At 70.6% G+C, this 42,635-nt stretch carries 42 protein-coding genes; 21 read left to right on the top strand and 21 right to left on the bottom strand.

The genetic code is table 11. The features are described from left to right. Positions 1-31: 31 nt before the first annotated feature. The 3 genes from DC432_RS11515 to DC432_RS11505 form a co-directional block, all read right to left on the bottom strand. Positions 32-1,009, bottom strand: coding sequence for an alpha-ketoacid dehydrogenase subunit beta (locus DC432_RS11515; protein ID WP_058622399.1), 978 nt, complete (start codon positions 1,007-1,009; stop codon positions 32-34). Continuing rightward, the gene (locus DC432_RS11510; RefSeq protein WP_116538014.1) at positions 1,006-2,136 is read right to left on the bottom strand and encodes a thiamine pyrophosphate-dependent enzyme; all 1,131 of its coding nucleotides are present in this window, start codon (positions 2,134-2,136) and stop codon (positions 1,006-1,008) included. Before DC432_RS11510 ends, DC432_RS11515 begins: the two co-directional genes overlap by 4 nt. 94 nt (positions 2,137-2,230) lie before the next feature. Next, a complete protein-coding gene (locus DC432_RS11505; protein WP_116538013.1) occupies positions 2,231-3,307 on the bottom strand; it encodes a histidinol-phosphate transaminase in 1,077 nt (358 codons plus the stop codon). Between the two features lie 131 nt (positions 3,308-3,438). On the opposite strand from DC432_RS11505, the gene DC432_RS11500 reads away from it, so the two are divergent. The 4 genes from DC432_RS11500 (at position 3,439) to DC432_RS11485 (ending at position 7,001) form a co-directional block, all read left to right on the top strand. After that, positions 3,439-3,843, top strand: a complete 405-nt coding sequence (locus DC432_RS11500) for a phage holin family protein (RefSeq protein WP_108318765.1) — start codon at positions 3,439-3,441, stop codon at positions 3,841-3,843. 34 nt (positions 3,844-3,877) lie between these two features. Beyond that, positions 3,878-4,384, top strand: coding sequence for a low molecular weight protein-tyrosine-phosphatase (locus DC432_RS11495; RefSeq protein ID WP_116538012.1), 507 nt, complete (start codon positions 3,878-3,880; stop codon positions 4,382-4,384). 26 nt (positions 4,385-4,410) lie between these two features. Then, positions 4,411-5,790 carry an adenylosuccinate lyase gene (gene purB, locus DC432_RS11490; protein ID WP_116538011.1) on the top strand — a complete coding sequence of 460 codons (1,380 nt, stop codon included), beginning with the start codon at positions 4,411-4,413 and terminating at the stop codon, positions 5,788-5,790. Positions 5,791-5,960: 170 nt separating this feature from the next. Beyond that, complete coding sequence (locus DC432_RS11485; protein ID WP_116538010.1) at positions 5,961-7,001, top strand: zinc-dependent alcohol dehydrogenase family protein; 1,041 nt, start codon at positions 5,961-5,963, stop codon at positions 6,999-7,001. Positions 7,002-7,211: 210 nt separating this feature from the next. Here DC432_RS11485 and DC432_RS11480 read toward each other — a convergent pair whose 3' ends face one another. The 5 genes from DC432_RS11480 to DC432_RS11460 all read right to left on the bottom strand — a co-directional run bounded on the left by DC432_RS11480 (position 7,212) and on the right by DC432_RS11460 (position 12,778). Continuing rightward, positions 7,212-7,598, bottom strand: coding sequence for an amino acid transporter (locus DC432_RS11480; RefSeq protein WP_243393108.1), 387 nt, complete (start codon positions 7,596-7,598; stop codon positions 7,212-7,214). Continuing rightward, positions 7,595-8,227: an acyl-CoA synthetase gene (locus DC432_RS11475; RefSeq protein ID WP_116538009.1), complete on the bottom strand. Its 633-nt coding sequence runs from the start codon at positions 8,225-8,227 to the stop codon at positions 7,595-7,597. The genes DC432_RS11480 and DC432_RS11475 overlap by 4 nt, the downstream gene beginning before the upstream one ends. 83 nt (positions 8,228-8,310) lie before the next feature. After that, positions 8,311-9,378 carry a WxL protein peptidoglycan domain-containing protein gene (locus DC432_RS11470; protein ID WP_116538008.1) on the bottom strand — a complete coding sequence of 356 codons (1,068 nt, stop codon included), beginning with the start codon at positions 9,376-9,378 and terminating at the stop codon, positions 8,311-8,313. A gap of 62 nt (positions 9,379-9,440) precedes the next feature. Next, complete coding sequence (locus DC432_RS11465; protein WP_116538007.1) at positions 9,441-11,432, bottom strand: purple acid phosphatase family protein; 1,992 nt, start codon at positions 11,430-11,432, stop codon at positions 9,441-9,443. Between the two features lie 128 nt (positions 11,433-11,560). Then, the gene (locus DC432_RS11460) at positions 11,561-12,778 is read right to left on the bottom strand and encodes a HupE/UreJ family protein (RefSeq protein WP_116538006.1); all 1,218 of its coding nucleotides are present in this window, start codon (positions 12,776-12,778) and stop codon (positions 11,561-11,563) included. 123 nt (positions 12,779-12,901) lie between these two features. On the opposite strand from DC432_RS11460, the gene DC432_RS11455 reads away from it, so the two are divergent. After that, entirely contained in the window at positions 12,902-13,555 is a 654-nt protein-coding gene (locus DC432_RS11455; RefSeq protein ID WP_243393107.1) for a hypothetical protein, read from the top strand. 76 nt (positions 13,556-13,631) lie between these two features. Here the strand turns inward: DC432_RS11455 and DC432_RS11450 are convergent, their stop codons facing one another. Next, positions 13,632-13,991 carry an LPXTG cell wall anchor domain-containing protein gene (locus tag DC432_RS11450; protein ID WP_116538004.1) on the bottom strand — a complete coding sequence of 120 codons (360 nt, stop codon included), beginning with the start codon at positions 13,989-13,991 and terminating at the stop codon, positions 13,632-13,634. Between the two features lie 152 nt (positions 13,992-14,143). Continuing rightward, complete coding sequence (locus DC432_RS11445) at positions 14,144-16,297, bottom strand: MMPL family transporter (RefSeq protein WP_116538003.1); 2,154 nt, start codon at positions 16,295-16,297, stop codon at positions 14,144-14,146. An 82-nt stretch (positions 16,298-16,379) separates the two neighbouring features. Between DC432_RS11445 and DC432_RS11440 the strand changes: the two genes are divergently transcribed. From DC432_RS11440 to DC432_RS11430, 3 genes are all read left to right on the top strand, one after another. Continuing rightward, positions 16,380-16,898: a MarR family winged helix-turn-helix transcriptional regulator gene (locus DC432_RS11440; protein ID WP_116538002.1), complete on the top strand. Its 519-nt coding sequence runs from the start codon at positions 16,380-16,382 to the stop codon at positions 16,896-16,898. Positions 16,899-17,160: 262 nt separating this feature from the next. Further along, entirely contained in the window at positions 17,161-17,559 is a 399-nt protein-coding gene (locus DC432_RS11435; RefSeq protein WP_116538001.1) for a DUF6992 family protein, read from the top strand. Between the two features lie 109 nt (positions 17,560-17,668). Beyond that, on the top strand, positions 17,669-18,076 hold the full coding sequence (locus tag DC432_RS11430; protein WP_116538000.1) for an NUDIX hydrolase: 408 nt from the start codon (positions 17,669-17,671) through the stop codon (positions 18,074-18,076). Between the two features lie 316 nt (positions 18,077-18,392). On the opposite strand, the gene DC432_RS11425 is transcribed toward DC432_RS11430, so the two are convergent. After that, the gene (locus DC432_RS11425; protein WP_207770811.1) at positions 18,393-19,880 is read right to left on the bottom strand and encodes an SDR family oxidoreductase; all 1,488 of its coding nucleotides are present in this window, start codon (positions 19,878-19,880) and stop codon (positions 18,393-18,395) included. A gap of 58 nt (positions 19,881-19,938) precedes the next feature. Beyond that, entirely contained in the window at positions 19,939-21,225 is a 1,287-nt protein-coding gene (locus DC432_RS11420) for an acyltransferase family protein (RefSeq protein ID WP_116537999.1), read from the bottom strand. A gap of 69 nt (positions 21,226-21,294) precedes the next feature. Here DC432_RS11420 and DC432_RS11415 point away from each other — a divergent pair, with 69 nt between their 5' ends. Then, positions 21,295-23,124: an AMP-dependent synthetase/ligase gene (locus DC432_RS11415; RefSeq protein WP_116537998.1), complete on the top strand. Its 1,830-nt coding sequence runs from the start codon at positions 21,295-21,297 to the stop codon at positions 23,122-23,124. Further along, on the top strand, positions 23,121-24,038 hold the full coding sequence (locus DC432_RS11410; protein WP_116537997.1) for a DUF1295 domain-containing protein: 918 nt from the start codon (positions 23,121-23,123) through the stop codon (positions 24,036-24,038). The genes DC432_RS11415 and DC432_RS11410 overlap by 4 nt, the downstream gene beginning before the upstream one ends. 5 nt (positions 24,039-24,043) lie before the next feature. Here DC432_RS11410 and DC432_RS11405 read toward each other — a convergent pair whose 3' ends face one another. Together DC432_RS11405 and DC432_RS11400 are read right to left on the bottom strand one after the other, a co-directional pair. Continuing rightward, on the bottom strand, positions 24,044-24,703 hold the full coding sequence (locus DC432_RS11405) for a HEAT repeat domain-containing protein (RefSeq protein ID WP_116537996.1): 660 nt from the start codon (positions 24,701-24,703) through the stop codon (positions 24,044-24,046). A 146-nt stretch (positions 24,704-24,849) separates the two neighbouring features. Beyond that, a complete protein-coding gene (locus DC432_RS11400) occupies positions 24,850-26,040 on the bottom strand; it encodes an ROK family transcriptional regulator (protein ID WP_243393106.1) in 1,191 nt (396 codons plus the stop codon). A 149-nt stretch (positions 26,041-26,189) separates the two neighbouring features. Here DC432_RS11400 and DC432_RS11395 point away from each other — a divergent pair, with 149 nt between their 5' ends. From DC432_RS11395 to DC432_RS16800, 6 genes are all read left to right on the top strand, one after another. Next, positions 26,190-26,948, top strand: a complete 759-nt coding sequence (locus tag DC432_RS11395) for an amino acid ABC transporter ATP-binding protein (protein ID WP_279304124.1) — start codon at positions 26,190-26,192, stop codon at positions 26,946-26,948. A 58-nt stretch (positions 26,949-27,006) separates the two neighbouring features. Beyond that, positions 27,007-27,960, top strand: a complete 954-nt coding sequence (locus DC432_RS11390) for a glutamate ABC transporter substrate-binding protein (RefSeq protein WP_243393105.1) — start codon at positions 27,007-27,009, stop codon at positions 27,958-27,960. A 78-nt stretch (positions 27,961-28,038) separates the two neighbouring features. Beyond that, the gene (locus DC432_RS11385; protein WP_116537995.1) at positions 28,039-28,683 is read left to right on the top strand and encodes an amino acid ABC transporter permease; all 645 of its coding nucleotides are present in this window, start codon (positions 28,039-28,041) and stop codon (positions 28,681-28,683) included. Next, a complete protein-coding gene (locus DC432_RS11380) occupies positions 28,680-29,546 on the top strand; it encodes an amino acid ABC transporter permease (RefSeq protein WP_116537994.1) in 867 nt (288 codons plus the stop codon). Before DC432_RS11385 ends, DC432_RS11380 begins: the two co-directional genes overlap by 4 nt. Before the next feature lie 36 nt (positions 29,547-29,582). Further along, positions 29,583-30,590 (top strand): asparaginase, encoded by a 1,008-nt coding sequence (locus DC432_RS11375; RefSeq protein WP_116537993.1) that lies wholly within the window; start codon positions 29,583-29,585, stop codon positions 30,588-30,590. Continuing rightward, positions 30,554-32,347 (top strand): copper homeostasis protein CutC, encoded by a 1,794-nt coding sequence (locus tag DC432_RS16800; RefSeq protein WP_243393104.1) that lies wholly within the window; start codon positions 30,554-30,556, stop codon positions 32,345-32,347. Before DC432_RS11375 ends, DC432_RS16800 begins: the two co-directional genes overlap by 37 nt. Before the next feature lie 33 nt (positions 32,348-32,380). Here the strand turns inward: DC432_RS16800 and DC432_RS11365 are convergent, their stop codons facing one another. Further along, complete coding sequence (locus DC432_RS11365; RefSeq protein WP_116537992.1) at positions 32,381-33,538, bottom strand: GTPase family protein; 1,158 nt, start codon at positions 33,536-33,538, stop codon at positions 32,381-32,383. A 113-nt stretch (positions 33,539-33,651) separates the two neighbouring features. Next, the gene (gene pdxH, locus DC432_RS11360; RefSeq protein WP_116537991.1) at positions 33,652-34,293 is read right to left on the bottom strand and encodes a pyridoxamine 5'-phosphate oxidase; all 642 of its coding nucleotides are present in this window, start codon (positions 34,291-34,293) and stop codon (positions 33,652-33,654) included. Positions 34,294-34,545: 252 nt separating this feature from the next. On the opposite strand from pdxH, the gene DC432_RS11355 reads away from it, so the two are divergent. From DC432_RS11355 to DC432_RS11345, 3 genes are all read left to right on the top strand, one after another. After that, complete coding sequence (locus tag DC432_RS11355) at positions 34,546-34,761, top strand: hypothetical protein (protein ID WP_116537990.1); 216 nt, start codon at positions 34,546-34,548, stop codon at positions 34,759-34,761. Between the two features lie 110 nt (positions 34,762-34,871). Then, the gene (locus DC432_RS11350) at positions 34,872-35,948 is read left to right on the top strand and encodes an alkene reductase (RefSeq protein ID WP_116537989.1); all 1,077 of its coding nucleotides are present in this window, start codon (positions 34,872-34,874) and stop codon (positions 35,946-35,948) included. A gap of 149 nt (positions 35,949-36,097) precedes the next feature. Further along, positions 36,098-36,565 (top strand): hypothetical protein, encoded by a 468-nt coding sequence (locus DC432_RS11345; RefSeq protein WP_116537988.1) that lies wholly within the window; start codon positions 36,098-36,100, stop codon positions 36,563-36,565. 49 nt (positions 36,566-36,614) lie between these two features. On the opposite strand, the gene DC432_RS11340 is transcribed toward DC432_RS11345, so the two are convergent. The 4 genes from DC432_RS11340 to DC432_RS11325 all read right to left on the bottom strand — a co-directional run bounded on the left by DC432_RS11340 (position 36,615) and on the right by DC432_RS11325 (position 40,032). Continuing rightward, on the bottom strand, positions 36,615-36,920 hold the full coding sequence (locus tag DC432_RS11340; protein WP_133177926.1) for a hypothetical protein: 306 nt from the start codon (positions 36,918-36,920) through the stop codon (positions 36,615-36,617). Between the two features lie 53 nt (positions 36,921-36,973). After that, positions 36,974-37,543, bottom strand: a complete 570-nt coding sequence (locus tag DC432_RS11335; protein ID WP_116537986.1) for a dihydrofolate reductase family protein — start codon at positions 37,541-37,543, stop codon at positions 36,974-36,976. A gap of 29 nt (positions 37,544-37,572) precedes the next feature. Next, positions 37,573-38,892 carry a hypothetical protein gene (locus DC432_RS11330; protein WP_116537985.1) on the bottom strand — a complete coding sequence of 440 codons (1,320 nt, stop codon included), beginning with the start codon at positions 38,890-38,892 and terminating at the stop codon, positions 37,573-37,575. Between the two features lie 144 nt (positions 38,893-39,036). Further along, positions 39,037-40,032 carry a helix-turn-helix transcriptional regulator gene (locus tag DC432_RS11325; RefSeq protein WP_116537984.1) on the bottom strand — a complete coding sequence of 332 codons (996 nt, stop codon included), beginning with the start codon at positions 40,030-40,032 and terminating at the stop codon, positions 39,037-39,039. 99 nt (positions 40,033-40,131) lie between these two features. Here DC432_RS11325 and DC432_RS11320 point away from each other — a divergent pair, with 99 nt between their 5' ends. Continuing rightward, the gene (locus DC432_RS11320; protein ID WP_116537983.1) at positions 40,132-40,587 is read left to right on the top strand and encodes a VOC family protein; all 456 of its coding nucleotides are present in this window, start codon (positions 40,132-40,134) and stop codon (positions 40,585-40,587) included. 582 nt (positions 40,588-41,169) lie between these two features. On the opposite strand, the gene DC432_RS11315 is transcribed toward DC432_RS11320, so the two are convergent. Beyond that, the gene (locus tag DC432_RS11315) at positions 41,170-41,814 is read right to left on the bottom strand and encodes a hypothetical protein (protein ID WP_243393103.1); all 645 of its coding nucleotides are present in this window, start codon (positions 41,812-41,814) and stop codon (positions 41,170-41,172) included. A 119-nt stretch (positions 41,815-41,933) separates the two neighbouring features. On the opposite strand from DC432_RS11315, the gene DC432_RS11310 reads away from it, so the two are divergent. Continuing rightward, positions 41,934-42,113 carry a helix-turn-helix domain-containing protein gene (locus DC432_RS11310; RefSeq protein WP_243393102.1) on the top strand — a complete coding sequence of 60 codons (180 nt, stop codon included), beginning with the start codon at positions 41,934-41,936 and terminating at the stop codon, positions 42,111-42,113. Positions 42,114-42,635 lie beyond the last annotated feature (522 nt).

Here is a 42,635-nt window from a genome sequence, read left to right as displayed (position 1 = left end):
GGGCGGGCGGGGCGGGGCGGGGCGGGGCGGGTCAGTACGCCAGGGAACGGTCGACGGCCTCGAGGATGCGGTCGGCGTCGGGCAGGTACGTGCCCTCGAGCTTGGCGGGCGGGAAGGGCACGTCGAAGCCCGAGACCCGCAGCACGGGGGCCTCGAGAGCGAAGAACGCCTTCTCCATCACGGTCGCTGCGATCTCGGAGCCGAGCGAGGTGAAGCCCGGCGCCTCCTGCGCGTAGACCATGCGGCCGGTGCGTCGCACGGAGTCGAGCAGCGGGCCGTAGTCGACGGGCGAGAGCGAGCGCAGGTCGATGACCTCGCAGCTCGTCCCCTCGCTCTCGGCCAGGGCGGCCGCCTGCAGCAGGGTCGTGACCATCGCGCCGTGTCCGACCAGGGTCACGTCGGTGCCGCGGCGGACGATGCGACTCGCGTGCAGCGGAAGCGCGGGGGCCTCGAGGTCGACCTCGCCCTTCTGCCAGTACTTCGCCTTTGGCTCGAGGAAGACCACCGGGTCGGGCGAGTCGATGGCCTGCTGGATCATCCAGTACGCGTCGTTCGCGTTCGAGGGGCTCACTACGCGCAGACCCGCGGTGTGCGTGAAGTACGCCTCGGGGCTCTCCTGGTGGTGCTCGACCGCGCCGATGTGCCCGCCATAGGGGATGCGGATGACGACGGGCATGCGCACTGCACCCTCGTGCCGGTTGGTGATCTTGGCCAACTGCGAGGTGATCTGGTCGAACGCGGGGAAGACGAAGCCGTCGAACTGGATCTCGAGCACGGGCCGGAACCCGCCCATCGCCAGACCGATCGCGGTGCCGACGATGCCCGACTCGGCCAGGGGCGAGTCGATGACGCGGCGCGGCCCGAAGTCCTTCTGCAGCCCCTCGGTGACGCGGAACACGCCGCCGAGCGGACCGATGTCCTCACCCATGAGCAGGACGCGGTCGTTCGTCTCGAGCGCGCGGCGGAGCCCGGCGTTCAGCGCCCGGCTGATCGGGAGGTTCTCGGTCACTGCGCGCCCCCTTCCATCGAGGCCTCGTAGTCGTCGAGCCAGCGCTGCTCCTCGGCGATCAGGGCGTGGGCCTCGGAGTAGACGCTGTCGAACATGTGGGCGCGGGGAATAGTGCCGAGCTCGTTCGTGCGCACGCGCACGTCGTCCGCGAGCGCCCGGCCCTCGGCATCCGCGTCGTCGAAGAACTGCTGCGAGGCGCCGCGGCCCTCGAGGAACGCGCGCATGCGGGCGATCGGGTCGCGCCCGGCCCAGGCCTTCTCTTCGTCGGAGGTGCGGTACTTCGTCGGGTCGTCGCTCGTCGTGTGCGCACCCATGCGGTAGGTCATCGCCTCGATCGCGCGGGGTCCCCCACCGGCACGGGCCTCGTCGAGCGCCACCTTCGACACGGCGTAGCTGGCGAGCACGTCGTTGCCGTCGACCTGAAGACTCGGGATGCCGTACCCCTCGCCGCGCTTGTACAGCGGCGAGCGCGACTGCGTGGCGACGGGCACCGAGATGGCCCACTGGTTGTTCTGCAGGAAGAAGACCTCGGGGGTCTGGAAGCTCGCCGCGAACACCATCGCCTCGTGCACGTCGCCCTGGCTCGAGGCGCCGTCGCCGTAGTAGACGATGACGGCCTCGTCGCGCTCGGGATCGCCCGTGCCGCACTTGCCGTCGAACACCAGGCCCATGCCCAGACCCGTGGCGTGCAGCGTCTGCGCGCCGAGCACGAGCGTGTAGATGTGCGTGTTGCCGTTCTTGGGGTCGGTCGGGTCCCACCCGCCGTGGGTGAGTCCGCGCATCAGGCGGATGATGTCGAGCGGGTCGACGCCGCGGATGCGCGTGACCACGTGCTCGCGGTACGAGGGGAAGACGTGGTCCTGCGCGCGGGCCGCCCGGGCGGAGCCGACCTGCGCGGCCTCCTGCCCGAAGGACGGCGGCCACAGGGCCAGCTGGCCCTGGCGCTGCAGGTTGGTGGCCTGAACGTCGAACGCGCGGATCGAGACCATGTCGCGATAGAAGGTCTCGAGCTCGGCGTCGGTCAGGGCGTCGATGAGCGGCAGGTAGCGCTCGGCTGCGGGCGTGGGAGCCAGGGTGCCGTCGGCTGCCAGAACGCGCACGAGAGCGGGGTCGTCGAGCGGGGTCATGCACCCACGCTAACGCGCCGCCCATGCGCGAGACCGCATGAGGTGCACAACGGATGCCACGATCCGGCGTACGTGATCGACAAAGGGGCGCGGGTCAGCGGGGAGCCGTGGCGGCGGCGACCTCGACGACGCGGTCGAGCGACTCCTCTTCGCCGATCGACACGCGGATGCCGTCTCCCGGGAACGGACGCACGATCAGCCCGGCCTCTTCGAACGCCGCGGCGACCTCGACCGTGCGGTCCGCGGCGGGGAACCACACGAAATTGCCCTGCGCGTCGGGGATGCCCCACCCGGTCTCGCGCAGTCGCTCGACCAGGCGGTCGCGTCGCTCGGCGATGACCGAGACCCGGTGCAGCAGCTCGCTCTCGGCATCCAGGCTCGCCAGTGCCGCCGCCTCGCCCGCGGCCGTGACCGACAGCGGGATGGCCGTGCTGCGGGCGGCGTCGAGGACGCCGGTGTGACCGATCGCGTACCCGATGCGCAGACCCGCCAGACCGTACGCCTTCGAGAAGGTGCGCAGCACCACCACGTTGGGGCGGGCGAGCACCGCACGCACGCGACCGCCCTCAACGGAGGCGGGGTCGGTGACGAACTCGGCGTAGGCCTCGTCGAGCACGATCAGCACGTCGCGGGGCACCCGGTCGACGAACGAGACGAACTCGTCGTACCCGACCGTCGGGCCCGTCGGGTTGTTCGGGCTGCACACGATCACCAGGCGCGTGCGGTCGGTCACCGCATCCGCCATCGCGGGCAGGTCGTGGCGGAAGTCGGCGGTGAGGGGCACCTGCACGCTGGTCGCGCCGGCCACCGCGACGAGCGAGGGGTACGCCTCGAACGAGCGCCACGCGTAGACGACCTCGTCGCCGGGGCCCGAGGTCGCCAGCAGCAGCTGCGCGAGCAGCGACACGCTGCCGGCGCCGATGTGCACCTCGTCGGGCGAGACGCCGTAGCGCGCGGCGAGGCGCTCGCGCAGGCGCGCGGCCGTGGCATCCGGGTATCTGTTGAAAGCACCTGCGGCGTTCACCGCGTCGAGGACGCCGGGCAACGGCTCGAAGGGGTTCTCGTTGCTCGAGAGCTTGAAGGCGTCGGGGCTGGCCTGCTTGCCCTGACGGTAAGCCGGCAGCGCGGCGATCTCGGGACGGATACGGGGCAGGACCGGCTCTTCACTCACCCCGCGAGCCTAATCCGGGGCGGGGCGCGCGCGTCAGTCCCTCTTCGACGGGCTTCCTCCCCAGCCCTGCGGAGCGACGATGTTGTCCGCAACCCCGCTGCGCCGACGCGGACGGATGCCACGATGGGGGCATGCGCTTCGTCGTCCGCGTCGCCGTCAACGCCTTCGCCATCTGGATCGTCACGCTGCTGCCCGCTCTGCAGGTGCGGCTCATCCCGTTCGCTCCCGGCGAGGGTCTGCAGGTATTGCTGACCCTGCTGCTGGTGGGACTGATCTTCGCGCTGGTCAACTCCATCGTCGGCACGGTCGTCAAGATCGTCGCGATCCCGCTGTACATCCTCACCCTCGGGCTCATCTCGCTCGTGATCAACGGCTTCCTGCTTTGGCTGACCGCCGCGATCACCGGCAACTGGGACTGGGGACTGCGCACGGGCGAGTTCTGGCTGACGGTCGTGGCGGCCCTACTCATCGGCATTATCAACGCCGTTCTCGGCGGCATCCTCCGGCCTCGACGCGACGAGCGCGCACGCGGCTGATGCGCGCGCGGCGCTTTCTCGCCATGATGGAGGGATGACCGCGAGTGCCGACGCGCCCTTCCGCGTCGTATTCGTCTGCAGCGGCAACATCTGCCGGTCGCCGATGGCCGATGTGGTGTTCCGCCGTATCGCGCAGACCTCGGGGCTCGGCAGCCGTGTCGCGTCGAGCTCGGCCGGCACCGGCGACTGGCACGTCGGCGAGCGCGCCGACCACCGCACCCTCGCCGCCCTCGACCGTCTCGGCTACGACGGCGCCGCGCACCGCGCCCGCCAGTTCCAGTACGTCGACTTCGAGCGAAACGACCTGGTCGTCGCGCTGGACCGCAGCCACGAGCGGGTGCTGCGCGGGTGGGCCCGCGACGACGACGACGCCGACAAGATCGCCCTGCTGCAGTCCTTCCTTCCGGATGCCGAGACCCTCGACGTCCCCGACCCGTACTACGCCGGGCCCCCGATGTTCGACGAGGTGCTCGGTATGATCGAACGGGCCAGCCTCGCCCTGTTCCGGCAGCTCGAGCCCGCCATCCGCTCCGCGGGCTGACCGCTCGCGCGACCCCCGGGAGATCCGTGTCCGCTCTGCCTCCGCAGCCCCTCAGCCCTCTCGACGGACGCTATCTCGGCGCCGTGTCCGAACTCGGCGACTACCTGTCGGAGGCTGGTCTGAACCGCGCCCGCGTCGAGGTCGAGGTCGAGTGGCTGCTCGCCCTCACCGACCGCTCGCTGTTCGGCACCTCGCCCGTGTCCGACGCCGACCGCGCGCGCCTGCGCGCGCTGTACGAGGACTTCGGTGCCGACGAGATCGCCTGGTTGGGCGAGAAAGAGGCGGTCACCCGCCACGACGTCAAAGCCGTCGAGTACCTCGTGCGCGACCGCCTCGACACGCTGGGTCTGACCTCCCTCGCCGAGCTGACGCACTTCGCGTGCACCAGCGAGGACATCAACTCCACCGCGTACGCCCTCACCGTGCAGCGCGCGGTCGAGCGCGTGTGGCTGCCGAAGCTGCGCGCGGTGACCGGCGCCCTCGCCGAGCTCGCGGTGACGCACCGCGACGCCGCGATGCTCTCGCGCACGCACGGCCAGCCCGCCACGCCCACCACGATGGGCAAAGAGATCGGCGTCTTCGCGTGGCGTCTGCAGCGCGTCATCCGCCAACTGGATGCCGGCGAGTACCTCGCGAAGTTCTCAGGCGCCACCGGCACCTGGTCGGCGCACGTCGCCGCCGAGCCCGACGTCGACTGGCCCGCCCTGACGCGGGAGTTCATCGAGTCGCTGGGCCTGGGGTTCAACGAGGTGACCACGCAGATCGAGTCGCACGACTGGCAGGTCGAGCTGTACGACCGTGCGCGGCACGCCGGCGGCATCCTGCACAACCTCGCCACCGACATCTGGACGTACATCTCGCTCGGATACTTCACCCAGATCCCCGTCGCGGGAGCCACCGGCTCGTCGACCATGCCCCACAAGATCAACCCGATCCGGTTCGAGAACGCCGAGGCGAACCTCGAGATCGCCGGTGGACTGTTCGCCACCCTGGCATCCACCCTGGTCACCAGCCGCCTGCAGCGCGACCTGACCGACTCCACGACGCAGCGCAACATCGGTGTGGCCTTCGGCCACTCGCTCCTCGCTCTCGACAACCTGCAGCGCGGCCTCACCGAGATCTCGCTCGCCGAGGACGTGCTGCTCGCCGATCTCGACGTGAACTGGGAGGTCCTCGCCGAGGCCATCCAGACCGTCGTGCGGGCCGAGATCGCCGCGGGCCGCTCGCAGATCACCGACCCGTACGCGCTGCTGAAGGACCTCACCCGCGGACGCCGCGTCGGTGGGCCCGAGCTGGCCGAGTTCGTGCGCGGTCTCGACATCGGCGACGACGCCAAGCAGCGCCTTCTCGCCCTGACGCCCGCCGCGTACGCGGGCCTGGCGTCGCGGGTCGTCGACGCGCTGTAGGCGGACCGGCCGCTCCCCCGCGCCCCCGCACCCCCGCGCCCCCGCACCCCCGCGCCCCCGCACCCCCGCACCCCCGCCGTCGAGTGTCCAGGACGTGCCGCACCACGGCGCGCCCGAGCGGCGTGTCGTGGACACTCGACGGGTGCGCTGACCCCGCGAGAATGGATGCCATGCGCGCGATGATCATGGATGCCCTGGCCGAACCCCTCGAGGTCCGCGAGGTCGCCGAGCCCGCCGCTCCCGCCGGCGGCGTCGTGGTCGAGGTGCACGCCACGGGTCTGTGCAAGAGCGACTGGCACGCCTGGGTGGGACACGACGACGTCGCCCTGCCGCACGTCCCGGGGCACGAGCTGGCCGGCGTCATCGTCGAGGTCGGCGACGGCGTGGAGCGCTGGAACGTCGGAGACCGCGTCACCGTGCCCTTCGTAATGGGCTGCGGAGACTGCGAGTGGTGCCGCAGCGGGAACGCCCAGGTGTGCCCCGACCAGCAGCAGCCCGGTTTCACGCAGTGGGGCAGCTTCGCCGAGCGGGTGGTGCTGCGCGCGGCCGACACGAACGTCGTACGCATCCCCGACGACGTCTCGTTCGAGGCGGCGGCGGCCCTCGGATGCCGCTTCGCCACCGCGTACCGCGCCCTGACCGGCCGCGCGCGCGTGCAGGCCGGCGAGTGGATCACGGTCGTCGGGGCCGGAGGCGTGGGCCTGAGCGCCGTGATGATCGGGGTTGCCATCGGGGCACGGGTGATCGTGGTCGACCGCACGCCCGCCGCCCTCGAGGCGGCCCGCCGCCTGGGCGCGGAGCACACGCTGCGGGCCGGCGACACGGACGTCCCGGCCGCAGTGCACGAGATCACCGGCGGCGGAAGCCATGTCTCGGTGGATGCCGTGGGCAGCGCCCAGACCGCGCGCGACGCCGTGCTGAGCCTGCGGCGCCGCGGCCGTCACGTGCAGATCGGCCTGCTGCCGACGGACGACGGTATGACGTCGATGCCGATGGCACGGGTGATCGCGTGGGAGCTCGACCTGCTCGGCAGCCACGGCATGGCCGCGGTCGACTACCCCGAGATGCTGTCGCTCATCGAGAGCGGGGCGCTGCGCCCGCAGGAGCTGATCGAACGGGTCGTCGGGCTGGGCGAGGCGGCAGCGATGCTGGCGACGATGGACACGGCGTCACCGGCCGGCATGACGATGATCGACCCGCGGCGGGCCTGACGGGTCGACCCGCGGGGTGGGCAGCATCCCCATGTCCCATTTTTGGCGACTCAGGGCCGCCCCGAACCGCAAAATGTGGGACATGCGTCGCCATAATCGGGACGAGGGCCGGGTCAACGCAGACGCGCCGATAAGCGCGCGGGCGGAAAAGCGGCGTCCCGCAACGGTCCGGTCGGGGCTCGACCGCGAGGACAGACCCCGCGGACGGGGTCAGGAGCGCGGAGCGCTGCCCGTGTCGTCGGCCCGCGGCGGGACCGCACGCTCCGACGGCGCCGAAGCCTCGGCACCCGCGCCGGGGTTCGTGGCATCCGGTGCCTCCTTGGGCAGGAGCAGCGGACGGTCGACCGTCTTGGTGACCTTGGCGGGGTCGACGGCGAGCAGCATGAGCGAGACGCTCACGAGCACGACGATGAACGTCGCGCCGGCGGCGACGAGGCCCACGACGAGGGCGCGCTGGATCTGATCCGCCGGTCGGGCCTGGAAGAACCCCATCGACATGAGCGTGATGAACCCCGCGAACAGGGCGGCGCCGAAGGCCAGGCCGAGAAGCTGGACGGGCTTCATCAGGTCGCGGCGGGTGGTGGGCTTGTCGGTCATGACGCGGCCTCCTCGGAGGGTACGGCCGGAACGGGCTCGGGGCGGCGCGGCGAGAAGCCGGCGATCGCGAGGAACACGGCGACGACCGCCGCGTACCCGCCGAAGAGTCCCACGGCGATGGTGATCCCGGTCAGCGTGAACGAACCCGCGCCGGTGATGTCGTAATTGAGGGCGTACTGCGCCGGGGTGAGCAGCAGCACCGCACCCAGGACCAGGCTCAGGATGCCGATGAGCACGCCGTCCCGCGCGCCGGCGGTGCGTCCCGCTCTGCGGTCGCGCAGCGCACCGATCAGCTCGATGAGTCCCGTCAGGATCGCCCACGAGATCACCAGGCCGAAGAACATGCCGGTGGTGCGCCAGGACGCGACGCTCGCAAGCAATCCGGCCAGCAGCGACACCGACGCCAGCAGCACCGGGATCGTCCGCTCGCCGCGCGGGGCGATGAGCCAGGCCGCGAGAGCGAACACCAGGCCCGTCGCGAGCGCGAAACCGCTGAAGACGCCCAGGCCCAGCGGGGCCGAGTGGTCGGACGAGAACGTGACCATGACGGCCGCGAGCGCGGCGAAGAGCGCGCGCGCCAGTTGGAGGTGGCGGGCGTCGAAGGAGCGTGCGGCGGAGGGAGTGGTCACGGAGGGTCCCCGAGAGACGGTGTCGATGGCATCCAGTCTATTCCTCGGTGCCTGGGCGGCTCCCGGGGAACCTCGATGACGAATCAGTCGACGAGCGCCCGCTCGCGATGCTGCTCCGCGAGCGTGCGCTCGACCGCGGCGGCGACGCGGGCGTCCTCGGCCTGCTGACGACGGCGGCGGCGATTCACCAGCAGCCGGGGTCCGAAGACGACGGCGGCGACGATGAGGGCCACGACCAGCAGGAGCGGCCAGGGAACCGCCCAGCCCATCGTCGAGGCGACGAGCGGGTCGAGGGTCGAGGTGGAGCCGGCGGCATCCGTCACCACGGGCGTGGCCGTGACCGAGGCGAACAGCACGCCCATCGCGGCGACGGCGGGCAGGCGCACGTCGCGCTCCCACGCGTCGCCGGGCAGCAGCGTCGGCGCGGCCGCCTCGGGCGTCGCCTCGGCGCGAGCCGCGCCGAAGGGCCCGGTGACGGCGTCGGTCTCGTCGGCGCTGAGCGAGACGTTGCCGGTGTTGTGCAGTCGGTAGTGCACCGTGGCGTCGCCGAACAGGAACGGGATGACACCGCCGTCCCACCGCACGGCGAGGTCGTCGATGGCGAGCGCCGGGGCGAGATCGCCCCCGACGCGGATGCCGGTACGGATGCCGAGGCGCCGGTCGACGTTGACGTTGGCGCTGGTGTCGGCGACGGTGAGCGAGGTCACGACTCCGCCCGCGTAGTCGCCGGGGGTGGCGTTCGCGGGGACGTCGACCGAGAAGGGCACCTCGACGGTCTGACCGGCCGCGACGCTGACATGCGTCTGCGGCACCGAGACCCAGGCGCCGACGCCCACGGACTGCTCGCCGGCAACCTTCAGATCGAGGGCGCCGGTCGAGGTGGTGTACCCGTCGGCCGCGTAGACCTCGAGCTCGACGGGCTCGGTGCCGCGGTTGGCCACGACGATCCCGTCGTCGAGGTGCGCGCCGGGGTTGAGCGTGTAGGCGTAGTTCGTGCGGTCGTCGCCGAGGGCGTTCGAGGCGGTGCGCACGGTCCAGGTGACATCGTCGGTCGCGGCCTGCGCGGGGGCGGCGGAGAGAAGACCGGCCGCGCCGACGGCGGCGGCGAGCACGACGGCGCCGACGCGCTCGAGGAGGGGGATGCGGATCATGGTGGGGTCCTTCGGGTGGACGCCGGCGGGGAGCAGCGCTCCCCGCCGGCGCGGTTCGCTGGTCAGCCGGCCAGCGCGGTGAGGGTCAGGGTCGCGCGGTAGCTTCCCTTGTCGATCGAGTTGGGGACCTTCAGGTCGAGGTCGGCGCCGACGACACCGGCGCTGCGGTCGTGGCCCGCGGGGGCCGAACCGAGCACCCGCGAGACGGCCAGACCGTCGCCGCCGTCGTAGCCCGAGCCGACCGCGGCACCCGCGACGGCCCCGGCGCCCGGGGTGACGACCTTGGGCACCCAGCCGAGGAACGAACCCTTGAACGTCTTGCCGTTGTCGACGAAGTCGCCCACCGACGCCGAGACCGACCAGGCGGCCTTGCTGCGGCGGGTGTCGGTCACGGTGATCGGGTTGATCTGTCCGGTGGCCTCGAAGTACTGCAGGTTCTTCTCCTCGGCCGTGCCGAGGTCGACCAGTCCGTTGTGACCGTTGATGGTCCACCCGAACTCACCGGGCGCGCCGGTGGGGACGTCGACCTGGATGTCCTGGCCGTCGCCGTGGTTGGGATGGATGGTGACCTCGTCCTGGATCGTGCCCACGGCCTCGGCCGGCTTCGCGCCGTTCTCGGGACCGCACCACAGCACCTTCTTCAGCTCGACGGCCGCGTTGGGCGCGTCGCAGGTTCCGGAGCGGATGTTCTGCACGACCAGCTGGTCCTTCTTGACCTGGACCTTGACGTACGAGCGCACGTGCTCCTGGTTCTGCACGGAGTTGTACCAGTAGTTGGCCGGGTTGAGCGGGTCGGCACCGTTCCCGGCACCGCTCGTCCCGCTGTTGTCGGGGGCGGTGATGTCGTAGTACTTCGAACCGGATGCCGTGTTCGCGGTCACGTAGACCACACCGCCGGGGCCCTCGAAGACCTCGTCCTGGCCGGGCTTCTCGTCGGGGTTGGCCTTGGCGCCGTTCTTGATCTCGTACGAGCGCGAGTAGCTGTGGTCGTGGCCCTGGAGCACCAGGTCGACACCGAGCTTCGAGAACGCCGTCGGGAAGTCGACGCGGCGCACCTTGTTGTCGGCATCCTTCGCGTGATCCGCCGGCGAGTAGATCGCGTGGTGGTAGACGAGGACGGTGTACTTGGCATCCGCCCCGTGCTTGTTGACGACGTCGGTCACGTAGGCGATGTGCGCCTCGTCACCGCCACCGCCCTGCGAGGTGGCGTAGCTGTTGCTGTTGAGGTCGATGTACAGGACGTCCTTGTACATGAACCAGTAGTCGCCGCCCGACTCAGTGCCGGTGCTGCCCGAGCCCTTGCGGTAGTAGGCGCCCGAGCGGTCGGTGTTGGGCGTGTAGAGGTGCTGCTCGTAGGCCTTGCCGCCCACGTCGTGGTTGCCGATCGTGGCGACCCACGGGTACTGGCGCAGCTGGTCGGGCGCGAGGAACGCGTTCCACTGGGCCTCGGTGTTGGCGGTCTCGACCTGGTCACCGCCCGAGACGAGCAGTTCGGCGTGGGGGTTGGCCCCGACGGCCACGTTCATCGTCTCCTGCCAGCCGGCCTGGTCCTTGGCCAGGTCGCCGGACGCACCGATCTGCGGGTCTCCGAAGAAGAGGAAGTCGTAGTCGCCCTCGAACGACTGCGTCGTGAAGGCAGAGGTCGACGACCAGTTGCCCTCGGAGCCGACGCGGTACGAGTACGCCGTGTTCTCGGCAAGGCCGGTGATCGTCGCGTGCCGGTTGAAGCCGCCGCTCGAGGCGATGTTGGCGGTTCCGGATGCCGAGAACGTCGTGGCCGACGCGGGGAACTGGCCGTTCACGAGGGTCGAAGTCGGGGCGACCTGGACCGTCTGGGCGGTGTCGGCCGAGGAGTACCAGGTGACGATGCGCTGGGTCTCGTCCGCCCCGACGCCGAGGATGACGCCGGAGAGGGTGGCCGTGGTGTCGGCCATCGCCGCCGGGACGGCCGCGGTGCCCGAGAGCACGAGCGACGCGCCGATCGCGGCGGTTGCGATCCACGAGACACGGCGACGCGTGCGCGCGGCGTGCTCCGTCGATGCGATGAGGAACATGGGTGTCCGTTCTTTGGGGAGGGTCGTGATGCAGGCCCGCCGGTCGCGAGCGCTCCCCACGCTCCGCCCGCTGGGTGACATCCGCGTGAATGGTTGACCCAGCACACGTATCGGGAGGGCCAACACGTTCACTCGATGCCGAGCACCCGCTGCACGAACCAGACCAGGCCGGCGAGGGTCACCGCGACGGCGAGCAGCGCGCTCGCCCACATGCCGATGCGGGGTGCGCGACGGCGCAGCAGCACGAGCAGCGGGAAGACGACGACGATGATGCCGATCTGCACGGCCTCGATGCCGACGTTGAACACCAGCAGCGACCACAACAGGGTCCACGACCAGGGCTCGTCGATCCCGAGCGCCGAGGCGAAGCCGAGGCCGTGCACCAGACCGAAGAGGAACACGACGCCTACGCGCAGCCACCCCGCGCGATCCAGGCGCAGGAAGCCGTGCGCGTGGGACAGGTCCTGGTCGACCCGGCCGCCGCGCCACAGCCGCCAGAGGTACCACGCGCCGACGACCGCGATCGAGAGGGCGATGGTCGGCTCGACGACCTCGGGCGGCGCGGCCACCACGCCCGTGGCGGCGAGGATGAACGTCACCGAGTGCGCGACGGTGAACGTCGTCGCGGCGATGACCACCTCGCGCAGCCGGCGCGAGCCCACGATCAGGGCGAGCAGGAACAGGATGTGGTCGATCCCGGTAAGCAGGTGCTCGGCGCCGAGGCGGAAGAACTCCCAGAAGCGCTCGAGCGGCGTCTGCGCGGTCGTGAACGCCGGGTGCTCGGCATCCAGGACCGTGCTGCCCTCGTGCAGATCCAGGGCGTACGTGAGGATCGTCTTGGTGTCCTTCACGAACCCCTCGTCGTCGGCGAACAGCCCGGCGGTGACCTCGTGACCGTTCTCGGTCGGGCCGCAGGCGTAGTCCACCGTCACGACGGCGTAGGGCGCGCCGTCCTGCCAGGTCATGGTCACGTTATCGGCCATCGTGGGAGCGCACGGTTCTCCGGCCCCGGCGACGCGGAACCGCTCTCCCACATAGGCGGCGACGGTGTTGCGGTGGGCGACGAGGGCCGCGGCCTGCGCGTCGGCATCGCCGTCATCGAAGGCGGCCGTGCCGTCCTGGTAGAGCGGGTCGTCGCGCTCGGCGTCGGCCGCCGAGACCACGAGCAGGTCGTACTCGAGCTGCAGCTGCGCCCGCACGACGCCCGGGCCGTCACCGGCCAGGTCGGCGTACACCACCGACTGGAAGCCGTGCGCGGCGGCGGGTGCGGCCAGCGAGACCAGAGCCGCGAGGGCGGCGGCGAACAGCAGGACGCGCGCGAGGACGCGTCGAAGGAGAACGGACATGGGCACCTTTCCGCCCGAAGCGTGCGCGACGGGTGTGAACGGTTGCCCGCGGTGGGGCGAACGGCAACGGAACGTCCGCCCGTCGTTCGCCCGCTCGTCAACCGCGTCGTCCAGGGTGAGGGGGTGAAGAGCAGGGTCTCGATGGTGGCGGCGCTCGCGGTGGCGGCGGTCCTCGCCGGGTGCGCACCCCAGCCGGGGTGGTCGTCGATGCGCGCGGCTCCGGCCGCGATCGGTTCGCCGGCGGCCGGTTTCGCCCCCGCCACGGCCCCCGCCCCCGAGTCGACGCACGTTCCGGCCCCCGGGTCGTGGGATGCCGTGGCCGCCCCCGCCGGGTACCGCGTCGTGCTGCTCACGGTCGGTGACGACGCTCCCGCCCGCACGCTCGTGAAGGCGGTCGAGGACTGGGCGGCCGAGACCGGCGCCGACCTGCGCACGGTGCGCGCCGACGACGACATGGTCGACGGCGCGGTCCGCGCGATGGACCTCAACCCCGACCTCATCATCAGCGCCGGCGACGCGCTCGTCGACCCGCTGGCCATCGTGACGGCCAACCACCTGGACCGCCAGTTCCTCATCGTCGGCGCCGAACTGGCCGAACCGACCGGGAACGTCACCGCGGTGGACTGGACCGGCGCGGCCTACCGCGGCGAGGGCCTCGGCACCGCCGCCGCGTACGACCCGGCCTCGTTCACCCCCGAGCGGGCGGGGTCGGCGGTACGCGCGGGCGTCGCGGCGGTGCTGACGGGCCTGCGGGGCGTGGTGCTCTGGGTCGACTGATCCGGGATGCCGGATGCCCGGCGTCCCCCGACATACGGCCGCACCTCACGGGAACGAGCCCTCGCGGCCGATGACGTCAGGCGCGACGGCGGCGGCGGGCGCGCAGGACGAGACCTGTCGCGATCGCGGCGAGAGCGACGACAGCGCCGCCGAGCGCCAGCTGGCCGCCGGTCACGGGGAGTGCGCCGGGTCGGGGCGCGGGGTCGTCCGAAGAGGGGACGGGCGATGCCGAGGCACTCGGCACGGCGGAGGCGCTCGCAGAGGTGGACGGACCCGGCGAGGCGGTCGCGGAACCGTTCGCGCGGGCCGGGATCTCGACGGCGATGGTCATCGCGTCGTCGCCCGGCGCGATCGGGACCGCCGGAGCGGGGACGGCGACCGGACCCCAGAGAACGGATGCCACGACCACCGCCGCCGCCGTCTTGACCAGGTTCACGGGCCACCTCCTGCCGTGAGGCTCTCGCATCCAGGTGAGCGGCCGCGGTCCGCGCGGTGAACGCGGCATGGAGCGGCCGCGGGGGACGACCACTCCATGCCGGATGACCGCGGACCGGGAGGACGTGGGGGCCCGCTCCCGGCCCGCGGCGCTCAGGCGACCGGCATGCCCTTCCGGCGTGCGGCGCGGGTCTGCGGAGCGTTCGGCTCGGCGCCGGTCTGCGTGGCGTCCGGCGTGCGGTGGGCGGCGGCCTCGGCATCCGTCACTCTCGGCTTGCGGGGCCACCAGAACCTGTCGCCGGCGATGAACGCCATCGCCGGGACGATGACGGTGCGCACGAGCAGGGTGTCGATCAGCACGCCGATGCAGACGATGATGCCGATCTGCGTCAGGGTGATCAGCGGCAGCACGCCCAGCACCGCGAACACGGCGGCGAGCAGGATGCCGGCGCTGGTGATCACCGCGCCGGTCGCGGCGAGCGCGCGGATCATGCCCTGCGTGGTGCCGAGGGTGCGGCTCTCTTCCTGCGCGCGGGTGACGAGGAAGATGCTGTAGTCCACACCCAGCGCCACCAGGAACAGGAAGCTGAACAGCAGCACGTTCGTGTCGATCGCCGGGAACGCGAACAACGGCGTCTGGAACAGCCACCACGCCGCACCCACGGCCGAGAAGAAGCTCGCGACCACCGCGAGCAGCAGCAGCACGGGCGCCAGCAGGGCTCGCAGCAGGATGACGAGCACGATGAACACCAGCACGAGGATGAGCGGGATGATCAGCGACTGGTCGCGCTGCTGGGCGCCGGCGACGTCGAGCGCCTGCGCGTCGAGACCGCCGACGAGCGTCTGGCCCGACCCGATGCCGTCGAAGTCGGCGCGCATGCGCTCGATCGCGGCGAAGGCCTCGGGCGTCTCGGCCGACGCGTTCAGCGTCACGTCGATGCGCGCCCAGTCGGTGGTCGCCTCGACGATGCGGGCGGAGTCGACGCCCTCGAGCCCAGCGGCGGCCTCGACCACCGCTTCGGCGTCGGCGGGCTTCGCGACGACCGTGGCGGGCGAGGTCGCTCCGGCCGAGAACGCCTCGGCGAGCACCTCCTGCCCCTTCACCGCGTCGGGCTTCTGCAGGAAGCGGTCGTTCTGCGACAGACCGGTCTGGACGAAGAACAGTCCGCTCGCGAGCGCGCCGAGCACGACCGCCCCGGTGATCGCGACGACGACCGGGCGCCGCGAGACGCCGCGGCCGAGCTTTCCCCACGGGCTGCGCGAGATCGCGTCGGGCGATCCGAAGCGGGGGATGTAGGGCCAGAACAGCCAGCGGCCGAACAGCACCAGGGCCGCGGGCAGGACGATCAGCGCGAAGACCATCGCCACGACGACGCCGACGGCGCACGCCAGACCCAGGGCGCGGTTGCCGGACAGCTCGCCGAGGAGCAGGGTGGCCAGGGCGAGGGCGACGGTGGAACCGCTCGCGATGATCGCCGGTCCTGCGCCCCGCACCGCGCGGCGCATCGCCTCGCGGCGGTCTTCGGCCAGGCGCAGCTCGTCGCGGTAGCGCGCGATGAGCAGCAGGGCGTAGTTGGTCCCCGCGCCGAAGACGAGGACGGACAGGATGCCGGTGATCGAGGCGTCCAGCTGCACGCCCACCGCCTCGGCGACCCGGCGCGCGACGATCCCGGCCGAGGCGTCGGCGGTACCGATCACGATCAGCGGCACGAGCCACAGCCAGGGGCTGCGGTAGGTGATGAGCAGCAGCACCGCCACGACGATCACGGTCGTGAGCAGCAGCGTGAAGTCCGCGCCGTCGAACACCGCGGCGATGTCGACCTCGAAGCCCTCGGGCCCGGTCAGGTAGGTGCGCACCCCGTCGAGGCCGTCGGCGGCGAGCGCGCGGATCTCGTCAGCGCGCGCGGTCTGGGCGGCGACGTCGGTCTCGGGCTCGAGCGGGACGACGAGAAGCGCGACCGTGCCGTCCTCCGACACCTGCGGCGGCGGGATGAAGCCGTCGGGGGTGAGGTCGACGAGGTCGCCGAACGCCTTCTGCTGGATCGCGGCGACGGTCTCGGGGCTCAGGGCCTGGCCGTCGTCGGCGGCGAACACGAGCAGGGCGCTGGTGGTGTCGGCATCCGGGAAGGTTTCGAGGATCTTCGACACCTGCACCGACTCGGCGGAGTCGGGCAGCCCGTTGCCGGGCGCCGTCTCGGCCGACGAGCTCGACCCGAGCGCGAACAGCGCGGCGACGCCCGCGAAGGCGACCACGAGCACGATCCATGACGTGCGTGCCGAGGTGAGCACGCGCAGCAACCGGTCCATGGAAGGCCTTTCCTAGATTTTCTGGTATCTCGATTTTCGAGATACGTGAAAGGTATCCCAAAACGGGCGTAGAGTGCCAGCCATGGAAGCGTCGGAATCTTCCACCCCTCCCCCCACCGCCGGCGGCGCCCCCGTGCCCCGCACGCGGCGCCCCACCGTGCTCGTGCGCGACCTGTTCACCGCGGGCTCGGCGTTCGAGAAGTCACTGCAGCGCGAGCTCGCGGTCAATCCGACGGGGCTGGATGCCATGGGGCACCTGGTCATGTCGGGTCCCCTGTCGCCGGGTGAACTCTCTCGGCGCCTCGACCTCACCACCGCGGCCACCACCGCCGCGATCGATCGGCTCGTCGACCTCGGCCACGTCACCCGCATGCCTCACCCCACCGACCGGCGGAGCGTGCTCGTCGTCCCGACCGCATCGTCGGTGGAACGCGCGATGGGCCACCTCATGCCGATGATCGCGGGCGTCGACGCGGTGCTCGACGAATTCGACCAGGCCGAGCAGCAGGTCATCGAGCGCTACCTCGAGCGCGTCGTCGCGACCTACGGCCTGCCCGACGACGCCGAGCCGTCGATGGCGGTCCCCCGCGCCGCCCGCTGACCCCGCGCCGCCGCTAACCCCGCGCCCGCGCCGACCCGCGCGCCCGCCCCTCTGCCCGCCGGGCCCCCCGCCGCGCGCGCATCCTGCGCGCTCGCGCCCTACGCCCGCGGCCCCGCCGCGCCCCAACCCGTCGAGTGTCCAAGACACGCCGCACGCCGATGCCCCGCAACCGTGTGTCTTGGACACTCGACCGCTCAACCCCCCGCGCGGGCAGGGCCGGCGGGGCGCCCGGGGATGCCAGCCGGGCGGCATCATGGATGTCATGGCATCAACGAAGGCCGTCGCCGGCACCCTCGTGCGTCGTCTGCGGCGATGGGGCACGGCATCCGTCGTCGCGGGAGGCGCCCTGGCGCTCCTCCCGCGCACCCGCGCCTTCGGCGTGCAGACGGCGATGTGGGGGGCCGTCGACCTCGCGTTGGCGATGGCCGCCGTCCGCCGCGGGGCCGCGCCGAAGCGTCGCGCGCTGCGGCGTCTGCTGCTGATCAACACGGCGCTCGACGTCGGCTACGTCGCCGCGGGCGCGCATCTCGCGGTTCGCAGGCCGACGTTCGGGGGGCGTCTGAGCGCCGCCGACGCGCGCGGTCACGGTGTGGCCGTCGTCATCCAGGGCGCCGCACTGTTCCTGCTCGATCTGACCGCCGCGCGGCGCCTGCGCCGCTGACACCGGCGCCGGTCACCGTCCGATCACCGCCGCTCCCCCGTCGACGCGAGCGCAGTGCGCGGGCGCCTACGCGACACCGCGCGGCCCCGGCTCCTGCTAGCGTGCGGGAGTGATTCCGGATGCCACACCCCCACGCCGAATCCACGTCTCGGCCGCGGTGATCACCGATGCCGACGGCCGCCTGCTGGTCGTGCGCAAGGCCGGAACCACCGCGTTCATGCAGCCCGGCGGCAAGCCCGAGCCGGGTGAGACCCCCGCTCAGACGCTGACCCGAGAGCTGGCCGAAGAGGTCGGCATCCGGGTGTCCACCGACGCGCTCGAGCCCCTCGGCCGGTTCACCGCGAGCGCGGCGAACGAGCCCGGCTTCGCGGTGGTCGCCGACGTGTTCCGTGTCGACATCGGCGACCAGCAGCCGGTGCCGGATGCCGAGATCGCCGAGCTCCGCTGGATCACCGCCGGCACGGCATCCGGGATCGAGATCGCCCCGCTCGCGCGGGAGTTCTTCCTCCCCGCCTGACGCCCCGCGCCCTCGCAGGCCCCGCGCCCCCGCAGGGGCCCACCGCCGATCGAGTGTCCAGAACACCCGGATGCCGGGCGATTCCGTCCGGGTGTCTTGGACACTCACCCCGCGAGCCCCCGCCCGCCGCCGCCCCGGCGCGCGAGTGTCCACAACACCCGGATCCCGGGCGAATCCGTCCGGGTGTCCTGGACACTCGACCCGCCGCCCCCCACCCGGCTCCGCCCCCGGCGCGTGAGCGTCCAGAACACGCCGCGCCGACACCGGCCGGTGCGGCGTGTCGTGGACACTCACCGCGCGATGACGGGCCGGGGCCTCACCACGAGCTCTTGCGGTAGTCCTTCAGGAAGATGCCGAACAGGTCCTCGCCGGCCTCGCCGCGCACGATCGGGTCGTACACGCGGGCGGCGCCGTCGACGAGGTCGAGCGGAGCGTGGAAGCCCTCTTCGGCCAGACGCACCTTGGTGAAGTGCGGGCGCTCGTCGGTGATCCAGCCGGTGTCGACGGCGGTCATCAGGATGCCGTCGGACTCGAACATCTCGCGCGCGCTCGTGCGCGTGAGCATGTTCAGCGCAGCTTTGGCCATGTTGGTGTGCGGGTGACCGGGGCCCTTGTAGCCGCGACCGAACACGCCCTCCATCGCCGAGACGTTGACGATGTACTTCCGCTTCGCCGTGGATGCCGCCATCGCGGGCCGCAGGCGGCTGACGAGCAGGAACGGCGCGGTCATGTTCGCCAGCTGCACCTCGAGCATCTCGAGGGGTTCGACCTGGTCGACGTGCTGGGTCCAGCTGTTGATGCGGTCCTCGTCGGGGATGAGTCCGCCCGCGTCGATCGCCGTCCCGGCCATCAGGCGCTCGAGCGACGACGAGCCGGCGGCCATGGCCTCGGCGGTCAGTTCGTCCGCGGTGCGCGCCGCCGACGCGAGGATCGGGTGCGCCGACACCGACTGCGCCAGGGCGAGCGGGTGGGCGTCGTTGGTGTGCCCGAAGGTGACGAGCTCGGGCAGCGGCCCGTCCGGCAGCGGTTCGAGTTCGGCATCCACCAGGGGTTTGTACGCCCCGGGCGAGCGCCGGACGGTCTGCGCGGCGTTGTTGATCAAGATGTCGAGAGGACCCTCGGATGCCACGGAGTCGGTGAGCCCGATCACCTGGGCCGGGTCGCGCAGGTCGATGCCCACGATCTTGAGGCGGTGCAGCCAGTCGGCGCTGTCGGGGAGCGACGAGAAGCGGCGCACGGCGTCACGGGGGAAGCGCGTGGTGATGGTGGTGTGGGCGCCGTCGCGCAGCAGCCGCAGCGCGATGTACATGCCGATCTTGGCGCGACCGCCGGTGAGCAGGGCGCGCTTGCCGGTCAGGTCGGTGCGGGCGTCGCGCTTCTCGTGGCTCATGGACGCGCAGTCGGGGCAGAGCTGGTGATAGAACGCGTCGACGAGGGTGTAGTCCTCTTTGCAGATGTAGCAGGCGCGCGCCTTGATCAGCTCTCCGGCGAACGGCATGGCGGTGCGGGCCTGCAGCGGGATGCCGCGGGTCTCGTCGTCGATGCGGTCGGGTGCGCCGGTGGCGGTGGCGGCGACGACGGCGCGATCGGCGTCGGCGATGCGCTGACGCTTCTCTTTGCGGGACTGCCGCTTGACGTCCTTGTAGAGCTTGCCGGTCTGGCGGCGCAGGGCGATGTAGGCGGGGTCGTCGTGGTCGAGCGAGGAGGCGGCGTCGATGACGCGCAGCGCGATTTCGAGCTCGAGCGGGTCGATGGTGGTCGACCGCGCGGCATCGCGGTCGGGGCTCAGCAGTGTTTCGGGCACGGGGCAGTGTATCGGGGCCTTGCTGAACGCCCGGTGGGCCGGGCGTGTCGTGGGGGCGTCAGCCGCCGACGGTCGCCCGCCGCGCCGGGTCGAACCGCAGCAGCCACCGCTGCGCCGGCACCTCGACGGCCCGGTGCAGCACCCACGCGATCGCGAGCGCGATGCCGAACGCGGCGAGCGCGAGCGGTACGGCCTGACGCCACGGCAGTTCGGGGTGCCCATCGGGCCAGGCCGACGACACCGACGCGATGACCAGCAGGTGCACGAGGTAGAAGGCGAACGACACGCGTCCGAGCTCCTGCCAGAGCGGACGGGCGAGGAAGGTGGATCCCCGGTGCGCGTCGGCCGCGGCGAGAGAGGCGACCAGCAGCGCGAAGAAGCCGACGGTCGCGGCCAGGCCCGGGTGCACGTCGGTGCCGGGCAGGGTGGGCGCTTCCGACAACGCGTATCCGGCGACGGCGAGGGGCACCGCGAAGCGCAGGCGCAGCGGCATCCATGCCCCGCTCTTGACGAGCAGCGCGAGGCTCATGCCGATCACGAACTCGGGTAGGCGCAGCAGGGGGGTGGATGCCGACGACAGCACGCCCGGGGCGAAGGCGGCGATCTGCGGGGCCAGCGCCGCCAGCGCGAGGGCGACCGCGACGACGATCACCTGCCCGCGCGTCGACAGCCGAACGAGCGGGCGGATGAGGAACGGGAACGCGAGGTAGAAGAACGCCTCGCACACCAGCGACCAGCTGGCGGGGTTGCCGGCCTGCCACCAGTCGGGCACCCACCCGTTGACCAGCAGCAGGTTGGCGGCCAGGGGGGCTGCGCCGTCGGTGCGGATATCGGGGATCAGGGTGGCGGCGGCCACCAGGGCGAGTCCCACACCCACGACGTGCAGGGGGTAGATGCGCGCCACGCGGTGCCACCAGAACGATCCGGCGGACTGCTGCGGCTTGTATCCCCAGGCGAGGACGAAGCCCGACAGGATGAAGAAGAGTGTGACGCCGGTCTTGCCGGCCTCGAACAGCACGCCCCACGCGACTCCGGCGTTGCCGCCGAAGTAGTTCACCGCCATCAGGTGGTGCCCGAAGATCAGCATCGCCGTGGCCCAGCGGAGGCCCGTGAGCGAGGGCAGGTTACGCAGAGCCGGACGGGGAGCGGATGCCGTGCCCGCGGCGGGGCGGGCCAGTGTCGTGCTGATGGTCCCCGCCTCCTCTCGAGCTGCGCGGTGGGCGCCCGGAACGGGCGCCTCGCGGCGAACCGGATCGACGGTACCGGCCCTCCTTGAGCGCAACCTCAACACGGCCAGGGGGTTGACGGCGCGGCGCCCATCCGATCCGCCGCCCTCTCCGAACATCCTCGGTGGTGCGATCGCCCGCACCACGGCGTCTCTGCGGAGCGCCGCAGCTGATCCCGGGAGAACCCGATGCGCGAGTCGCACACCCCCGCTCTGGCGTCTCTCGACGCGTACGCGAACGTCACCGACCTGCTCGCGCGGCGGGCGACCGAGGCCCCCGCGCACGTCGCGTTCGAGGTGCCGCCGGCGTCCGGCGACGAGTGGAGGCCGATCAGCACCGCGGCGTTCCTCGCCGAGGTGCGGGCCCTGGCGAAGGGCATGATCGCCGCGGGGCTGGCGGCGGGCGAGGCCGTCGCGATCATGGCACCCACCCGTTACGAGTGGGCCGTCGCCGACCTGGCGACGTGGTTCGCGGGCGGCGTGGTCGTGCCCGTGTACGAGACCTCGTCGGCGTCGCAGGTCATCGCGATCGCCGCCGACGCGCGCGTGCGCCTCGCGATCGGCGGAACCGCCGTGCACGGCGAGCTGCTGCGGGCAGCGCTGACCGACGCCCTCGGGATCTGGCTGATGGATGCCGGGAGCGGCATCCCCTCTCTCGACGACCTGGTCGCGCGGGGTCGGGGCGTGTCCGACGACGAGCTCGAGTACCGCCGCACGCGCGCCGGGCACGACGACCCCGCGACGATCGTGTACACCTCGGGCACGACGGGCGAGCCGAAGGGGGCCGTGCTGACGCACGCGAACTTCCTGGGGCAGGTGCTCAACATCGCCGCGGCATACCGCGAGGTGGTGCACGCCGGCGGTAACACGATCATCTTCCTGCCGCTCGCGCACGTGCTCGCGCGGGGCCTGCAGCTGATCTGCATCGCCAGCGGCATGCGCATCGCGCACCTGGCCGACCCCGCGCGGGTCGTGCCGACGCTCGCGGTGCTCCAGCCGACGTTCCTCGTCGTCGTGCCGCGGGTGCTGCAGAAGATCCAGGCCGCGGCGGACGATAAGGCCGCCGCGAAGGGCCTGACGCGCGTGTGGGATCGCGCCCGGGCCACGGCGATCACCGCCGGTCGGGTGGCGGAGCGGCGGGATGCCGGCACCCCGCCCCGCGTACCGTTCGGTCATCGGGTGCGCCACGCGCTGTTCGACGCCCTGTTCTACCGTCGCCTGCGCGCCGTCATGGGCGGTCGCGTCGACTACATGCTGTCGGGCGGGGCGACCCTCGACGGCGAGCTGTCGCTGTTCTTCCGCGGCCTGGGCGTGCCCGTCATCGAGGGATACGGCCTGACCGAGACGACCGCGCCGCTGACCGGCAACCTGCCCGGACGCATCGTGTCGGGCACGGTGGGCCTGCCGCTCCCCGGCTCGACCGTGCGCATCAGCGACCAGGGCGAGGTGCTGGCGAGGGGCGTCGGCGTCTTCGCCGGCTACCGCGATGACCGCCACGACGACGACGCGTTCGTCGACGGGTTCTTCCGCACCGGAGATCTGGGCCGCCTCGACGAGGGCGGCCGGCTCGTGCTCGAGGGGCGCCTCAAGGACGTCGTCACGACCTCGAACGGCAAGACCGTCGTGCCCGCCCGCTGGGAGGGCGCCGTCGAGGCCGACCCGCTCGTACAGCACGCCGTCGTGGTCGGCGACGACCGTCCGTACCTGTCGGCCCTTCTGATCCTGGATGCCGAGCAGGCCGCCGGGTGGGCGGCATCCACCGGAGTCGAGCTCGACGTGCGGACGCCCGCGAGCCTGCGCCCGGTGGACGAGCCGCGGCTCGTCGCGCGCCTGCAGCGCGTCGTCGACGAAGCGAACACCCTGGTCGCGCGCAGCGAGCAGGTGCGCCGGTTCACGCTCGTGCTCGCCGACCTCGACGACCGCGACCTCGTCACCCCGACCATGAAGATCAAGCGCCGCGAGGTGCTCACCCGCGCCGCCGACACCATCGAGACCCTGTACCGAGGAGCCGCATCATGACCGCACCCGTTCCCCCCGCCACCGGCTCCGCCGCGAAGCAGAATCGCGCGGCGGTCGTCGTGGTGATCGTGGCCGTGCTGATCGGCGCGGGGCTCGCCGCGGCCGGCGGGTTCCGCGGGGCGCAGGTGGGCGGCATCCCCCTGTTCGTCCTGGCGGTGGCGGCGGCGTTCGTCATCCAATTCGCGGCGTACATCCCCGCGGTGCTGCTGCGGACCGAGCGGTTCTTCGACCTGACCGGCAGCCTGACCTTCATCGCGGTGTCGCTCGCGGTCGTGCTGCTCGCGCCGGCGCAGGATGCGCGCGGCTGGATCCTGGCGGCGATGGTGATCGTGTGGGCGGCGCGGCTGGGCTCGTTCCTCTTCGCGCGCGTGCACCGCTCGGGATCGGACGGACGCTTCGACGAGATCAAGACCAAGCCGCTGCGGTTCCTGCAGGTGTGGGCGATCCAGGGCGTCTGGGTGTCGCTGACCGCTTCGGCCGCGTGGATCGCGATGAGCGCGGATGCCGACGCCCGCACGCCCCTGGACGCCTTCGCCCTCGTGGGCATCGTGATCTGGCTGCTGGGCATGGTCATCGAGGTGGTCGCCGACCTGCAGAAGCAGGCGTTCCGCGCCGACCCCGCGAACAAGGGCGAGTTCATCCGCACCGGCCTGTGGTCGCGGTCGCGCCACCCCAACTACTTCGGCGAGATCCTCATCTGGGTGGGCGTGTTCGTCGTCGCCGTGCCGGTGCTGCAGGGGTGGCAGTGGGTGGCGGTGCTGTCGCCGGTGTTCGTGATCCTGCTGCTCACGCGGGTCAGCGGCATCCCGCTGCTCGAGAAGCGCGCCGACGAGAAGTGGGGCGACCGGGCTGATTACGTCGCGTACCGCGAGCGGACGCCGGTGCTGGTTCCGGCGCTGACGCGGCGGGGGTAGAGCGCTCAGTCCTCGCCGACGAGCGCCCGCTGCGCCACCACGCGACGCGCCTCGACGACCGCCTCGGCGAACTCGGTGTCGGGGTCGTCCATCACGATGAGCGTCGCCCGCGCGTGCGCGCTGACCACGTCGTACGACGAGGCCGCCGCCCGCTCGACGATCGGTTTGGCACGCGCGCCGATGGCCGCGAACGCACGACTCAGGCTGCGCTGGGTGTCGTGATCGCCGCGTCCGAACTGCGTGGCGAGCTCCTCAGCCAACGCTTCGTGCGCGTCGTCGGGCACGAGACCGGATGCCGTCCGCCACGCCGCCCGCGCCACCTCGGGGTGCCGATCGCGCAGCACCGCCCGCGTGATCGCTCCGAAGGCGACGGGGTCGCCGATTTTCGACAGCGTGTGCAGCGCCTGGCTGCGCGCCTGCGGCACCTCGGACGTCACCTCGGGCAGCAGCCCCGGCACGACGCGCGCCGGATCGTGCCGCGTCAGCGCCCACGTCAGCATGTCGCGCACGAAGAAGTCGGGCTCGACCGCGCACCGGGCGACGAGCGCGGCGACGTAGCTGTCGTCGGGTCGAGTGCCCGCGGCGAGCGCGGCCTGCAGGCGAGCCGAGGCGTCGGGGTGTTCGAGGGCGGCGCGCAGGCGGTCGGCGGCGGTGGTTTCGGTCATGGTGCTTCCACCGTCGCACGCGGCGGGGCGCCGAGGGCCGTGCGAGGGCGCCTCTCAGCGATCACCCGGTGAGCGCCCCTGCTCGGATGGCGATCCGCCCCGCATCCGTGCCGGGTCGACACCGTCGCGCGAGGAGCGCGCTGGCGCTACGAGCGCGCGGCGATCCGCAGGGCCGAGCGGGCGGCCTCGGGTCCGAAGGCCGCGTCGAGGAACAGGCGCGCGGCGCCCAGGATGCCGCCCACCCGGGGATGGCGCGGCGCGGCCACCTCGAGGTTCTCGGTCGCCATGGGCAGGCAATCGGCCCACAGCTTGGATCGGATGGCGGCGATGAAGACGTCGGAGGCGCTCAACGAGCCGCCGACGACGAGCCGGTCGGGGGTGAAGAAGTTGACGATGGTGGCCAGGACTCCACCGGTCATGCTGCCCGCTTCGCGGAGCAGGCCGGTGGCGAGGGCGTCTCCGTTGCGCGCGAGGTCGATCACCGTTTCGACGTCGCTCACATCGCGGCCGGCCTCTTGGGCCGCGCGGGTGAGGGCCGATCCGCTCGCGACCGCGTCGAGGCAGCCGACGCGCCCGCACGAGCAGGGCACGGGGGCGGCGCCGGGGACGGTGACGTGGCTGATGTCACCGGCGGCTCCGCTGCGGCCCGTGTAGAGCTGTCCGCCCGCGACGACACCCGAGCCGATGCCGGATCCGGCCTTGATGAACACCTGGTTGAGGGCCTCGGCGTCGCCCCCGACGAGTTCGCCGACGGCCATGCAGTTGGCGTCGTTGCTGGCGAGCGCGGGCACCCCGAGGGCAGCGCTGAGAAGGGCGGCGACGTCGACGTCGTGCCATCCGGGCATGCGCGAGGGCGCGACCAGGCGGCCGGTCTGCGCCGAGACCGGCCCGGGCAGCGCGATCGCCGCGCCGGTCAGGGCGAGGCCGCCGGTCGCCGTCGCCAGCGCGTCGAGTTCTCGGGCGACGCGGCGCAGGATGGCATCCGGGCCCTCGGTCGGGTCCAGCACGAGATGCCGGTGGCCGAGCGCGGTGCCGGCGTAGTCGACGAGGCCGATAGTGCTGCGCTCGACGCCGAGGTCGATGCTGGCGACCGTACCGAGATCGCCGCGGATGGCGAGGCGGCGCGGACGACGCCCGCCGCGCGAATCGTCGGTGCCGTCTTCGACGATGACCCCGGCTGCGATCAGCGGATCCACGCGCGCCGACACGGTCGAGGGCGAAAGGCCGGTGTGGGCGGCGAGTTCGGCACGCGATCGCGCGGCGCCCGTGCGCAGCGGGGTCAGGACCGCGAGGGTCTGGGAGCTGAACATCGGCAGGGCGGCGGAGATGGGCTGCACACCCGTAGCTTAATCCAAACTTGGAGTATCTGTCTCGAATTATCTCTGTAACATGGCATCGTTAGTTTGATTTCACCGAAGACGCGGAAATCATCAGCCGCGTCGGCCATCCCGATATCGCGGCGAGTCCGCGGGAAGGATCCACCCCCGTGTCGACGCCCGCGTCCCCCTCCGCACCCCTGGTCGCGGTCCGTGAGGTGCAGAAGCACTTCGGCGACCACCATGTCCTGAAAGACATCGACCTCGACGTGGCACGCGGCGAGGTCGTCGTCATCGTCGGCCCCTCGGGCTCGGGCAAGTCGACCCTCTGCCGGTGCCTCAACCGCCTCGAGACCATCACCTCGGGCACCATCACGATCGATGGTGTGCCGCTGCCGAGCGAGGGGCGGGAGCTCGCCGACCTGCGCGCCGAGGTGGGCATGGTCTTCCAGTCCTTCAACCTGTTCGCGCACCGCACGGTTCTCGACAACGTCGCCCTCGCCCCGCGGATCGTGTCGAAGGTGCCCCTGAAGAAGGCCCGCGAAGAGGGTCTCGCCCTGCTCGATCGCGTCGGCATCGCCGACAAGGCCGACCGTTTCCCCGGCGAGCTCAGCGGAGGTCAGCAGCAGCGCGCCGCCATCGCCCGCGCGCTGGCGATGAAGCCCAAGCTCATGCTCTTCGACGAGCCGACCTCGGCCCTCGACCCCGAGATGGTCAGCGAGGTCCTCGACGTCATCACCTCGCTCGCCGAAGAGGGAATGACGATGGTCGTCGTCACGCACGAGATGGGCTTCGCCCGGCGCGCCGCCGACCGCATCGTCTTCATGGACGACGGCCGCATCGTCGAAGACACCACCCCCGAGCGGTTCTTCACCCGCGCAGAGAGCGACCGCGCGCGGGCGTTCCTGTCGAAGATCCTCGCCCACTGACATCCCCCGTCCCGATGCGGCTCGGTCCGCACGCACCCGCAAACGAAAGGCAGTACCCGTGATCTCCTCTCGCTCGATCCTTCGCCGAGGCCTCGTCCTCTTGGCGTCCGCGGCCACGGTCGCGGCGCTGTCCGCGTGCTCGTCCGGCACCGCGGCCGTCCCCGGATCCGACCCCAGCGCCTCGGCACAGGCGAGCAGCCTCGACGAGGTCTACGCGAACGCGCCCGTCGCCGACGCCGCCGCGCTCATCGCGGACTCGACGATGGCCAAGATCAAGGCCCGCGGAAAGCTGATCGTCGCCGAGGCCCTGGACGCTCCCCTGCTCTCGCAGCAGGACCCCACCAACCCCGAGGACGTGCAGGGCTTCGACGCCGACCTCGCCAAGATGCTGGCGATCTACATCCTCGGCGAGCCGAACGTCGAGATCGTCCCGCCCGCTTCCGAGACCCGCGAGGCCCTTCTCGCCAACGGCACCGTCGACGTCGTGTTCAACACGTACACGATCACCGAGAAGCGCGCCGAGCAGGTCGACTTCGCGGGCCCCTACCTCGAGTCGGGTCTGGCCGTGGCCGTGCGCAGCGACAACACCGACATCAACGGCATCGACGACCTCGGCGGCAAGACCGTCATCGTCGGGGCGAACACCCCGGCCGTCACCGCCGTGCCCGAGAAGCAGCCCACGGCGGACGTCGTCAGCTTCGGCACCGACCCGCAGGCCCTCCAGGCCCTTCAGCAGGGTCGCGGCGACGCGTATGTGCAGGACTTCACGCTGCTGGCGAGCCACGCGATCGACGACAAGAGCATCAAGGTCGTGGGTCAGCCCTTCACCAGCGAGGCCTACGGCATCGGCCTGAAGAAGGACGACGCGCAGTTCAAGTCGTTCATCAACGACTGGCTCGAGAAGATCCAGAAGGACGGCTCCTGGGCGAAGATCTGGGATGCCACGCTCGGCGAGGCGGTCGAGTCGAGCGCTCCGACTCCTCCCGCGATCGGCAGCGTCCCCGGCTCCTGAGCCCCCGACCGGCCGGCGCCCGTCCCGCACATCGCGGGCGCCGGCCTTCCGTTCCCCTTCCGCTCCCCTGAGGACCCCATGGACTTCTTCGTCTCGAGCGCCGGGCCGATCGCGCAAGCGCTCGGCACGACGATCCTGCTGGCCGTCTCGGCCGGCGTCGGCTCGATCCTGCTGGGCACGCTCGTCACCGCCGCGCGCATCAGCCCGGTGCCGGTGTTGCGCTGGGCGGCCTTCGCGTACGTGCAGTTCTTCGTCAACGTCCCGCTTCTGGTGCTCCTCGTGCTGGCGGTGTTCGCCCTGCCGGATGCCGGATTCCTGCTGCCCCTGACGCCGACGGCGATCATCGTGCTCACCCTGTACGAAGCCGCGTACGTGGCCGAGGCCGTGCGCAGCGGCGTCAATACGGTGAGCCGGGGCGAGATCGAGGCCAGCCGCGCGCTGGGCTTCTCGCTCGGTCAGACCCTGCGCGTGCTCGTCATCCCCCAGTCGCTGCGGGCCGCGGTCCAGCCGATCGGCAACGTCATGATCGCTCTGACGATGAACACCGCCCTGGCCGCCGCGGTGGGCGTCGTCGAGCTGACGAGCGCGGCCAACAAGCTCAATCTGGTCGAGGCTCAGCCCATCCTGATCTTCACCGCGGCGGGGCTCGTCTACATGGTGCTCGCGCTGGCGATCGGCCTCACGGCCGGTCGTCTCGAGAAGAAGTTGAGGATCCGCCGATGACCTCCCCCTTTTCGCTCTACGACGAGCCCGGTCCCCGCACCCGTCGCCGGATCCTCATCTGGTCGTTCGTCAGCGCCCTCGTCATCCTGGGCCTGATCACCCTCGCCCTCGTGCAGTTCGCGTCGAAGGGTCAGCTCGACAGCGACCGGTGGCTGCCCTTCCTCGACATCGCGATCTGGGAGTACCTCGGCGTCGGGCTGCTCGGCACCCTGCAGGCCGCTGCTCTCACCGCCGTCTTCGGTTTCGTTCTCGGCCTCATCCTCGCTCTTGGACGACTGAGCCGGGTCCGGTGGATCAGCGGGATCTGCACCGCGTACATCGAGATCGCCCGCACGGTTCCCGTGCTGCTGCTGATCTACCTGATGCTGTTCGGCCTTCCCCAGCTCGGCCTGAATTTCCCGGTGCTCTGGAAGCTCGTCATCCCCCTGACGATCGCCAACGCCGCGGCTTTCGCCGAGATCATCCGCGCGGGTGTGCTCGCCCTGCCCCGCGGGCAGACCGAGGCGGGCCTGAGCCTGGGGATGACCCGCTGGCAGGTCGACCGCAAGGTGGTCCTGCCGCAGGCGCTGCGCTTCGTCGCCCCCTCGCTCGTGGTGCAGCTGGTCAGCCTGCTCAAGGACACCTCGCTGGGCTACATCGTCGCGTTCACCGAGCTGCTGTACCGCGGACAGGTTCTGTCGAGCTTCAACGGCCTGCTCATTCAGACCTTCGTCGTCGTGACCGTGATCTTCCTCGCTCTCAACGGCAGCCTGTCGGGGCTGGCCGCCCGCTTGCAGAAGCGCCCCGGTCGCCGCAGTCTCGCGGCGTCCGCCGCGGTGGCCCCCGCGGGCCTGCCGACGCCGAACGCCCCCGTCGACCGCTGAACCCGCCCGCTCGCCCCGGCATCGAAAGAGTCACCCATGACGTCCATTCCCCCTGTCCCGTCGCCGTTGGCCGACCTCGCCGTCGTCATCCGCTCGGGTGTCGTCGAGAGTCGCCACCTCGGGTCGATCGCCGCTCTGGCCGCCGACGGCTCCGTCGCGTGGCAGTCGGGCAGCGGTCAGCAGATCCTGCCCCGCTCGACGGTCAAGCCGGTGCAGGCCCTTGCGTGCCTTCTCGCAGGTGCCGACCTCGACGGAGCCGACCTCGCCATCGCGGCGGGCAGTCATACCGGTGAGGACGTCCACGTCGACGTCGTACGCGACCTGCTGGCACGCGCGGGTCTCGACGAGGGTGCTCTCGCGTGTCCGGTCGACTGGCCCGAGGACGAGCCCACGCGCGAACGCCTGATCCGCGACGGCGAGCATCGGACCCGCGTGCGCATGAACTGTTCGGGCAAGCACGCGGCGATGCTGCTGGCCTGTGCGGTCAACGGGTGGGACACCGCATCCTATCTCGACCCCGCGCACCCCCTGCAGCGACTCGTGCGATCGACTCTCGAGCGCCTGTCGGGCGATGAAGTGGCGTACGACGCCGTCGACGGCTGCGGTGCTCCCCTGTTCAGCGTTTCTCCCCTCGGCATCGCCCGGATCTTCCGCGCCCTCGTGACGGCGGACCCCGGGACGCCGGAGCGGAGGGTGGCGGATGCCATGCGCTCCTTCCCCCGTTTCGTCGGCGGGGATCACCACGCAAACACCGACGCGATGCTGCGGGTGCCGGGTTTGCTGTCGAAGGGCGGCGCCGAGGGCGTGATCGGCATGGCCACGGCGGACGGCGCCGCGGTGTCGATGAAGATCCTCGACGGCAACCCCCGTGCGACCACGCTCGTCGCCCTTCGCGTTCTCGAGGCCCTCGGGGCGGACGTCTCCGCGGCCGGCGACCTCGTCGACCTGCCGATCTTGGGCGGCGGTGTGCCCGTCGGCTCGATCGAGGTCGGCCGCGACGTGCGCGCATGGGTCGACGCCTCGGCAGCGAGCGCCGCACCGTGACGACCGCCGCAGACCCGGCATCCCTCTCCGTGACCTCTCCCGCGACGACGCATGCGCTCGTCGAGATCTGCGTCGATGACCTCGCGGGCGTGCTCGCCGCCGAGCGCGCGGGGGCCGATCGCGTCGAGCTCTGCGCCGACCTCGTCGAGGGCGGCACGACGCCCAGCGTCGGGATGATCGAGTCGGTCCTGGCCGCGGTCGAGCGCGTGGGCGTACAGGTCATGGTCCGCGCGCGCGGCGGCGACTTCGTCTATTCCGACGACGAGGTGCGCGTCATGAGCGCCGATGCCCGCGCGATCGCCGCGCTGGCGCAATCCAGTCGCGTGCCGGTGGGGATCGTCTTCGGCGCTCTCACCGCCGACGGCCGTGTCGACGAGTCGGCGCTCGAGGCGATCCGCGCCGCCGCCGGCACGGTGCCGGTGACGTTCCACAAGGCGTTCGATGACGCCGCCGACCTGTTCGCGGCGTACGAGACGCTCGCGCATCACGGCGTCGTTCGGGTGCTGACCTCGGGTGGGGCGGCCACCGCCCACGAGGGAGCCGAGGTGCTCACCGCCCTCGTCGCGCGGTCGAGTGGACGACGGATGCCGGCGGTCCTGGTCGGCGGGTCGGTCCGGGCGCACAATGTCTCGGCGCTGGTCGCGCGGACGGGCGCGCGCGAGGTGCACCTGCGCGCGCAGGTCGCATCGGGTCGAGGCCATCTCGAGACCGATGAGTCACTGGTTCGCGAGACGGTCCTGGCCGTGGCCGAGAGTCCGCGCGCGTCGCGGCCGGCCGTGGTCGCCGTCGACATCGGCGGCACCTCGGCCAAGGGCGCACTCGTCGACACCGACGGTCATGTGCTGCGCAGTGCGCGGGTCGCGACGGGCGGGTCGGGAGCCGAGACGGTCACGCGTATCGCCGGTCTGCTGACCGACCTCATCGCGGGGGCGCGGGAGTCGGGTCGCTCGGTGGTGGGGGCGGGCGTGGTCAGTCCCGGCCTGATCGACAGTGCCACCGGCACCGTTCGCTACGCCTCGACGCTCGGGTGGACGGATCTTCCGCTCGCGCAGCTCCTTTCGGAGGCGATTGGCCTGCCGGTCGCGGTCGCCCACGACGTGCGCGCGGCAGGGGCGGCCGAGCTCGCGTATGGTGCCGCCGCGGGTTCGCGCAACGTGGTGTTCGCCGCGATCGGCACGGGTGTCGCTGCGGCGATCTCGTCCGACGGGCGGACGCTCGAGGGCGCTATCGCGGGCGCGGGCGAGCTGGGTCACATCCCGGTCGTCCCGGGCGGTGAATTGTGCGCGTGCGGTCAGCGCGGCTGCCTCGAGGTGTACTTCTCGGGTGCGGGTCTGGCGCGGCGGTACGCCGCGGCGACCGACGGGGTGCGCGGAGAGAGTCCTGATGCCGCGGGCGTCATCGCCCGGGTCGGCGGCGACCCGATCGCGGCCCGCGTGTGGTCCGAGGGACTCGACGCCCTGGCTGCGGGTCTGACGACGCTGACGCTGCTCGTGGATCCCGAGGTGATCGTGCTGGGCGGGGGTGTCGCGCAGGCGGGCGAGGCGTTGCTCGGACCGTTGCGCGAGCGCGTGTCGGCGGGTCTGACGTGGCGCGAGGCCCCGCGTCTCGAGACCGCTGCGTTGGGCACGCACGCGGGCCGGATCGGTGCGGCGATGCTGGCCTTCGCGGCAGCGGGTCGATCCGAGGTGACGCGGTCGTGGTCGGTCCCCGTGATCCTGACCGATCCCGCGTCTGCGGTGACCGACACGCACGGGTAGTCCCCTCGCGCGGCCGGGCGGCGATGGTCTCCGTCAGCCCCGGCGAACCCGCCGCTCGACGAGCTTCTTCGCGACGTCCATGAAGCTCGGCGCATACTTGGCCCACTCCTGGTCGAGTTTGCGCACGTCGATCTTGCCGGTGTGCAGCAGTTCGCAGATCTTGAGCCAGCTCTCGCCGGTCGCCGCGGTCAGCGCCGCCGCCACCGCGGCGTTCACGACGACGCCGGCGCCCGGGATGAGCTTGAGAAAGCTGGTCGCCAACGCACGGCCCGCGACCTGCACGCCGAACTGCGCGAGAGCGCCCGCCGAGAGCATCGTCTTGACCTCGAGGTCGTAGATCGCGGCGATACGCCCCATCATCGTCAGCTGGATCGGCGCCAGCGTGACAGCATCCGACACAGGAAGCGGAACGGATGCCGCGCCCGCTGCCGCCGCGGACGCTGCGGCGATGATCGGCCGCGCCATCTCCCTCTTCCACGGGAGGTTGAGTCGCTGTGCGATGCGAAAGGCGTCCTTGTCGCGCTCGGGGGCGAGTTCGAGGGTCTGCGTGACAAGGTCACCGAGGCCGTGCCCCTTGCCCTTCCCGTTCTTGTCGCGGGTGGAGGTGAGGATGACCTGCCGGTACGGGATGCGCAACCGCTCGCCGGTGTTCGGGTCGATCGGGTCATTCAGCCACTCGACGAACGCCTCGAGGTCTTTCGCGACGCCCTGGTGCCCGGTGATCGGGTTCTTGATCCAGTCGACCTTCGTCAGCACGAGGATCACCGGCAGCCCCCGCGCATCGAGCTCGCGGATCATGGCGATGTCGGCCGGCGTCAGGCGATCGTCGGCGGCTCGCACGCAGTACCAGACGACCGAGATCTGGTGGTCGCCGGGGTGGGCGGCGATGGCATCCAGGTGATTCCGCAGCTGCTGGTCGGGAGGGACGGGCGAGCCGATCTCGAACCCCTCGACGTCCCAGATGCCGAGCGAGTCGTCGCTGTAGAAGTGCACGCCCCGCGTGACCGGGAGCCCGCGGCCGACCTTCGCCCAGTCTCGACCGAAGACCGCGTTCACGAGCGACGATTTGCCGACGCCCGACGAGCCCACGATCGCGAGGTTGAACCGCCCGTACCGCGACTTCGCCTCGGACGACGCCTCGACGAACGCCTTGTCGTCGAACTGACGCGCGTCCGCGTTCTTCTTCGCCATGGTTCCGCCTACCCCCGCACGTCGGCCTCAGGATGCCGTGATGTCTCGAATCTACGGGGCGGGGCGTCTCACACGGTTTCTGGCGGCGCCCCTTGCGCGATCGCCCGTACGCGTCACGGCTGCCGCCGCATCCCCACCCACCCGTCGCCGTCCCGCACGAACACGATCCGGTCGTGCAGCCGCGACGGGCGCCCCTGCCAGAACTCGATCTCGCGCGGCTCGACCCGATACCCGCCCCAGTGCGGCGGACGCGGCACGGGCTGGTCATCACCGAAGCGGGCGGCCACCTCGGCCATCTGCTGCTCAAGTGCGGCACGGGATGCCACGGGCTCCGACTGGTGGCTCGCCCAGGCCGACAGCTGGGATCCGCGCGGCCGCGATGCGAAGTACGCGTCGTCGCGTTCGGCGGGCAGAGGCGTGGCGGTCCCGAGCACGATGATCTGCCGCTGCAGCGCGTACCAGGGGAACAGGATCGAGACCGAGGGGTTCCCCGCCAGCGCCCGCCCCTTGCGCGAGTCCCGGTTGGTGAAGAACCACAGTGCGCCGTCGTCGTCGATCCCACGCAGCAGCACGGTGCGCGAGGTCGGGCGGGCCTCGGCATCCACCGTCGAGACGACCATGGCATTCGGCTCGGGAAGGTCCGCCGCATCCGCGAGCCACCGCTGGAAGAGCGCGAGGGGGGATGCCGCGAGCGCAGCGTCGTCGAGCTCGTCGAGCGTGTAGTCGAGCCGGTGGGCGAGGGGGTTCTCGGTCATCGCGCGTTCCTCCGGTCGAGTCGTGGCATCCGCGTCATCCCAGCCTGGCGTCCGGGCCGCTCGTCCGCGAGCCCCTCTTCGCGGCCCGCGGGCTCTGGCACGATGGTCGCCGCGAGGAGCATCGGAAGTCCTGACGAGCCTGCTGAAGAGGATGGACTTCGCGCGCGCGACGGACGAGCGTTGAAGACGCGGAGGAACCTCTGCACGAAGTACAGCGGTCGGCCCCCACTCGATACCGTCTGGAGGACGATCATGCAGCTGTCCCGCAACGCGCTGCGCGCCGGAAGCGTCACCGGCGCGGCTCTCTGCCTCGTCGGCGTCGCTCTGATCATCGTCGGGGTGGCCGGCTGGCAACCACTCGGCTCGGCGCCGGCCTGGCTGACGACGCTCGCCGGGGTCGTGGTTGTCACGGGCATCGCGACGACGGTCATCTTCTCGACCGCTCTCGCCCGCCGCGCCCGCCGGTGAGGTGCACGCCCCGTCAAGCCGTCTCGCCGTCGCAGGTCGTCCCGGTGGAATAGGCAGCCGTCGCCCCCTGTTGGGTGACGTGGCCCTTGTTCCCCCACGAAAGGACACCCGTGAGCCTCTTCACCCCCACCACCGTCGGAAGCATCGGCGTGCGCAACCGCGTCTCGCTCGCTCCGATGACCCGTCTGCGCGCGAGCGAGGACGGCGTCCCCGGCCCCATCGTCGCGAAGTACTACGAGCAGCGCGCGGGTATCGGACTGCTCGTCACCGAGGGTGTGTTCCCCAGCGCTGAGTCGAAGGCGTACCCGGGTCAGCCGGGCATCGTCACCGACGCGCAGGCCGCCGGGTGGGCGAAGGTCGCCGACGCGGTGCACGCCGAGGGCGGCGTCGTCTTCATGCAGCTCATGAACGGCGGACGCGTCACGCACACCGACATCACCGGAACCGACCGCATCGTCGCCCCCTCGGCGATCGCGATCGAGGGTGACACGCGCCTCGCCGACGGCTCGAAGGTCGCGTTCCCCGTGCCCCACGCCCTCGAGACCGACGAGCTGGCCACGGTCCGCGACGAGTTCGTCAAGGCCGCTCGACGGGCAGTGGATGCCGGCATCGACGGCGTCGAGCTGCACAGCGCCAACGGGTACCTGCTGCACGAGTTCCTCTCGCCCGCGTCGAACCAGCGCACCGACGGCTACGGTGGTTCGCCCGAGGCCCGCGCGCGCTTCGTCATCGAGGTCGCCCGCGCCGTCGTGGCCGAGGTGGGCGCCGACCGTGTCGGCATCCGCATCTCTCCCGCGCACAACATCCAGGACGTCTGGGAGAAGGACGACGCCGAGACCCGCGCCACCTACGAGGCCCTCATCGCCGGCCTCGCGCCCCTGGGCCTGGCGTACCTGAGCGTGCTGCACGCCGACCCCGCGAGCGACCTGATTCAGGACCTGCGCCGCGCCTTCGGCGGCACGTTCATCGTCAACTCGGGCTTCTCGAGCATGACCACGCGCGACGAGGCCGTCTCGGCCGTCGAGAACGACATCGCCGATCTTGTGGCCGTCGGTCGCCCCGCCATCGCCAACCCCGACCTGGTGACCCGTTGGGAGCAGGGCGCCGACGAGAACGAGGTCGACCAGGCCTCGGTCTACGGGCCGGATGAGCGCGGGTATACGGATTACCCGTTCCTTCAGGACTGAGTTCCGGATGCCAATGGGGCGACGTCGCGACAGCGGCGTCGCCCCATTGTGCATGTCGACCGCGAGCATCCCCGGTTAGCCTGACGGCATGAGGACCTGCGCCGGATGGCTGACTGACGCGCTCAACCCGGCGGCCGGGTGAGACCGTAATGCGCCTTTTCGGTCCGCGCTTCTACGTCGTTTCACTCGAAGTGCCATTCGGCTTCGGCGAAGATGCTGAACTTGACCACGATCCAGCATCTCTGGGTCAGGGCCGTAAGCCGTTCCGCCGCATCGACCTGACGCTCTACGAGCTGCCCATCCCGGACTTCACCACGACGTACGGCATCTACTTTGCAACGCCCCACCTCGCTGAGCAGCTACGTCCGTTCAGCGGTCTTCGCGAGCGCGATTTCACCCTGTCGTTCGACCCGCAGATGGAAGAGCTCGGGGCTTTCGAAGGCAAACAGCTCCCTGAGCTTGTCTGTTTCGACGTGACGGGGACGTTCGGCACCGACGACTTCTCTCAGTTGGAGGGCCAGGCGGGCCTTCTCACGTCAGATAAAGCGATCGCTGTGCTGCGACGATTCGATCTGGGACAGTTGGCCACCATCCGCCGGTTCCGCCCGGCACGCTGATTGACGCGCTCGCTACTCGCGCACAGGGACCAACGCCCCGCAGGGTCGGTCAGCTCCCCCAGGGCCGCGCCCGCAATGCGTCGAAATCCCCCCGTATGAATTCGTCGGCAATCTCGAGACGTTCCTTATCGCTCAGCCCCCGCAGGCGCCCGACTTCTCCGCCACCGACCTCGACGTTCTCGAAGAGCAGCCAATCCGGGTAGAACTCGAGATTCCACGCGTCCGAGTCGGACACCGAGATGCTGCGGTGCTCGTCGTCCCCGTCAAAGACGGCGATCGTCGCCAGCAGCTCCGCGAGACGGTCGAGCGCGATGTCGTCGCGATCCTGCGCCCCATAACGGTCCGTGAAGCTCACCCATCGCATCCGAACCCCCTCCTTTTCTCGAACCTCAATCTTGTTCTCGAACCTCAATCTTGCTCCGTCGGCCGATAACGCTGCACAGTCGCGCCCGACGCCAGCTTCTCGAGCTCCACGAGTTTCAGGCTGAGCTGATCCCGCACGCCCTCGAGCAACCGCGGCCCTCGCCCCGCAATCACCGGATGCACCACGAACGTGAACTCGTCGATGAGCCCCTCCGCCGCGAGCGCCGCAGGGAGCTTCACCCCACCAAGCGCGATCCCTCGCCCCGGTTCCTCCTTGAGCCGCCGAACAGCCTCAACCGCATCCCCCCGGACAAGCTCGGCGTTCCAGTCGACGGCGTCGAGAGTCCCGGATGCCACGACCTTCCGCATCGGATCCATCACCTCTGCGAACGCGATCTCGCTGGCATCCATCCAGTCCGGCCACTCCCCCGACTCGGGCCGGCGCCAGGCGCCCTCCATCAGCTCGTAGGTGACGCGGCCGTAGAGCAGGGTGTCGGAGCGGCGCAGCTCGTCGGTCCAGAACGCCATGGACTCGGCATCCGGCGGCAGGCCCGCTTCGTGGTGGACGCAGCCGTCGAGGGTGAGGTTGATGGCGTAGCGGAGAGGCTGATTCAAGTGTTCCGGCTCGCGTGCTGTGTTTGCGCTCAGCTGCTGATCGCGCCGGACGGTGGGCGGCCTTCATCATCCGAAGCATCGTCTTCTCGCTGCAGACGCTTCGCCAGTTTCTCGGCCCAGCGACCGGCAGACTGGCGCGCGTTTTCGATGGCCTCTCCGCTGAAGCGGCCGACGGCCTGCGCCCCGTCCGCACCGGCTTCGAGAACATCGTCCCGCGCATCTACCGCTGCACTGACCCAGCTGCGCGCCTCGACGGCGCTCTGTTGCCCGGCGAGTCCCAAGCGCGCGTGAAACTCGCCGAGGCCCTCCGCCACTTGGTTCCGGGCCTGCACGACCGCTCCGGCGGAGAAGGGATTAAGCAGCACTTTTGCGTTGGCGCGCTCTGCTCCCGCGTCCATTCGAGTCAACAGCGAACGAGTTGTCTGAACGATGACGTCGCGGCGCCGCTGGCGTGCCGTCTGTAGCGCAAGGCGGTGCTCATCGATCTCCTCTGGCGAAGCCGTGAGTACGCGTTCGAGCTCGAGCATTCCGAGAGCTTCTTGCAAATGGAAGGACTTGGCGACCACGCCCAGCCACTCCTCAACTGACAATTGCGCCTCTTTCGCCAGGTCAGCCAGATCGCCGATCTTCGCCGTCCGCTCGATCTTGTCGGCGATAGCGTCAAGCTGCCGCAGGGCGTAGGCCTGGGTGCGGGCGATGGTCGAGGCTGAGTTCTGGATCTTCGACCATGTGACCTCTGACACCCTCCCGACCGTGTCTCGAACGACAATGGCCTCGTCGATCAACATCTCGACGCCGATCATGTCTGAGAGCACAGCGTCTTTCTGCGCACGGAGGACATCGTCGACCTTGGCGTCGATCTTGGCGAGATAGTCAGTGATCTCCTCCATCGTCTGCTGCATGGCGTACTGCGCCATGATGCCGCCGACGCCGGCCAGGATCGCGGGACTCGTCAAAAGGGCCCCGGGCTTGGCCAGCGGAGATCCCGGCTTGGTGACGAATTGCAGGTTCTTCACGAACTGACCTTTGTCACCGCGCGTTGTCGCGTGCCAGAATTTCGTGCTCGAGTTCTGCACCACAGGCAGGAGTTGTGCCGCCTTGGCTGACTCTTCCGTGAGCTTTACCCACCGGCCAGCGTTCGCGGAGATATCAGCTGCTGCGTTTAAGACGGCGGCTCCCGCGGCAGCCGAGGGGGTCAGTTTCGCGATGTCGAACGATGTCGACGGCAACCCAGCCGCGGCGACGAATTTTGCCACCTGCGTGGGTTCGCCTACGAACACCAGCCCGTCACCGTCGCTGATGACTTCCACGTCGTCGAACTCTTCCGCTCGCCGCTCTAGGTCACTCATCGCGCACCACCCGTTGTCGTCGTTGACGTCGATATGCCCACTGGTCCCACTTCCCCATGCCCCTGTTGCGGTACGGGGCAGCATCTCACACTCGAGGACTGCGATATTCGTCCGAGGCGCGACGAATGGCTGCGGCGGGCGGAGTTACTCATGCGACGCTCCGGAGTTTCTGGCGGACGCCACGGATGCCGCACGCGCAAACCGCTCGGCCTGCACAGCGAACGCCTCCGCTAGCGCCGGCGGCCCGACGACCTCCATCGCCATCTCGAACCGCCCGAACGACGCGGCGAGTGCACCCCACGACCACGACCCCACCTCCAGGGTGCAGCGCTCGTCGTCGATGGCGGTCACGATGCCGTCCCCCGCGAACGGCAGCACGTCCCGCGCCGGCGCGTGCAGCAGCACCGTCCCGCGGCAGGGCCACTCGTTCGTGTCCGCCCCCTTGAACCGCGCCGAGACGAACGCGTCGACGTCCCCGCCCGGCACGACCCGCGGCGCGAACGGTGCGCCGTGTGGCGCCCGGGGTCGCAAGCGATCCGCCGAGAAGAGCCGCCAGTCTTCCCGGTCGAGATCCCATCCGAGCAGATACCACCGACCGTGGGATGCCACGAGGTGATGCGGCTCGATCCGCCGGGGCTGAGGCTCTCCGTCGTCCCGCGGCAGGTAGTCGAAGCGCACCGTTACCCGGTCGCGCACAGCCTGCGCGAGCGTCAGCAACCCGTCGAGCGGAACGGTAGCGACCGGCGCTTCTCCGGGGCGGCCCACCGTCGTCACGTCGACCGCGTCCAGCCGATGCCGCAGCCGCGACGGCAGCACCTGCCGCATCGTGGCTAGGGCGCGCACCGCCGCCTCGCCGATGTCGGCACCCAAGGCGGGCGCCGCGCGCAGCGCGATCGCGACCGCGAGCGCCTGATCGTCGTCGAACAGAAGAGGCGGCATCTCCGCACCCGCGTCGAGGCGGTATCCCCCGTCGGGGCCCATCGTCGTCTCGATCCTGTAGCCCATCTCGCGGAGGCGATCGATGTCGCGCCGCACCGTGCGATCGCTGACATCCAACCGCGAGGCCAACACCGACCCCGGCCAGTCCCGCCGCGCTTGCAGGAGCGACAGCAGGGTGAGCAATCGCGACGTCGTGGCCATGCATCCGACCGTAGTCGTGGTCTAGGACGGAAACCGACCTATACGGCTGAGAACGTGATGTCACGAGCCAATCCCGGCCCACTTCATCGAGGAGCAGACATGCCCGTGCAGACCACCACCCACCTGAACTTCCGCGGCGACGCCCGCCAGGCGCTCGAGTTCTACCAGTCCGTCTTCGGCGGCCACCTCGTCGTCAACATCTACGCCGACTTCGGCATGCCAGCAGAGATCCCCGGCTCCGACAAGGTCGTCTTCGGCCTCGTCGCCGCCGAGAACGGCTTCCGCATCATGGGCTACGACATCCCCGGTCAGACCGAGGGCGGCATCGCCGCACCCGGCTCCACCCACCGCGAGAACAACACGACGATCACCGACCAGTCGCTGTTCGTCTCGATCAGTTCGCCCACGGTCGCCGAGCCGCAGAGCTACTGGGACGCCCTGACGGTGGATGCCACGATCGTCGAGCCCCTCGCAGCGTCGGCGTGGAGCGCCGGGTTCGGCATGCTGACCGACCGGTTCGGCGTGACCGGGAGCGCGTCGGCCACCGCGGATTGACGCGGACGGCCGCTGCGCGCACTCGCTGCGCGTCGCGATCGCCCTCTCAGGCGCCGAGCCCGTGAGCAGCCTCGTTCAATGTCGGGTCTGCCCCTTTGGCGGCACGTCCGTCAGCCCCTGGCCCCTGATCACACGCGACACGGTCAAAGAAACGGCAGAAAACATTGCAAGTGGTCTGACTATCGAAGAAGTATCCGGCCAGAAGCGGAAGTTGCCGTGCCCCTGGAGGGACTTGAACACGACTGAGCATAGTGCTCAATACGACTTGAACCGGCAACAACAGCGGAATTACGCGGTTCTTCGAGGACTCAAGCAACATTGAGCGACCGTCGAAAACAGCGTGCCGCAATCAGTTTGCGGGCAAAGTACGGGCAAGGAGTGCTGAAAAATGAGGGGCCGCGAGCATCCAAGATGTGGGCCCGGCGAGCGTTGGATATCGACTCTACGGCAGCGAGAAGCAAATGAGCACATTGCTGAACATGTAACGCCACGACGCGATCTTCGTGAGCATTATGCTCAAGACCAAGTTCTGACGCCGTTGCGCTCGGTGTGGGCCGTATAGCGGCAGCGCCGGCAGGCTGCTCAGCGTCCGATCGACGGGCCTCCGGGCTGAGCTGGCCCCTGGTGAGGCGCCGCAGGGTCGAATGATCTTCCCGGGTTGTAGGGGTCTACTGCCGGCGCCCGCCGGGGTTCCTGAACTCGGACTTCGGGAGCCAGACCCGAGTCGCGTGCGCGACTCATGAGGCGGGTCGCGGTGCTCTGGCTGATCTGCAGGGTGTCGGCGACAAGCTTGAGCGGCGGATAGCTGATTGCCGTGGCGACGCGATAGACAGAGATCGCCGCGTGGAGGGATTCCAAAGGCTCGCGCTCCTCATGCGCCCGTACTCGACTGAGAAACTCGCGCACCGGAATGCGGTCGCGTTCGCCGCCACCCTCAGAGCCGACGTCGACGGTGACGACATCGAGAGCGGACCTCGTCATGATCCAGTGCGTTCGCACCTCGCGGAGCACCTGGCTGGTGATGTCGACGCCTTCCGCTTCACGCTCGAGCGCAGCGAAGGAGACCGCCGTGCGTCTCAGCACGTCATCCCACTCCACGCGGACGGTGATCGTGCCGGGCACGTCCTGCTCACCCGACACGCGTGCGCGCCAGGACTTCGGAAGCGTCACCCCACTGCCGAGATCTATGCGTTCGTCGCTGAAGTCGTACGTCTCGACGTCTGCCATGGATCCCACTATTCCAGGTCATCGACGAATCTCGAAGAAGACTGTCGATCTTGGCTCACACGTGTGGTACCTTGCCACGAAGGGAGACTGACACTGCTGGCTCACAGGAAGGAAGGGCGATGAACCGGTCACAGGATTGCCTGGCTCTGACGATCAAGGACGCCGCGAAGCTCGTCGGCGTCGACTACCGCACGATCAAGCTCGGTATCGAGAGCGGGACCATCCCCACGGTCCAACTCGGCCCGCGCCGGATGATCCCCCGCGTGCCGCTGCTGCGCGCCTTCGGCGTCGACGCCTGAGAGCTGCGGGAGGGGCGGTTTTGCCCAATGTCGGAGCAGCCGTCACGCACGGCGCGATCCCCAAGTGTGCGGCGAACGGAAGGCGCTACCTCCGGGACGTGCCGGCTCTGCACTCAGCACCAGCCGGCGTGGACGCCGTCTGCGAGCGCGGCTCGAACACCATTCGCTGTGTCGACTGTGAGACCCGCGCTGCGGTCGAGACAGCAACATCGGCGACCAGCCGCCTCAGTGAGGCCGTCACTGCAGGTCGAGTTGAGGCATACCTTGACCTAGGCGGACCGTGATGCAGTTCGCGGACAGGCTCACCGCAACGTCAGATCGGTTGACCGTGAAGCTGACCCGCGAGATGTAGGGCACCAAGCAAAAGCATCTGGCCGTGGCACCCTACCCGTCGCGATTGACGGGGTGGCCGTGGCGGTAGAGCGCATCGAGCCACCGCTGATTTCGATCAGCGGTCCATTCCGGTTCGATGTCAAGCGCGAACGCCAGGCAGCCATCGACGTAGTTGATCATGGATAGCGC

The organism is Microbacterium testaceum, assembly GCF_003075375.1.
GTDB classification, from domain to species: domain Bacteria; phylum Actinomycetota; class Actinomycetes; order Actinomycetales; family Microbacteriaceae; genus Microbacterium; species Microbacterium testaceum_E.
Note: the sequence above shows the minus strand (reverse complement) of the source record. Positions and strands in the feature narration are given on the sequence as shown.

Bases quoted from the DNA above. Each gene is read 5' to 3' on its own strand.
- DC432_RS11510 (WP_116538014.1), bottom strand. From the start codon at position 2,136: ATGACCCCGCTCGACGACCCCGCTCTCGTGCGCGTTCTGGCAGCCGAC.
- DC432_RS11500 (WP_108318765.1), top strand. From the start codon at position 3,439: ATGCGCTTCGTCGTCCGCGTCGCCGTCAACGCCTTCGCCATCTGGATC.
- DC432_RS11495 (WP_116538012.1), top strand. From the start codon at position 3,878: ATGACCGCGAGTGCCGACGCGCCCTTCCGCGTCGTATTCGTCTGCAGC.
- DC432_RS11485 (WP_116538010.1), top strand. From the start codon at position 5,961: ATGCGCGCGATGATCATGGATGCCCTGGCCGAACCCCTCGAGGTCCGC.
- DC432_RS11480 (WP_243393108.1), bottom strand. From the start codon at position 7,598: ATGACCGACAAGCCCACCACCCGCCGCGACCTGATGAAGCCCGTCCAG.
- DC432_RS11470 (WP_116538008.1), bottom strand. From the start codon at position 9,378: ATGATCCGCATCCCCCTCCTCGAGCGCGTCGGCGCCGTCGTGCTCGCC.
- DC432_RS11465 (WP_116538007.1), bottom strand. From the start codon at position 11,432: ATGTTCCTCATCGCATCGACGGAGCACGCCGCGCGCACGCGTCGCCGT.
- DC432_RS11460 (WP_116538006.1), bottom strand. From the start codon at position 12,778: ATGTCCGTTCTCCTTCGACGCGTCCTCGCGCGCGTCCTGCTGTTCGCC.
- DC432_RS11445 (WP_116538003.1), bottom strand. From the start codon at position 16,297: ATGGACCGGTTGCTGCGCGTGCTCACCTCGGCACGCACGTCATGGATC.
- DC432_RS11440 (WP_116538002.1), top strand. From the start codon at position 16,380: ATGGAAGCGTCGGAATCTTCCACCCCTCCCCCCACCGCCGGCGGCGCC.
- DC432_RS11435 (WP_116538001.1), top strand. From the start codon at position 17,161: ATGGCATCAACGAAGGCCGTCGCCGGCACCCTCGTGCGTCGTCTGCGG.
- DC432_RS11420 (WP_116537999.1), bottom strand. From the start codon at position 21,225: ATGTTCGGAGAGGGCGGCGGATCGGATGGGCGCCGCGCCGTCAACCCC.
- DC432_RS11415 (WP_116537998.1), top strand. From the start codon at position 21,295: ATGCGCGAGTCGCACACCCCCGCTCTGGCGTCTCTCGACGCGTACGCG.
- DC432_RS11410 (WP_116537997.1), top strand. From the start codon at position 23,121: ATGACCGCACCCGTTCCCCCCGCCACCGGCTCCGCCGCGAAGCAGAAT.
- DC432_RS11405 (WP_116537996.1), bottom strand. From the start codon at position 24,703: ATGACCGAAACCACCGCCGCCGACCGCCTGCGCGCCGCCCTCGAACAC.
- DC432_RS11385 (WP_116537995.1), top strand. From the start codon at position 28,039: ATGGACTTCTTCGTCTCGAGCGCCGGGCCGATCGCGCAAGCGCTCGGC.
- DC432_RS11380 (WP_116537994.1), top strand. From the start codon at position 28,680: ATGACCTCCCCCTTTTCGCTCTACGACGAGCCCGGTCCCCGCACCCGT.
- DC432_RS11375 (WP_116537993.1), top strand. From the start codon at position 29,583: ATGACGTCCATTCCCCCTGTCCCGTCGCCGTTGGCCGACCTCGCCGTC.
- DC432_RS16800 (WP_243393104.1), top strand. From the start codon at position 30,554: ATGGGTCGACGCCTCGGCAGCGAGCGCCGCACCGTGACGACCGCCGCA.
- DC432_RS11365 (WP_116537992.1), bottom strand. From the start codon at position 33,538: ATGGCGAAGAAGAACGCGGACGCGCGTCAGTTCGACGACAAGGCGTTC.
- pdxH (WP_116537991.1), bottom strand. From the start codon at position 34,293: ATGACCGAGAACCCCCTCGCCCACCGGCTCGACTACACGCTCGACGAG.
- DC432_RS11355 (WP_116537990.1), top strand. From the start codon at position 34,546: ATGCAGCTGTCCCGCAACGCGCTGCGCGCCGGAAGCGTCACCGGCGCG.
- DC432_RS11345 (WP_116537988.1), top strand. From the start codon at position 36,098: ATGCGCCTTTTCGGTCCGCGCTTCTACGTCGTTTCACTCGAAGTGCCA.
- DC432_RS11330 (WP_116537985.1), bottom strand. From the start codon at position 38,892: ATGAGTGACCTAGAGCGGCGAGCGGAAGAGTTCGACGACGTGGAAGTC.
- DC432_RS11325 (WP_116537984.1), bottom strand. From the start codon at position 40,032: ATGGCCACGACGTCGCGATTGCTCACCCTGCTGTCGCTCCTGCAAGCG.
- DC432_RS11320 (WP_116537983.1), top strand. From the start codon at position 40,132: ATGCCCGTGCAGACCACCACCCACCTGAACTTCCGCGGCGACGCCCGC.
- DC432_RS11315 (WP_243393103.1), bottom strand. From the start codon at position 41,814: ATGGCAGACGTCGAGACGTACGACTTCAGCGACGAACGCATAGATCTC.
- DC432_RS11310 (WP_243393102.1), top strand. From the start codon at position 41,934: ATGAACCGGTCACAGGATTGCCTGGCTCTGACGATCAAGGACGCCGCG.